This window comes from Dietzia papillomatosis NBRC 105045, from assembly GCF_001570845.1.
In the GTDB taxonomy this organism is placed as follows: domain Bacteria; phylum Actinomycetota; class Actinomycetes; order Mycobacteriales; family Mycobacteriaceae; genus Dietzia; species Dietzia cinnamea.
In genome coordinates this window covers 1-49,963 of record NZ_BCSL01000027.1, presented here as the reverse complement: position 1 = coordinate 49,963, position 49,963 = coordinate 1, and the positions used below count along the sequence as shown (strand labels likewise).

Genomic DNA, 49,963 nt, shown 5'->3' with positions numbered 1-49,963 from the left:
GCAGCCGAGGCGACCACGCCGCCACCTGAGGCCGCGGACGAGACCGCGGGCAGCTCGCCCGCCGCGGCGCCTGCCGAGACCGACGCCGCCCCGCACTCGGACCCGGCCCCGCGTGAGCGAGTGAACCCCGCCGCGGCCAGCCGCTGGTGGCAACGCAACAAACCCACCGACAGCACCCTGGAAAAAGCCATCCTCCGCGCACTGCATGAGCACCTCGACGAACTCCTCCAACCACCACCACCCTTCTAAGGCGGGGACGTAGTCAGCGCCGGCGGCCAGGGCCGACGAGCCCGGCCGCGGCGAGGCGAGGTGGCGAGTTCGCGAGTCAGCCCTGGTAGCGCTCGGGCTCCTTGCCGAATTCGAAGCTGAGGCCGGTGAGATGCTCCGGGGTGATTTCGACGACGATGTACTTCAGCGTGGGGATCCACGGCTTGAGGTCGAGTTCCTCGGCCCGGTTGATCTCATCGAAGCTCTCGAGGCTGCGGGCTCACCCTCGGGCCACGACCGACCAGGCGTGACGGCCCTCCACGTGATCGACCTCGAAGAGGACCTCGGGGTGCACGGTCAGGCCGGCGAGTTTGCTCCCCCCGCGGTGCGGAAGAGGATCTTGCCGTCCCTCGACATCGCGTGGTTGACGGGGAAGATCTCAGCGCGGCCCCCGGTGACGGTGACGAGTCGGCAGAGGGAATCTGGGGCCAAGAGTTGGAGGCAGCGGGCCTCCTCGAGATCGGTGATCGGCCTGTCGTCGATCGCCCCATCGCCCCACCGGAAGCGGGCTCGTGGGGTCCCCCAGAACGGGCGCTGGGTGACTGACCTCACTCCACGTCGGCCACCTGCGCACTCATCGGCGTTTCAGGTAACAACTCGAGGAAGGTAGATGCAACAACGGGGTTGCGTCACTACGGTAGAGAGCGATTATGAACCCAGGAGAACGAGAAGTACCCCGTACCCCTGATTCGTCCGACGCGGTGTTCCGTGTGCCCACGGCGGCTGACGGAACCCGCATGTGGGAGATCGCCCGTGACAGCGGCGTCCTCGACCTCAACTCCTCCTACGCCTACGTTCTGTGGGGCGCCGAATTCTCCGAGAGTTCGGTCGTGGTGGAGGTGGAAGGTCGGGTCGTCGGCTTCGTCACCGGGTTCATCCGCCCCTCCGAGCCGGACACGATCTTCGTGTGGCAGGTCGGCGTCGACGCCGACCAGCGCGGCAAGGGTCTCGCGGCCCGGCTTCTGCACAGTCTCTTAGACCGGCTGGCCGAACGCGGCGTCGTGCGACTGCGAACCACCATCAGCCCGGATAACGAGGCGTCGCAGCGGACGTTCGGCGCCGTGGCCCGCGACAGGGGGATGACCCTGTCCAGCGAGGACTACCTGAGCTCCGAGCTGCTCGGAGAGGGTCACGAGCAAGAAGACCTCTACACGATTTCCTAGACGAGGGCGCGCGGGCCGCCCGGCCCACAACCGCCGCCCGCACCTTCCCCATTGGAGTGATCAGGACAATGACCGAGCCCACCCACGACACCAGCACCAACACGGAGATTTTCGACGATCGCGAATCCGAGGTGCGTAGTTACTCGCGTAACTGGCCTGTGGTGTTCGACACTGCAAAGGGGGCGACGCTCCGGACCGTCGACGGAGACGAGTACCTCGACTTCTTCGGTGGCGCCGGCGCCCTGAACTACGGCCACAACGACGAGGACATGAAGACCGCGCTGCTGGAGTACATCTCCCGCGACGGCGTCACCCACTCGCTCGACAAGTACACCGTCGCCAAGCGGGCCTTCCTGGAGACCTTCTCAGAGAAGATCCTCGAGCCGCGCGGCCTGGACTACAAGGTGATGTTCCCCGGGCCGACGGGCACCAACGCCGTCGAGTCGGCGCTGAAGCTGGCCCGTAAGGTCACCGGCCGTGAGGCCATCATCAACTTCACCAACTCGTTCCACGGCATGACCCTCGGGTCGCTCTCCGTGACGGGTAACTCGATGAAGCGCGCCGGCGCCGGCATCCCGCTCGTGCACGCCACGCCGATGCCGTACGACAACTACTTCGGCGGCGTCACCGAGGACTTCCAGTGGATGGAGCGCGTCCTCGTCGACTCCGGTTCGGGCATGAACCGCCCGGCTGCCGTCATCGTCGAGTGCGTCCAGGGCGAGGGCGGCATCAACGCCGCACGCGCCGAGTGGCTGCGCGCGCTCAACGAGCTGTGCGTCCGCCACGACATCCTGCTTATCGTCGACGACGTCCAGATGGGCTGCGGCCGTACCGGCGAGTTCTTCTCGTTCGAGTTCGCGGGCATCAAGCCGGACATCGTCACCCTGTCCAAGTCGATCGGCGGCTACGGCCTGCCGCTGGCCGTGACGCTCTTCCGTCGCGACCTCGACGAGTGGACCCCGGGCGAGCACAACGGTACATTCCGCGGCAACAACATGGCCTTCGTCACCGCCGAGCTGGCACTGCGCAAGTACTGGTCCGACGACCAGCTGCAGAACCGCACGCTCGAGAACGGCCGCATCCTCCGCGAGCGCTTCTCCCCGCTGGTCTACAAGTACGAGGGCAAGCTCGAACTGCGTGGCCGTGGCATGGCGTTCGGGATCGCGTTCCTCGAGAACCCCGAGCTCGCGGCGCAGGTCATGGCGCGTTGCTTCGACAACAAGATGCTCGTCGAGACCGCCGGCCCGAGCGACGAGGTCGTCAAGTTCCTCGCCCCGCTCACGCTGACCGATGAAGAGCGCGACCGCGGCATCGAGATCTGCTACGAGGCCGTCGACCACGTCCTCGCCCAGCAGTACGGCTGAGCCAGCAGTACGCCTGAGAACCGCAGACCACCAACCCCTCGACGAGGAGGCACCGCATGATCGTTCGCACCACCGCAGAGATCACCGATACCGACCGCCACATCAAGGGCAACAACGGTAACTGGGAGTCCAAGCGCATCGTCCTGGCCGACGACCGCGTCGGGTTCTCGTTCCACGAGACCACCATCGCCGCCGGTACGACCAACGATTTCCACTACGCCAACCACGTCGAGGCCGTCTGGCTGACCCGCGGCAAGGGCACTCTGCGTGACCTCACCAACGGCAAGGAGTACCCGCTCGAGGCGGGCACGATGTACCTGCTCGACGGCAACGAGAAGCACCAGGTCATCGTTGAGGAGGAGATGCAGATGCTCTGCGTCTTCAACCCGCCCGTCGTGGGCGACGAGAACCACGACGAGAACGGCATCTACCCGCTCCTGCGCCTGCAGGACGACGGCACCGTGGTGCGCGAGAAGTAAGCCCCACGCCGCACTCCCCGGCCCGTTTCGTTCAGTCCGAGCGAAACCGGCCGGGGAGTTGCTCGTTCCGGGGCACTAGCTGGAACGAGCAACAGGTATTGATGCCCGTCCACCAGCGATCATCGGGGCGGGATCGGGTGGGCTTCGAGCTCGCCGGAGACGTCGGCGGACTGTGGAACGTCGACGCGGCCGACACCCGGCACTGCGAGACCTGTTCCGCTGCGACTCCGAGGTCGTGCGCGTCGAACCGATCGGGCCGAGGCTGACGCCGGGGAGCTCTCGACCGCACTCCGAGGCGCGGGCGTCGACACGGCGAGGCTGAACCAGGGCAGAATATCCGGGTGTCGACGATAGTGTTCCTGCACGCCCATCCCGATGACGAGACCTCGCAGACCGCCGGGATGATGACCCTGGCTGCCCGCAGGGGGCACCGGGTGGTGACCGTGTTCGCCACCGACGGCGACCACGGGGAGCGCCCCGAGCACCTCGGCCCCGACGGTGACCTCGTCGAACACCGGCGCGAGGAGGCGCGGGCCGCGGCGGCCGTGCTGGGCGTGGCCCGCATCGACTGGCTGGGCTACCGCGATTCGGGGATGACCGGCTGGGAGCAGAACGACGACCCGCTCTGCCTCCACCGCGCCGACATCGACGACGCGGCCGCCCGGGTGGCGCGGATCCTCGACCGCGAGGACGCCGACGTCCTCGTCGGCTATGACGATCACGGCAACTACGGTCACCCCGATCACATCGCCGTCCACCGCATCGCCCGACGCGCGGTGGAGCTGGCCGCGCGCCGACCGCGGCTGCTGGAGGCCACCACGAACCGTGACGCCCAGCTCGCCATGCTCGACAGTCCCGAGGCCACCGAGTTCCTGCGCATGCTCGCGGTCGGCGGCACGGAGCTGGACCCGGACCAGCTGCGGGCGATGATCCTCACCGGCGACGACGGTCAGCCAGTGGGGATGCCGGAGTCCGAGATCGCGTGGGCGATCGACCTGCCGCAGGACGTGATCGAGACCAAGCGCCGCGCGATGCAGTGTCACGCCAGCCAGACCAGCGACATCGGAACGATGCTGGCGCTGCCGCCGGAGATCTACGCGGTCGCCTTCGGTACCGAGTACCTCATCGAGCCGGGCGCGGAGCAGCCGATGCGCCGCGCGTGGCCGTTCGACTGAGCGCCGGGCGGGTCAGGGCATGTCGAGGGCGCGGACCCAGTCGCCGTGGCCGTGCGCGGTGGCCAGGGGGCGTCCGTTGACGGCGACGACGAAGAGGCCCTTGTGGCGGCGGATCGACTCGGGGACCTGCGCGGCGACGTCGGGTAGAAGGGTCACGCCCTCGACCGAGATCCAGACGCAGCCCAGCTCGGTGACACGGCGGACGAACTCGGCGCGGGCCGGTGGCTCGAGGTATCCGAGCACCGCGGTGTGGAACACCACCGGGGTGGTACCGGCCGGGCAGGCGGCCACGGACTCCTCCAACCGCTCGACGAGGTCACCGGCGAGGATCCGAGGCGGGTCGACGGCCGCGATGTCCAGGGCGGCGTCCAGGCGCGGCCCCCGCTGGTCGTGCTGGCCCGGCCAGATGAGGCTGTGCAGCCAGGCGCGGGAGTCGGGGTCGGTGGGGTCGATCGGCGTCAGGTCCACCCCGCCGCGGTGGGCGACCTCGGGCAGCGAGCGCGGCAGGGGCACGCCGTCGCGTAGGTCGCAGTCGAGGACCGGTGTGCGGGCCCCGGCACCGTCACCGGCACCGTCGGGTCGCAGCTCGTGGGTGCTCCCGCCGTCGACCGTGTATCGGTAGGCGTAGCGGTCCGGGTACAGGCACAGTCCCGCGGAAGCCCCCATCTCCACCAGGGAGAGCGGGCCGGGCAGGAGGGAAAGGAACGGCAGTAGAACCGCGCAGCGCTTGGCCTCGTTGGTCTGGGTGGAGTGGGTGAGCGCGATCCGCTCGATCTCGGCCCAGTGGTCGTGGACGAACCCGCGGAAGGTCGCGTAGTCCTCGGTCTCGGGGGCCCCGGCGTGCCGGGCGGCGGCGAAGAACAGGGCGGGCTGGCGCTTGATCCGGGGCAGCGTACCGATGAGGTCGCCGGTCCCCGGGTCTCCGGCGATCCCGCGGGCCCACGAGAGGTATACGGGCGTTCGTTCGCGGACCTCGTACTCGGCGAAGTCGGAGTAGCGGGAGGGGACGTCGTCGACGTGCGCGGAGTCCATGTCATCAGCGTCGCACACCGACGCGGGACACGCCGTCGACGCGGGAACGGTGGCCTCACTCGTAGGCAGGAGGTATGATTGGTGACGCATCAATAAACTGAGACAATCCTGGGAGCCCCGCATGTCTACCGCGACCGACTTCACCCCCGCACAGAACGCCTCGACCGACGGCGAGTTCGTCCGCGACGCGACGTACATCAACGATCGCGTGGTGGCGGACGTGCCCGCGGGTTCGGACCCGGTCGGCGAGAAGATCGGCGAGATGCGATGGCCGGTCGAGGCCGGCCGTTACCGGCTCATGGCCGCCCGAGCCTGCCCGTGGGCCAGCCGGAGCATCATCGTCCGCCGCCTCATGGGCCTCGAGGACGCCATCTCCCTGGGCCTGGCCGGCCCCACGCACGACATCAACTCCTGGGTCTTCGACCTCGACCCGGACGAGCGGGATCCCGTCACCGGCCTGCACCGCCTGCAGGAGGCCTACTTCAACCGCATCCCGGACTATCCGCGCGGCATCACGGTGCCGGCGCTGGTGGACCTGCCCACCAAGTCCGTCGTGACCAACGCGTACCAGAAGCTCAACTTCGACTTCATCTCCGAATGGACGGCCTTCCACCGCGAGGGCGCGCCCGATCTGTACCCCGAGGAGCACCGCGACGAGATCGACGAACTCGACTCGTGGATCTACCCCACGGTGAACAACGGCGTGTACCGGTGCGGGTTCGCCGCCGACCAGGAGGCCTACGAGGAGGCCTACGACGAGCTGTGGGCGTCGCTGGACCGCCTCGAGGAGCGCCTGACCACCCGCCGCTACCTCGTCGGCGACTCCATCACCGTCGCCGACATCCGCCTGTTCACCACGCTGGTCCGCTTCGACGCGGTCTACCACGGCCATTTCAAGGCCAACCGGTCCAAGATCAGCGAGATGCCTGCGCTGTGGGGTTACCTCCGCGACCTGTTCCAGACCCCCGGCTTCGGCGACACGTGCGACTTCCCCCAGATCAAGGCGCACTACTACAACGTGCACCGGGACGTGAACCCCACCGGCGTCATCCCCAAGGGGCCGGACCTGTCCGGCCTGCTCACCCCGCACCACCGCGAGGAGCTGGGCGGTCGCCCGTTCGGCGACGGGACCGCGCCCGGGCCGATCACCGATCCGTCCGAGAGGGTGCCGGAGGGACACGGCGCGGCCTGACGTCCCCGGGAGAGGGCCTAGACTGGTCGCCTGTGAACCCAGCCCCCGCCGAACTCGGTCGCTATCGTCGCGGCGCCCGGCAGTTCGTCATGTTCGGAATCGTGGGCGGCTCGGGCATGGTCGTCAACATGATCGTCACGGTCTTGATGAACAAGGCCAACGGCGGCACGGCCAACGCGCAGGAGATCCTGTTCCCCATCGCGGGCACGGAGTTCAACTTCCGGTTCACCACGTTGGTGTGGATCGTGGCGTTCCTGGTGGCCAACTTCTACAACTTCCTGCTCAACCGGCACTGGACGTTCGGTAAGGGACACAAGGCGCCGGCGTGGCAGGAGTTCTGGCCGTTCCTGGTGGTGGGGTCGGTGGCGGCGGCCGCGGGCATCTTCATCAAGCTCGCGTTCACCAACCCCACCAGCCCGCTCTACCTGCCGGAGCCGTGGTGGCACGAGGAGGCCGGGATCCACTCCCGGGAGTACTGGAGTCAGCTGCTGACGATCCTCATCACGATGCCGATCAACTTCGTCGTCAACAAGCTCTGGACGTTCCGCGCGGTGCGTAACCGACACCACGCACGCTCGACCGCGAACGCGGTGGTCTAGGACCGACCGTGGAGACGTCGCCGCTGGTCCTGTGGTTCGACCTGATGGGCGTGTTCTTCTTCGCCCTCTCGGGCAACCTGCTGGCCGCGCGCAAGGACATCGACATCACCGGTGGGTTCATCCTGGGCCTGCTCGCGGGGCTCGGCGGGGGCATCATCCGCGACGTCATGCTGGGCGTCACGCCGCTCGCGCTGGCCAAGCCCGTGTACCTCGTTCCGCCACTGGTCGCCGTCGTGGTGGTGTACCTGCTGGGCTCGGTCATCCACCGGGTGCAGACGCTCATCGTGGCGTGCGACGCCGCCGGCCTGGGCCTGTTCTGCACGTTCGGCACGGCGCGCGCGCTGGATCACGGCATGCCGGTGGCCTCGGCGCTGCTGCTCGGCGTGGTCACCGCGGTCGGTGGCGGGTTGATGCGCGACGTGGTGGCCAACGAGATCCCGGCCGTGTTCAGCGGGTCGAACCTGTACGTGATCCCCGCGGCGACCGGCGCCGCGCTCACGGCCGTCGCCGTGTCCACCGATGTGTGGGGGCCGGTATCGGCGACCGTGCTGTCGGTGCTGGTGTTCGCCTTCCGGATGGTCGCGTGGGCCCGACAGTGGCGCGTGCCGGCGCCCGTGCGCACCTGGACCGTGCGGGACCTGGACGTGTTGCGGCGCCGGGAGCGGTCGGTGTTCGGCCGACCGCGCGGCGAGAGGGACGACGGCCTCCGCGACGATGAGTACGACGACGACGAGCTCGGCCGCCGGTAGGGTGACCCGGTGCAGTACTACCTCAGCCTGCTGGGTTTCGCGGCGATCGATTCGCTCAATCTCCTGGCCTTCGCCGTCATCGCGGGGCTGTGGCTGACGTCGGCCGGCCGCGGCATCGCGTTCGCCCCTCGGGCGGCGCGGTTCACCGGGGGCGCGTTCTGCGGGATCGTGCTGCTCTCGCTGATCTCCGTGTGGGTGATCGGCAACAACCAGGAGTTCGTCCGGAGCCTGTTCTACAACCTGTGGGCGATGATCGCGCTGGGCGTGATCGGCCTGGTCATCACCGTCATGGGCCTGCGCCGGCCCGCGGAGGCCAAGGAGGAGAGCGTCGAGGCCCCGCTCACCCAGAACGTCCTGCAGAAATTCGGAATCATGGCCACCGGCATCGCGCTCGGCGTCATCCAGTCGGGGACATCCGCGCCGTTCGCGGCGGGCATGGTGCTCATCTCGTTCGCCGAGAGTCCGTGGTGGTCCAAGCTGCTGCAGATCCTGTTCTTCGCGGTCATCGCGATCCTGCCCAGCACCGGGCTGATCATCGCGCTGTCGCGGGTGCCGTCGGGCAGCATCGGTGCGGCGTCCCGTCGCATCGACCGGTTCCTGTCCTACGGCCGCGTGGCCGGGCGGGTGCTCACCCTGGTCGTGGGCGTGGCGCTGACCGTGCTGGCCGTCGTCCGCATCGTCCAGCTCACCGGGGTGCTGTCATAGTCCGGTCCTAGGGTGACGGCGACCACCATCGCCGGTGGTCCGACCGACGAGGGAGACGACATGCAGATCGACGACGTGCAGATCACCACGACCGCGCCTTCCGGCTCCGTGCTGTGCGAGGACGGGCTGAGGCGGCCCCCGTGGGCGGCGCGGGACCCGCTGCTGCGGGAGTACTACGACACCGAGTGGGGCATGCCCGTCCGGGACGAGGCCGGCCTGTACGAGCGGCTGGTCCTCGAGGGGTTCCAGTCCGGGCTGAGCTGGGTCACGATCCTGCGCAAACGGCCCGCGTTCCGCGAGGCGTTCGCGGGGTTCGCCCCGGACGCCGTGGCGGCCTTCGGCGAAGAGGACGTCGCGCGGCTCATGGCCGACACGCGGATCGTGCGCAATCGCCGCAAGATCGACGCCGCCGTCGCCAACGCGCGCGCCGTGGTCGCGCTGCGATCCGACGGCGGCCTGGTGGAGCTCGTGTGGTCCTACCGGCCGGAGGCGACACCCGAGCCGCGGACCATGAACGAGGTGCCGACCCGGTCGCCGGAGTCGGAGGCGCTCGCCAAGGAGCTCAAGAGACGGGGGTTCAGCTTTGTCGGACCGGTGACGGTCTTCGCCCTCCTGGAGGCCATTGGCGTGGTGGATACGCACCTTGTGGACTCGCACCGCCGCGGCACGTCGGGGGTCTGGGCTCCGCTGCCGGGCGCGGGCTGACCCGGCAGCGGCGCCCCGACCCGGGTCACGCCGGCAGGGGCGCCAGGCCCGCCCGCGGCGGGAGGTCGCGCAACGGCGGGGCCAGCGAACCGTCATGCTCGAGCAACCCGGTGGCGGGGCCGCCCACGCACACCGGGATTCCCCGCAGGGTCGCCATGCGTTCGAGCGACCGGTCCAGCGCCCGCCGGCTGAGGGTGCCGTCGGCCACGGCGCGTTCGACGGCGTCCAGGGTCTCACCGAGCCCGGCCGTCGTGATCCACAGCGGGGAGTCCGCCCCGGCGATGAGGGATTCGGTCACGGCGGTGGGCAGCGCGAACGCGTCGGTCACGGCGCGCATGCCGGACAGGTCGTCGGTGAAGATCGGGCCATCGAAGGGCGGGGCGCCGTAGCCGTGGCCCTCTCGCAGCAGCCGGTACGCGGCGGGCGAGAGCGACGCGGGCCGGTCGACCCCGGTCAGGCCGGGGACCTGCTGGTGGCCGAGCATCATGCCCGCGCCGGGGGTCCGGGCGAGTGCCGCGAAGGGCCGCAGATCGTGGGTCATGAGCTCGTCGAGCGGGGGCACCGTCACCGAGCGGTGGTGACTGTCGCCGGAGGAGCGTCCGTGCCCCGGGAAGTGCTTGAACACCGGGGCGATGCCAGCGTCACGCAGGCCGGCGGCGAACGCACGGGCATAGGACACGACGCGGGCGGGGTCGGGGGAGAAGGAGCGGTCACCGATCACCGCGCCGTCCGGCTGCTCGGACACGTCGAGGGAGGGCGCGAAATCGACGGTCACGCCCATCCCGCGGAGAAACTCCCCTCGGGCGCGGGCAGCCGCCCGGACCTGATCGGGGCTCATGGTCGCGGCCATCACGCGGGCGGACGGCAGCGGGCCGGCATACGGCGCGATGCGGGAGACGCGCCCGCCCTCCTCGTCGATCGCCACGAGCAGGGGTAGGGGCGAGTCGTGCTGCAGTCGGGCGAGCCCATCGCCGGAGACCACCTCGCCCACCACGTCACCGCCGAGGAAGATGCCGCCGATCGAGTGCTGTTCGACCGCTCGACGGGCGTCGGCCATGGAACTCACGCCGACGGTGAACAGCTGGGCGATCCGCTGACGCTGCGTCAGCCCGTCCAGCGGAGATACGCATCCGGGCGGGGGTGCCGACCTGTGGCCACCGGGATCAGCGGCCGGGGCGGCAGTCGCCTGCGGAGCAGGAGCGGCCGCGGCGGCGGCGGTGGGGTCCGAGCCGGGCGCGGCGGGCTCCCCGGGGGCGCACCCGACCAATGTCAACCCCGCAGCGAGGGCGGCCACCGCCACACGGAGCCGGCGGGTGGGGGACACGCCCCCACTGTATCCGGGGTCGACTCGGGGACCGCGCTGGTCCCGCGCACTCCGACCATGGGTGGTGTCCCAGGGGCGCCCGGGCGTCCCGGCATCGGGTCAGCGTCCGACCATCTCGAGCGCTCTGCTGCCGAAATCGATCGCCTGCCCGACGCTGCCCCTGCCGCCGGAGACGTGTTCGGAATTGACCAGCGCCCGGGGCAGGGCTGAATCGCGGCGGGGGACCACGGTCGAGGAGTTCACGTCTCGTCCACCTGCGGCTGCGATGGTGTGTGGATGGACTCGACTCTCGACCGCAGACTGGGGCCGTCCGATGCCGTCGTGGTGGGCCTCGGTGCCATGATCGGGGCGGGCGTGTTCGTGGCGTTCGCGCCCGCCGCCGCACGCGCCGGCTCATGGGTGTGGGCCTCACTCGCGGTGGCCGCCGTGGTGGCCGTGTGCAACGCCCTGTCCTCCGCTCGCCTGGCAGCGCAGTTCCCCGCGGCGGGCGGGACCTACGTCTACGGTCGCGAACTGCTCGGCCCGCTGCCGGGGTTTCTCGCCGGCTGGGGATTCGTGGTGGGCAAGACGGCGTCCTGCGCGGCGATGGCCCTGACCGTGGGCCTGTACCTCTGGCCGGAGCAGTCCTCGGTGGTCGCCGCGGTGGCCGTGCTGGCGCTGACGGTGCTGTCGGTTCTCGGGGTGCAGCGCACGGCCACGGCGTCGAAGGTACTGGTCGGCGTCGTGCTGGCGGCACTAGCAGTGTTCGTGGTGGCGGCGTTCGTCTCGTCGGCCGGCTCATCGGCAGTGCCAGGGGCGGCGGCGCCCGCGGCAGTGCCCGCCGTCGACGGAGAGGCGTTGCCCGGGCGCATACTCGGCGTGTTGGGCGGCGCGGGGTTCTGCTTCTTCGCCTTCGCCGGGTACGCCCGCATCGCCACGCTCGGGGAGGAGGTGCGCGATCCGGGCCGCACGATCCCGAGAGCGGTCGTCATCCCCATCAGCGTCGTGATCGCCGTCTACGCGATCGTTCTCGCCGCGACGGTCCACGTGCTCGGGGTGCAAGGCGTGGCCGCGAGCGCCGCGCCCGTGCTGGACGCCGCTGAACGGGTCCCGGCCGGGGAGGTGCTCGCGCCCGTGGTGCGGATCGCCGCCGGGATCGCCGCGCTCGGGGCCCTGCTGGGCGGAGTACTCGGCGTCTCCCGCACGACCCTGGCGATGGCGCGGGACCGGCACCTGCCCGCTCCGCTGGCGGCAGTGCACCCCACCACGCGGACGCCGTACGTCGCCGAGATCTGCGTGGGCGTGGTGGTGGCCGTGATCGTCCTGGCGGCCGACGTACGGCAGGCGATCGGGTTCTCCTCCTTCGCCGTCCTGATCTACTACCTCGTCGCGAACACCGCGGCCCTGCGTCTTGATCGACGGCGCCGCGGACTGCCGGCCTGGGTGCCGGTGCTCGGCGCGGTCGGATGCGTGATCGTCGCCGGGAGCCTGCCCTGGCAGTCGGTCGTCGGAGGCCTCGTCGTCTTCGTCGTCGGCGGTGTGGTCTACGCCGTCACCCGCCCCAGGGCGGTGACCCCGGGCGTAGCGTCACGGACATGACCGAGCACCAGACACAGTCCGACCGGGCCCCGCAGGGCCAGAACCACCGCCGCCTGCTCCCGTCGCATCTGCGCCGGCCCGTGATCGGGGCGCCGATGGCCGGCGGCCCCACGACGCCCGAACTCATCGCCGCGGTGGGCGAGGCGGGGGGCCTGGGCATGATCGGCTCCGGTTACCTCGACGCCGCCGACACCAGAGCGGAGATCGGGCGCGTCCGCGAGCTCACCGACGCGCCGTTCGGCGTCAACGTGTTCCTGCTGGATCGCGCCGACTCCGACGCAGCGCTGGCGGCGGCGGGCGGTCCCGAGGCGGTCGAGCGCTACGCCGAGGCGATCGGGCCGGTCGCCAGGCGGCTCGAGGTGGCCCTCGCGGAGTCGCCGGGCTTCACCGACTTCGACCAGGAAGCCACGCTCGCCGCGCTGCTGGACGACCCGGTCGCGGTGGTCTCGTTCACCTTCGGCATCCCGGAGCCCGGCATGGTCCGTGCTCTACAGGACGTGGGCACGACCGTGGTCGTGACGGTGGCAGGCGTCGCCGACGCGCGGCGGGCCGTCGAGGCCGGGGCGGACTGGCTGTCGGTCCAGAGCGCGGAGGCCGGCGGGCACCGTTCCACGACCACGGTGGGCGAGGAGCCCGACGACATCACGACGGTGGAACTGGTGCGGGCGGTGCGCGAGGCACTGCCGGAGGTGCAGTTCGTCGCCGCCGGCGGGATCAGCACCCCGCACGACGTCGCCGCCGTGCTCGCAGCGGGCGCGGACGGCGTCCAGCTCGGGACCGTGCTGCTGCGCACCCCTGAGGCGGGCACGAGCGCACTGCACCGGTCCGCGCTCGGCGACCCCCGGTTCACCGAGTCGCGGCCGACCCGCTGCTACACCGGTCGCTACGCGCGGGCGCTCGTCAACGAGTTCGTCGCGGAGTTCCACGAGGCCGCGCCGGCGGCGTACCCGCACCTGCACCTGCTCACCGGCCCGATGCGCAAGGCCGCCGCGCGGGCGGGCGACATCGAGGTGCCGCCACTGTGGGCGGGATCGCGCTGGCGGGCCGCCGACGCCTACGCCGACCAGCCGGCCGCGGAGGTCGTCGCGGAGCTGTGGGACCGCGCGGGCGAGCAGGCGGGCTGGGCCGAGTAGGTCAGGTACGCGCCCACGGCGGCTAGGAAGAGGAGGCCCGCCGTTCGGCCTCGGCCGCGATGTCGGCGAGGTCCTGCTCCATGGTCTTGCGGGTGGACTTCTCGGCGAACTTTCCCATGAGCCCCATGACGACGCGGGAGACCGCGGGAGCGTGGGCAGTCTCGGCTCCGAAGCGCATCCGGAGCGTCGACCCGCCCTCGGCGTCGGGTGTGATGGTGAAGACGGTCGTGTACTCGGTCCCGCCGTTCTCGGCGACGATCGTGGTGGAGTGAGGCGGCTCGGCGGCCATCACCATCATCTCCTCGGTGGCCTTCATCCCGAACATCTTGCGGGTCTCGCGCCACCGCAGGCCGGGCTCATAGGGGCCGGTCGTGAGGATTTCGACCGCCACTACCCCGCTGAGCGTCCGGTGCGCCTCGGGGATGTCGGTGAGCACGGACCACACGGTGTCGGGGTCGGCGGCGACGTGGCGGGACAGGTCGAGCTCCATGGCCCCGAGTGTAGTGAAATGCACGGCGCCGGCATCCGTCCGAAGACGAATGCCGGCGCCGGGGTGTTGAAGGCGGGCGCTAGTGGCCCGCAGTCAACCAGATCAGGACAGCGAGCCCGTGATCTGGGTGACGAAGCCACCGAGGGTCTCGAGGACGTCGGCGAAGAGGCCAGCGCCCGCGTCGACGACCTGCGAGCCGGTGTTCACGGCGTCGGAGCCGGTGGCGAGGCCGGGGAGGAAAGTCTGGATGGAACCCATGGTGATGGTCCTTTCGTCAGGGGCGGCGCCGGATGCGCCGCTCGGTCTGGCGTGAGGATCCTGCGGACCGTTGGTCCCTCAAGATCTCACCACCAGACGCTACGTAGCTGGCCGGGCCGTTTCATCCGCTCGGACGCCGAAGAGGGCCCAAGGTCCGAGGGAATCGTTTACTTTTGCAGGTGAAGTCGCGGTCTCGGTTAATGTGATCTAGATCACTTCACGCGTCGCACTATGTATCGAGTGATCCGGCGAAAAGGGGGAGGGCCGGCTGAAATGTACGACACCGGCACCCGCGCGAGGCGGCTGCCGGTGTCGTTGCGTAGATCTGGACCCGAAGGCCCGGGATCACTCAGCTCAGAGCGAGCCGACGATGTCGCCGAGCGAGCCGGTGACGGTGCCGTAGACGCCCTTGGCCGCGGTGGAGCCGGTGCTGACGAAGCCCTGGGCCGCGGTGGAGCCGGTGTCGATGAGGCTGTTGAAGAAGCCGAGGATGCCGTTGAAAATCTGCTCGATCATGTGATGATCCTTTCGCTCTGAGCGGCGCCGGGGTGCGCCGCTTCCGTGGTGCAGTCCTGCTTGCGGACTCGTGAGGTACATCCGGATCCGGGTCCGAGTCGTTACCCGACATCGGTGACAGGCCTGCCCTGTGGGCGCTGGCGCCGACGTCGGAATCTTTATCAACCTACGTCGGAGGTCTGCAAACATTTATGGTGTGATCTAATGCATATTTCGCCGAATGCCGTGCGCAGTGACTGGAGCTGTGGGGTGCGCCACGGATATCAGCGGCGCCGGCGCCCGTGGATGGCGGGCGCCGGCGCGGCGGGTGGGGGCCGGACCGGGGTCCGGCGTGCGTGGCCCCGGTCCGGATCTGGCCCGGGGGTCGGTCGAATCAGGAGCCGAAGGCGGTCGCGATGAACCGGGCACCCAGGGCTTCTACTGTGATGTGGCTCACAAGTACATCCACTGGGTGGGCCTGCGTGTTGCACGGTCATCGCCAGGGAGCTCGGGAGTTCCAGCGGGGTGGCGGCGGGCGCCGGGGTGCGGCAGTAAGAATGGAGCACATGACGCCGCCCACGCAGCCCGCCCACGACCCCGTCCCGCTCCCGCCAGGCTTCCGCGCGCACGCAGGGGCCGCGGGACTGCGCGAGCGCGGTGACGACGTCTTCGTCGTCGTCAATGACGGCCCCTCCCCGGCCTCGTCCGCGGTGTTCACCCGCTCCCTCTTCGCGGGGCCGTCGGTCGTGCTCAGCCGACAGAACGCCGCCAGCGGTACGGCGCGCGGCGTGGTCGTGGTGGCCAAGAACGCCAACGTCGCCACCGGTGAGCAGGGAATGGCCGACGCGCGGGAGGTGCTCGAGCGCGCCGCCGACGCCATCGCCGTGGCCCCGGGGGAGCTGCTCATCGCCTCGACCGGCGTGATCGGCCGCCGCTACCCGATGGACAAGCTGCGCGCGCACCTCGACGGCCTGGCGGGCGCGACGTTCGACGCCGACGCCGTCGCGCTGGCGACCGCGATGATGACCACCGATACCCACCCCAAGACCGCGCGGGTGGAGGTGACGACGACGACGGGCGGCACCGCTCAGGTGGTGGGCATCGCCAAGGGTGTCGGGATGATCGAACCGGACATGGCAACGATGATCGCCGTGCTGTTCACCGATGCCGCAGTGGAGCCGGGTGTGCTGGACTCGGCGTTCCGGGCCGCGGTGGACGAGACCTTCAACTGCCTGTCCGTGGACACCGACACCTCGACCTCCGACACGGCCATCGCGCTGGCCAGCGGGGCGGGCGATCCGGTCGGCGAGGTCGAGCTGCGCGAGGCGTTCGAGGCGGTCTGCCTGGACCTCACCCGGCAGCTGGCCCGCGACGGCGAGGGCGCCACCAAACTGCTCACCGTCGAGGTCACGGGCGCGCGCGACCGCGCGCAGGCCAAGCGCGTGGCCAAGGCGATCCTCAACTCGCCGCTGGTCAAGACCGCCGTCCACGGGGCCGACCCCAACTGGGGCCGCGTGGCCATGGCGATCGGCAAGTGCCACGACGACACGGACATCGACCCCGAGCGGGTGCGGATCGTCTTCGGCGACCTCGAGACCTATCCCGCCTTCCCCGGTGAGGCGGAGCTCGAGCGGCTCACCGAGATCATGCGGGCCGAGGAGGTCACCATCTCCGTCGACCTGGGCGTGGAGGGCGGCGCCGCGGACGGCTCCTGCACGGTCTACGGCTGCGACCTCACGCGGGAGTACATCTCGATCAACGCCGACTACACGACGTGAGCGCGCACGATGACGTGAGCGCGCACGAGTTCGGCGCCGCGGACCTCGAGGCGATCCGCGCGGTGTTCGCCCGCCGCCTGTACGTCATGGACACCAAGCAGTGGGACGCCTACGGGCCGTGCCACACCGAGGACGTGGTGAGCGAGTCGTGGGCGGCCAGCGGCGGCGCCGCCGAGGTGCGCGGCCGCGACGCGCTCACTGCCGCGATTCGCGAGACCCTCGACGGCTCCAGCCCGGTGACCAGCGTCCACCACGGCCACACCCCGCTGCTCGAGTTCACCGGCCCCGACCCGGAGACCGGCGAACCCACTGCGAGCGGGATCTGGGCCATGGAGGACCGGCTCTGGTGGCGCGTCGGCGACCGCGAGCGCCGGCTCCACGGCTGGGGGCACTATCACGAGCGGTACCGCCGCGTGGACGGGCGGTGGCTGATCTCCTACCGCCGGCTCGAGCGGATCCGCGTGGACACCGGCTGGGTCTGAGCAGGCGGGTCGGACTCGTGCGGGTGCGCTGCACGCGCGGGTCTGCCCCTGCGCTCAGCCCGCGGGGTCGGGGCTACGGCGTGCCATCGCGAGGATGGTGTCGCGGGTGTCGTGCCAGACGGTGCCGGTGATGTCGCCCCACGGGTCGTGGCCACCGGGTACGAGCGAGACGCGGGCCGGATCGCCGGCCCGGCGCGCCGCCCGGACGTAGGACTCGGACTGCTCGGGACGCACGACCTTGTCCTCGCGGCCGTGGACGCACACCACCGGGACCCCGGCGGGCAGGTGCGTCACCGGGGAGGCGTCGACGTACCGCTGCCGGCGGTCGCCCGGGCGCCCGCCGAGGAGATCGTGGACGTACCTGTCGCCGGCGCGTTCGGCCATGAGCAGGTCCGCGACCCCCGCCAGCGAGACACAGCCGGACACCGGCACGACCGGCCTCGAGCCGGGCAGCGAGGACGGCAGCCGCGCCCGGCCGGCGACCCACAGCGCCAGGTGCCCGCCCGCGGAGTGCCCGACCACCACGACCCGGCGCAGATCGAGCCGATCGCCGAGCTGCGCGGAGACCTCGGCGAGGTGGTCGACGGCGTCGCACACGTCGGCCACCGTGGTGGGCCAGCCGCCGCCGGAGTCCACCCGCCGGTACTCCACGTTCCACACCGCCACGTCGAATGAGGCCAGGTCGCGGGCCTGGTTCTCCATGTATGTCAGGCCGAGCGAGTCCTTCCAGCCCCCGCCGTGGACGAGCACCACCACCGGCAGCGCGGGGTTCGCCGAGTCGGGCAGGTACAGGTCCCCGAACGACTGCCCGTCCGTATCGCCCGGATCGGCGTAGTGGAACCGGCGGGGCTCGCGCACGGGGACCGCACCCTCCGGCGGCACGTACGGGCGCGGGGCCACGGACTCGGCGCTCTGGCCGCGATCGAGGTCCTCGTCGTCGTCACCCCGCCCGATCACCGACGTGAGAGCCCACCCCGCCGCCCCGCCGAGCGCGGCCGACAGGCCTATCAGCAGCGAGCGGCGGGACAGGTCTGCCCGGGTGCGCGGGATGCGGCGGCCCGGCACCTGACGGCCCGGTGCGCGACGGCCGGCCGCGGGACGGCGGGTCGCGGGACGGCTGGGCATGCGGCGGCGATACCTCCTGGTGGGAACGCCGGCCGGCCCTGCGGCGCTGCTGCTAAAGGGCCCGGGCACGGGGCTGTGGGTCAGACCGTGCCGGCGACGACGTCGTTCTCCGCGCCATCGTAGAACGGGACGTACCCCTTCTCCTTGGACAGCACGTAGAGCGGGTCGTCGAACGTCGAGGTGTCGAACGCCTGCGCGCGCAGTTCGGTCTTGCGGCTCTTGTAGGTGGAGGTGTGTTCGAGCTCCTTGGACAGCCGGATGAACAGCGGGACCGCGTACGACGGCAGGGAGTCCCGCAGGTGCTCGGCGAGCGCCGCGCCGTCGAAGTCCGACTTGTCGTGCAGGCGGATCGCCGCCATGCCGGCCTTGCCGTCGGCGTCCGGGACCGCGACGCCGTAGACCACGGCCTGGTCGACCTCCGGGCGGGCGCTGATCGCGGCCTCGACCTCGGTGGTCGCCACGTTCTCGCCCTTCCAGCGGAAGGTGTCGCCCAGGCGGTCGACGAAGGAGGCGTGCTTGAGGCCCTGGTCGAGCATGAGGTCGCCCGAGACGAACCAGGCGTCGCCGTCGCTGAAGGCGTCGCGGACGATCTTCTTCTCCGTGGCCTCGGCATCCGTGTAGCCGTCGAAGGGCTGCGAGTCGGAGATCCCGCTGATGAGCAGGCCGATCTCGCCCTTGCCGACCTTCCGCAGCCGGCCGTCCTCGCCGCGGCGGGGCTCGCCCGTCTCGGGGTCGTAGTCGACGATCGCGAAGTCCATCGGGCAGTACCCGGTGGTGCGCGGGACGTTGAACGCGTTGACGAACGCGATGTTGCACTCACTGGCCGCGTAGAACTCACAGATCCGGCCGACGCCGAAGCGCTCCTGGAACTCGTCCCAGATCTCGGGCCGCAGCCCGTTGCCGGTCATCACGCGGATCGAGTGGTCGCGGTCGCCCGGGCCGGGATCCTGGTTGAGCAGGTAGCGGCAGATCTCGCCGATGTAGATGGCGGCGGTCGCCCCGGTCGCGCGGGCCTGGTCCCAGAACTTCGACGCCGAGAAGTGCTCCTCGATCGCCAGGCACGCCCCGGAGGCGAGCACGCAGCCGAGGGCCACCGTGAGTGCGTTGTTGTGATACATCGGCAGCGGACTGAGCAGGACGTCGTCCTTCTTCAGTCGCACGCCGGACAGACCGAAGCCGGCCATCGCCCTGTTCCACCGGTAGTGGGACATGGTCGAGGCCTTGGGCAGGCCCGTCGTGCCCGAGGTGAAAATGTAGTACGCGGTCTCCGTGCCGACCGTCTCATCGGCCTCCGGCGGGTTGACGTCCCCGACGTCGTCGCCGAGGGTCGTGAGCTCGTCCTCGAGCCACGTCAGGTCCGCCAGCTCGTCAGGGCGGTGGCGTGCGGTGAAGTCGCGGAACGGAAGGTCGACCTCGGAGCTGACGGCGAGGAGCTCGCCGATCCAGTTCTCGCGCGGCACGGACTGCACGGCCTCCACGCACTCGGCGCCGACCAGCACGAGCGTGGACTTGAGGATGTTCTGCGAGTGGTCGAGGACCTCGCCGCGCTGGTGGTGGTTGAGCAGGCCCACGGAGGCGCCGACCTTGACAGCGCCGAGGATCGCGAGCAGTACCTCGGTACGGTTGCCCATACAGATGCCGACCGTGTCGCCGCGCGTCACGCCGCGGGCCTTGAGGACCGCGGCGAACCGGTTGGCGCGGCGGTTGGCCTCGCCGTAACTGATCTCCGTGCCGAGGAACTTGATGAAAGGCGCGTCGGGCCGGGCGGCGGCCAGCTTCTGGAAACGGCGCCCGATCGAGACCTTGTCCGTGCTGCGGGAGGTCCGCACGATACGCAGCCCGTTGAGGACGGACGGCAGGTCGGCGGCGAGGGAGGGCAGGCCGCGCGCGAGGTCCGCCGGGCTGAGTGTGCGGGCGGCCCCGGACCGGCGGCCGGTGACGGTGGTCTTGTCGGTCACGACTTCTCCTCTGTGGGCGTGGTGAGTGACTTGGTCGGATCGCCCGCGAGGCCGCGCCAGGCGAGTTCCACGACGACAGCGGCGGCCACCGACGTGGGGATCGACCGGTGGGCGACGCGGTCCGCGACCGCCTCGCCTGCACCGACCAGGGCGGTGGCGACCACCTCGAGCACCTCGCGGCCGCGCTCGTCGCCCGAGTTCTGCGCGAGCAGATCGGTGGTGAGGTCGACCAGTACCGTCCGGGTCTTCTCGACCTCCTCCCTGAACTGGGGTTCGGCGAATGCCTGACGGTAGACCACATTCCACGAGTCGGTGTGGGCGTCGACGAACTCGAGGAACGCCTGGACGACGTCCTCGAGCCGTCGGCGGGGGCCGGCACTGCCGGTGGCGGCGGCGGTGAGGTGGTCGATCAGCCGACCGGACTCGCGGACGACGCACGCCGCGAACAGTTCCTCCTTGGAGCCGTAGTACAGGTACAGCATCGGCTTGGAGATGCTCGCGTGGCGGGCGATGGTGTCCATCGAGGCCGATCGGTAGCCGAGATCGGAGAACACGCGGATCGCGGAGTCGAGCATCTGCTGCTCGCGGATCGCACGTGGGATGCGTTTGGTCCCCGTCGTCACAGGTCTCCTCCCGGCGGGTCGCGGTGTCATGTGCCACACTCAACTTACCCGCCGGTAAGGACTCGTGGGAGCCGCTCCCCGGATCCGGCGCCCCGACGGGTGTTACGCTTCCGGCATCGGTGTCTCGACGACACCGCAGGACACCCACCGTTACGTGAACCCCAGGGAGACCACGATGAGCTTCGGCACCGGAGCGCTCGCCAGCGCAGTCGGCGGAATCGTCCTCGGCGGCATCGTCGCGTTCGGGGTCAACACCACGATGGCCGAGAACTCCATCCCGGACGTGCCGCAACCGCCCGCCGACCAGGCCCTCCTCGGCCAGGTCGAGTACGGCGCGCGCTGACGCCCGCAGCTCTCGACTCTCTGCACGCCGGCGTAGGTGATCCGCGGGGCCCGTCTCGGCGCCGGTGCGCGTGACGCGGTCGTCGCGTTCCTCGCCTTCCTGCTGCTGGCCTGTCTGCAGTCCCCCGGGTTGATCGCCCCGGACACCAAGTACGACCTCGTCGCGGCCCCCGGCCGCTTCCTCGCCCAGGCCACCCACCTGTGGACCGGCCTGTCCTTCGCCGGCCAGGTCCAGAACCAGGCCTACGGCTACCTGTTCCCGCAGGGGCCGTTCTTCGCCCTGTTCGACCTGGCGGGGATGCCCGCGTGGCTGACCCAGCGCCTGTGGTGGGCGGTCGTGCTCACCGTCGCGTACGTGGGCGTGGTGCGCGTGGCCGCCGCGCTGCGCATCGGCACCCGCGTCACGCGCCCGGTCGCGGGTGTCCTCTACGCGCTCGCCCCGCGGATGCTCGGCGACCTGGGGTCGATCTCGTCGGAGATCTGGCCGGTCGCCCTGGCGCCGTGGGTGCTGCTGCCGGTCATCCGGGTGCTGCAGGGCCGGATGTCACCGCGTCGCGGCGGGGCCGGCGCCGCGCTCGCGCTGGCGCTGATGGGTGCCGTCAACGCCGTCGCGACCGCGGTGGCGTGCCTGCCCGCGGTCCTGTGGTGGGCGCTGCACCGGCCGGGCCGGACGTGGGCGCGGTTGGCCGCGTGGTGGGTGCCGCTGTCCGCGGCGGTGTGCGTGTGGTGGGCGGTTCCACTGGTGCTGCTCGGCCGGGTGTCGCCGCCGTTCCTGGACTACATCGAGTCCGCCGAGGTCACCACCAGGTGGGCGTCGGTGACCGAGGTGCTGCGCGGGGCCGCGACGTGGGTGCCGTTCGTGTCGACGGACCGCACCGCCGGCGCGGATCTCACCAGCGAGCCCGCGTTCGTCCTGGCCACCGGTGTCCTGGCGGCGGCCGGGGTCGTGGGTCTGCTGCTGCGGGGGATGCCCGCGCGCGGCCGTCTGCTCGTGATCGCGGCGGTGGGCCTGGTGGCGATGTCGGCGGCGTGGGTGGGTCCGGCCGGTGGCGGGCTCGCCGAGACGGTGCGCGCCCTCCTCGACGGGGCGGGGGCCCCACTGCGCAACGTCCACAAGTTCGAGCCGCTGCTGCGCCTGCCGCTCGCACTGGGCGTCGCGCACCTGCTCACGCGTCTGCTCGGCGGTCTCGACCGCGAGCGGGCCCCCGGCGCGCTGGCCCATCCGGAGCGCGACCGGGCGGTTGCCGTGGCGATGATCGTCGTGCTCGCGGCGGGCGTGTCGGTCGCGCCGGCGTGGCTCGGGCGTCTCGCGCCGGTGGGCTCGCACGAGGAGCTGCCCGATCACTGGCCGCAGGCCGCCGCGTGGCTGTCGGAGAACGCGCCGGTCGACCGCCCGGGCACCGAGGACCGGGACCCGGCGGCCACGACCCGCGCGCTCGTGGTCCCGGGAGCCTCGTTCGGCCGTCAGGTCTGGGGCGTCACCCGCGACGAGCCGCTCCAGCCGCTGGCCGAGACGCCGTGGGCGGTGCGGGACTCCGTGCCGCTGCAGCCCGCCCCCGCGATCCGCGCTCTCGACGCCGTGCAGCGCCGCCTCGCCGACGGCCGCGCGGCGCCCGGCATGGCCGCCACGCTGGCCTCGCTGGGCATCGGGTACCTGGTGGTGCGCAACGACCTGTCGGTGGATTCCGCCGCGCCGCGCCCGGCGTTGGTCCACCAGGCCGTCGACGGCTCGCCCGGGCTCGTGAAGGTCGCCGAGTTCGGCGAGCCGGTCGCCGCGCGGGGGGACGACGTCGGTGCCGAGGTCACCGGCGGTGACGGCGGCGCGGGAGTGGCTCGCGGCGGGGACGGTGGCGACGACGACGAGGTGGTCGTCCACGATTCCGGGCTCCGGCCGGCGTATCCGGCGATCGAGATCTACCGGGTCGATTCCCGCCTGGGTTCGGATGCGACGCCGCCCGGACCGCCCCGGTCGGCGACCGCCCCGTACACGGTGGAGGTTCGCGACCTGCCCGTGGTCGCGGGCGGGCCGGAGGCCCTGTCCCGGCTGGACGACCTGCTCGCCGAGCAGGACACCATCGGCTCGCCGCCGCGCGTGACGCGGCTGCTCGAGGCCGACGCGCTCGCGGCCGGCGTCGACCCCGCGTCCGACCCGTTCCCGAGGCCGCGGCCGCTGGCCTCCACGGCGCCGGTGCTCACGGACTCGCCGACCGACCGCGAGACCGACTTCGGCCGGCTCGACCACAACTCCTCCGCCGTCCGGGCCGAGGGCGATCCACGGCGCAGCCGTGGCGCGGTCCCCGACTACTCGGCGAGCGTCGCCGGCGACGAGCCATCGCGCACCCGGGCCCGCTGGCGGGACGCCAGGGTGAGCGTGTCGTCCTCGGCGGCCGACTCCGCACAGACCGGCCCCGTGCGGCCCTCACACTCCGTGGCCGCGGCCGTGGACGGCGACCCGGACACCGCGTGGCGCTCCGGCGGATACGGCTCGGCGTTCGGCGAGTGGATCGCCATCGACCTGCCCGAGCCCGTCGACCGCGCGGTCCTGCGGCTGACCGTCCCCGCGCCGGCCGTCGGCCCGCAGGTCACCGCGCTCGAGGTCCGCACCGACACGGGCACCACCACGGTGTACCCGCGCGCCGACGAGGAGACGACCGTCGCCCTGCCGCCCGGCCCCACCGAGCAGGTCCGGGTCACGGTCACCGGCGTCGCCGACGGAGGCCGCGGCACGTACTTCGAGGTCTCCGAGATCGGGCTCGCCGCCGGCGGCGAGGACATCCCGCTGCTGCGGACCATCGCCCTGCCCGAGCGGGCCGACGACACCCGCGCGCCGTCGGGCTGGTTGCTGCGGCAGGAGCTCGCCGGCCGCACCGACTGCGTCCACGGCGGCAGCCCCGTCGAGGGACTCGCCGGGGCGGAGGAGGCCACGGGCGCCGCCCGGTGCGCCCCCGACCTCGCGATCGCCCCGGAGGAACCGGGCCGGTTCGCCCGACTGCTCGACGTCCCCGCCGACACCGCCGTCGCCCCCCGGTTGCTCGTGCGCCCGCGCCCGGGCAGCGCCCTTGACGACGTCCTGCGCGGCGACCCGGCCTCGCGGGCCCGGCAGGTGCGCGCGGAGGGCGACTCCCTCGTCACCGATCCCGCGGGTGCGCCGTCGGCGGCCGTCGACGGGGACCGCTCCACCAGTTGGCACGCGACCGACGCCCCGTCGCCGTCGCTCGGCCTGCGCCTGCCCGGGCGCCACCTCGTCGGGTCACTGCGCCTGTGGGCGCCCCGCTCGGACGCGCCGGCGGCGCCGAGGGTCGTCACGATCGACACCGGCCTCCAGCGCACGCGCGTCGACGTCGCCACGCTCACACCCGAGGAGGACGGCTCCGTCGTCGTCGACCTCCTCGCCGACCACACCGACCGCGTCACCGTCCGCGTCGACAGCACCCGCGACGTACGCACCCCCGGCGGCGCGCCCGTGCCCGCCGGCATCGCCGAGGTCTGGGTGCAGGACGCCGCCGGCGCCCGCATCGGCGCGCTGCCCGCCGCCGACGACGACCCCGTCACCCTGACCTGTCAGGACGGGCCCAGACTGCGCATCGGTGACCGGGTGGTGGGCACGCGGATCACCGCGTCCCGCCGGGCCCTGCTCGAGGGCCGCGCCGTCCCGGCCGAACTCTGCGACCAGACCCCGGTCCCGCTCCCCGCGGGGCCGCAGGAGGTCTCCGTGGATCCCGGTGAGGCGTTCTCGGTGGACACCGTGGGCCTCGTCGTCGTCGACGGCCCCGGCGCCACCACCGACGGCCCCGGCGCCACCACCGTCGGCGCCGCGCGCGTCCTCGGCGGCGCCGCGCAGCCCACCCGGGCGGTCACCACCGTCCGGTGGGACGACGCCCACCGCGAACTGCACGTCCCCGCCGCCCCGCGCGAGCGCGTCCTGGTGGTTCCCGAATCGGTCTCGCCGGCGTGGCGGGCGAACCTGGTCGCCGACGACGGCACCGCCCTGGCCGACCCGCGGGCCGTGACGGTCGACGGGTGGAAGCAGGGCTGGGTGCTGCCCGCCGCCGCGACCGGCGCCACGCTCGTGCTCACCGTCCCGCTCGACGCGCCGTACCGGTGGGCGCTGCTCACCGGGCCCTTCGCGTTGCTGCTGGTACTGCTGCTGTTCCTCGCGCGCGGCCACCGCGACCGGGCGGGGACCCGCGCGACGCCGTGGCGCGGCCGCGGTCCCGTCACCGTCGTGGCGACCGCCGCGGTGGGCTCCCTGCTCGCCGGGCCGGTCGGGCTCGCGGTGACCGCCGGGCTCACCGCCTGCGCGCTGGCGGCCAGCCGCCACCTCGGCGCAGGACGGGCGCGGCGGCTGCTCGTCGCCGGCGCCGGCGTGGGAATCGTCGCCGGCGCCGCGCTGCTCGCCCGCGCACCGTGGCCGGACCCGCTCGGCTACGCCGGGGACTCCCTCGGGCCTCAGGTCGCGACGGTTGCCGGGCTCGTCTGCGCGGGGCTCGCCGCGAGCTGGCCGTCCGCCGGACGCCCGCGCGGCGCGCGTCGGGGCGCCAGCCAGCGCTGGGACGGGACCTCCACCAGCGCGTAACTCGCCGCCGCCACCACCGTCGAGATCACGGCGGTGACCAGCCAGACCGTGAGCATCCGGCCCGAGAACATGGGCACCGACGCGATCTGGAACGCGAAGTGCAGGACCAGGACGTGCCACAGGAAGACGCCGTACGACCACCGGCCAAGCGTGGTGAGGGCCGGCGAGCCCAGAACGGCGAACCGCTCCCGGTCCGGCGACAGGGCGACCGGCGCAAGGAGGCAGAACGCGACCACCGCACCGAGGGCGGTGCGGGCCGCGAACTCCGGGCCCGACGGGTGGACGAAGCCCTCGGTGAACCACTGGGGGACCGTGGTGGCGAGGAACGCGGCGGCCGCGACCGCCCACCACGCCCACCGCGCCCGCGGGTGCCGGGCCAGAGCCGCGACCCGCCCGGGCGGCGCGGCGACCAGCTCGGCGAGGATCATCCCGGCCGCGAACCACGACGCGAACGCCGGGGGCAGGATCTGGTCGTTGATCCGCTCGGAAAGCCCGAAATCATACCACGGCACGAGCGCCCAGCCGAGGCTCGCCACCCCCACCGCCGCGATCGCCGGGATCCGCCACCGCGCGGCCGGACCACGCAGCCGCGACAGCGCCCACCACAACAGCGGCAGTACCAGGTAGAAGCTCATCTCCACTGACAGCGACCACGCGTGCGTCAGGCCCTCGACCAGCGAATCGGGCACGAACACCTGGGTGAGCGTCACGTTGGACGCCCAGGTCGCAGCTGACGCGCGGACGTTCTGCGGGATGAGGAGGAAGACCGCCGCGACCACTCCGAGGTAGGCGGGCAGGATCCGGACCAGCCGGGAGCGCAGATAATCCACCGCCGGACGGGCGGTGCCCGGGCCGCTCCGACGCGCGTGGAGGGCGTGCGCCCGCCACAACAGGAAACCGGACAGCGCGAAGAAGACGGCCACGGACAGGTCGAACCGGCCCCACACCCGGTGGACGAACGAGCCCGTGGAGGAGCCGGTCTGGAACGCCACGTGCGTCGTGAGGACCGCGAACGCGGCGACCGCCCGCAGGCCTTCCAACGCCGGGGCGAAGCCGGTCGCGGACGGCAGAGTGCCGACTCGGGGGTCGGGGGTGCCGAATGCGTTCTTCATCACTGTTAATCTTCTCCTGATGATGGTCCGGCCGGGCAGGCAACCCGGTGGTTACCGGGTGGTAACCCGGCGGGCCCAGGGCGCGACACCAGGAGGACTAGACGATGGCACGTCAGAGCAGTTCGGCGGGACGGAGGTCGTCGGTGCCCGCAATGGTCCTCGTCGGGCTCGGCGCATTTCTCATCACTATGGCACTGGCTCTCCTATTCTTCGTCGTGCCGGCGCAGAAGAAGACGCCGCTGGACATCAACAGCACCACCGTCACCGACACCGTGCCGGGAGCGGTCCTCGTGGGCAGTGCGCTCGCGTCCAACACGCCCACCGAACTGAACGCCGACCGCGCCGAGTGCCGGGCGCCCGAGGCCCCCGCCGACGAGGGCGAGGGCGCCGAGGGTGAGGGCGAGACGGTCGAGACCGTCGACGGGCCCGAGGCCGACGACTCCGGCGTGCAGTTCGCGGTCACGTGCTTCATCGACAACGACATTCCGCTCTACTCGCAGCGCCGCGTCCAGGCCGTCGAGCCGTCGGACGCCGACGTCATCACCATGCAGGCCGCGCAGTCGCTGCTGCGTGAGGACAAGCAGGGCGGCGACGACGTCGAGGCGCTGATCAACGCCACGATCGACCGCGTGACCGTCGACCGCGTCTCGGCGATGCCCGTGGACGAGGCGACCAGCACCCTGCAGGTCGTGGCCGGCGGCTCGGGCGGTGACGACGCCCCCACGGGCTTCGTCCGCGAGGGGCTGCAGTACAAGTTCCCGTTCGACACCGAGCAGCGGGCCTACGACTACTTCGACGCCAGCACCTTCACCACCAACCCGATCGAGTTCGTCGGCGAGACCACCGTCGGTGGCATCGACGCTTACGAGTTCCGCCAGGAGCTCGGCCCGATCGACATGTGGTCCTCGATCCGTGACCACTTCGCCTCCATCTCCGACGGCTACGACCCCGCCGTCGAGTCGGTCCTCGCCAGCTACCGTCGCGAGGGCATGACCGCCGGGCAGTGGGGCCTCGGAGGCGACCCCGAGCGCGCGGTCGACATGCGCCGCTTCTACACCAACACCCGCACGGTGTGGGTGAACCCGACCACCGGTCAGATCGTCAACGGCAAGGAGGACATCTTCCAGTTCTTCGCCGAGGACCAGGCCGAGGCCGACGCGTTCTTCGGCGACAAGGCCCGCATGGAGGAGGAGAGGGCCGAGCCCACCCGCACGGCCGTCCGCTTCCAGTCCGGCTGGAACGAGGAGACGCAGCAGGTGACCCTCGCCGGTGCGCAGGAGAGCGCGGACACGCTCAACACGTTCGGCCGCGTCGTGCCCGCCGTCCTCGGCATCCTGGGCCTGATCTCGCTGATCGGCGGCATCGTGCTCGGTCTGCGCGGTGGCCGTGGCGGCACGGGCGGTCACGCCGCCCGGGCGCGCGCCTGAGCTGAGCCGGCGGCGGCCTGAGCTGAGCCGGCCCCGCCGCCTGGAGCATCGACGAGAGCGTTCCGCACACATCACCCGAGAGGGCGTGTGCGGGACGCTCTTCTCGTCGGCGGACCCGCGACCGCTGAGCGGCCGACGCGACCGCTGAGCGGCCGACAGCGACACCAACCGCGCGGCTTCCACGATCTGCCCCTCGGATCGGGCGCTGCGCTTCTGATTGCGTCTTGCCCCAGGAACTCCGAGAGCGAATCGCGGCGCGAGGGGTGAATCGAGGTCCGAGGAGCAGATCGCGCGCCGCGAGCCCGACGCGGTTCGCGACGACCCTGCTCGGTCAGCCGCGCCGGCAACCGCGCCGGCAACCGCGCCACCTATCGGATCACGCGCCGCCCACGGGGTCCCGTAGGCGAGTCGCAAGTGGATAGGTGGCGTGGCTCGGCCGGAGGGGCTCGGTCCGGCCCAGCGCCCTCGGATCAGGCCGGCCGCGACCGGAGCGCGCGCCAGCCGGCCGTGACCGTGGTGAGGACGACGGCGACGAGCGCGGCGGCCAGGACGCCTTCGACATCGCGGGGAGCGGACCACACGGCGATTGCGGTGAGCACCAGCCCGCACCACGCGATCCCGGCCTCAACGGTCCGGTCGGAGGCGATGATGGCCAGCAGGAACGCCTGCAGGACGCTCAGTGTCACACCGAGCAGGGCGAACGCCCAGAGGAGCCCGGCAACCGGCCGGTAGTCTTCGCCGACGACCACCGGCACCAGCGGCGCGGCCACGGCGGCCCCGATCACGACGACCGCGCCGATGCCCAGCAGGACCGTCACTGCCGAGCGGACGGCTCCCCGGTGTCCGGCCGGATCGGCCATCCGCGGATAGAGCACCGTGCCGACGGCCTGCGGCAGCCAGAACGCGGCCTTCGCGGCGACCGCCCCCAGCGCGTAGCGGCCTGCGTCCTCCGGGGCCAGCAGTGCCCGGGCGAGGAGCAGGTCGACCGAGGTGAGGGCCATCATCACCAGCTGCACCTGGCCGGCGGCGAGCACGGCGGCCACGCCGGGGGAGGTCAGAGCCGCCCCGTCTCCGCGCGTTCCCCCGCCGGCCGAGTTGCCGAGCGTTCCCCCGCCGGCCGAGTCCCCTCCCGTCCGCAGGCTGGACGGGGCCAACGCGGGCCCGGACGTCACCCGCGCCGCCACGACCCAGGCCGCGCCCACGCCCACGGCCCCGGCGGCGAGCGCGGGTCCGACACCGCCGCCGACGGCGAGTACCGCGACGGCGGGGGCGACCTTGCCCGCGCCGGCCAGGGCGAGCACCACACCGAGGGCCCGGAACCGCTCGGCGCCCTGCAGTAGCCCCTGCTCGGTGGCGAGCAGGCACAGCACCGGGCCAGGGGCCAGCGCTGCGGCCGTGGCCCACACCGGGGTGTCGAGCAGCAGGGACATGGGCACGACGACCGACGCCGCGACCACCGCGACCAGTAGCGCTGCCCGTCTGCCGAGCGCGCGCAGGACGTCCCGGGGGACACCGCGGACGTGCTCGCGGGCCACCACCGCCTGCAGCGCGAGCGAGGGCACGGCCACCAGCAACTGCGCGGAGAGCAAGGCGGCGAACGCGCCGTAGCCCTCGGGGCCGAGCCACCGGGAGGCCGGGAGATGCAGGAGGTAGGCGGCGATGTTGGCCAGCATCGACCCGGCCGTGACCGCGCCCGCGCCGGTCAGGACGCGCCTGGCGGCGGAGCCGGGTGCCGCCTCGCGCGCCTGATGGTCCACATCGGTGATCGTAGGGGGCCGTCCCGCGGTCTCTCCTGCGGGTCGGGTGACGCGGTGGCGCCGGGTCGGCCACCCCGCCAGTGCGATCGGCGCGACCGGGGCGCGTGGTGGAATGTGCACATGTCCTCCGCTGCCGGGTTTTACCGCGTGATCGCGCGGCCGGCCGTGACGGACGCCGCGGTGGGTGTGGTCGTCTCGGGCGTTCTGCTGGCCGGGGTGGCGCGGCCGGGCTTCCCGCTGTTGCGGGACTGGGTGGCCACGCCGACGCCGCCACTGTCGGACGCGGCGCTCGGGTTGGGGGAGTCGGCGGCGCGGGCGGTTCCGCAGGACGTGGCGGTGGCGTGGGCGACACGGGCGTTGGACGCGGTCGGGCTCCCGATGTGGCCGTTGACGGGTCTGCTCACGGCGGTGTTCTGCGTGTGGCTGGCGGTCGCGGCGGGTGCGCTCGTGCGGAGGGTGTTGCCCGGAGAGAGCGGCACGGGGGTGTGGGCGCGCTTAGCGGCGGTGGTGGGCGCGGTGTGGAATCCGTTCGTGGTGGAGCGGCTCCTCCAGGGTCATTGGTCGCTGTTGGCGGGGGTCGCGGCGGTGGTGTCGATGCCGGTTCTGCTCGCCCGGGGCCGGCCCCGGGTGGCCGCGGCGTGTGCTGCGCTGGCCGCCGCCGGGCTCACGCCGACGGGGTGGGTTCTGGCGGTCGTCGCGGCGGTGGTGGCGCTGGCCTGTGGCGGAGGGGGCGCTCGTCGGCGCCGGGCTGCGGTAGCGCTGGCGGCTACGGCTGCCGTGACCGCCCTGCCGTGGGGGCTGGCGACCGCTCTCACCGCGGCGGGTGACCGGGCCGGGATCGGACCTGACGCCGGGTCGGGCGGCGCTGCCGGTGGGGGAGCGGAGGCGGCCGTAGGGGTGGCCGCGTTCGCTGCCCGCGCCGAACCGGGGATCGGGACGCTGGGCTCGGTCGTCGCGCTGGGTGGGATATGGAACTCCCAGGCCGTGCCGCCCTCGCGGGCCACGTGGTGGGCGGCCGCCGCGCTGTTCGCGCTGCTGCTCGTGTGGGTGCTCGCGGCGCGGGGCCTGTGGCGGGCGCGACGTGACCGTGTGGTGCGCGCGACGGTCCCCGTGGCCCTCGCCGCATGGCTGCTGGTGGCCGCCGCCGCGACGCGCCCGGGTCTCGCGGCGATGGAGGCACTGGTCACCGCTGTACCGGGCGCGGGGTTGCTGCGGGACACCCAGAAGTTCGTGGCTCTGGCGCTGCCGGCGACCGTGCTCGCGCTGGCCTTCGCCGCCCGGGCCCTCTCCGCGCGCGTGCGGCCGGTCGTCGCCGGGGTGCTCGTCACGGCGGTGGCCGTGGCCGCGGTCCCGGACGCCCCGCGCGCCCTGTGGCAGCAGTTGCGGCCGGTGACGTACGGGCAGGGGTGGCAGCAGGTGGCGGGCATCGTCGACGGTCGGCCAGGGGACCTGCTGGTGCTGCCGGCGGGGTCGTTCCGCTCGACGCCGCTGTGGGCCGAGGGCCGGCCGGTCCTCGACCCCGCGCCGCGGCTGCTCGACACCCGCGTCCTCGTCGCGGGCGATCTGCTCGTGGCCGGAGCCGGGGTGGGTGACGCCACCGCGGTGCCGGGCGAGGGGGATCGCGCGCGCCGCGCCACCGACGCGCTGCTGCGCGGCGCGGACCCCCGCGAACTGGCGGGCCTGGGCGTGCGGTGGGTGCTCGACGAGCGCACGTCCGCCGGGCCCCGAGGCGCGGCGGAGGAGACCCTGATGGCGACGACGACGAGGTTCTCCGACCCCGAACTGACCCTGCACGAGCTCGCCCCGCCGGACGGGCCGGGTGATGCGGACTCGCGATGGGGCGCGGTCACCCCTCCCGGCGCCCCGGCGTGGGCCCGCGCGGCGGTGCTGGCGGCGCACGCGCTGTGGCTGCTCACGCTGGTCGGCGCGGCGCTGGCTGGCGGTCGGCCCGGCCGTCGATCACGCCGCTGAGCCGCCGGCCCTCGGTGACGGCCGCGAGGACCCGCTCCATCGCCGCGCCGGCGGCGGGCCACGACATCCCCGCGGCCTTCCGGCGGGCGGCCTCACCCATCCGCTCCCGCAGGTCGGGGTCCGACAGGAGACGGTCCACGGCGTCGGTCATGGCGGCGACGTCGTCCACGAGGAGGCCCGTCTCGCCGTCGTCGATCGAGTCCCGCAGTCCCGCGGCGTGGTGGTAGCCGACGGTGGGGACGCCGTGCTGCGCGGCCTCGGAGACGGCGAGCCCCCACCCCTCCTTGCGCGAGGGCATGAGGTGGACGGTGGCGCCGGCGAGAAGGCGGTGCTTGGTGGCCTCGTCGACGTGCCCGTGGAACACGACGCCGCCGGTCTCGCCGCCGCCGCCGGTCTCGCCGGCGGGGGCGGTGAGACCGCGCTCGGCGGCGTATTCGCGGAGCCGGTCGGCCCACCAGCCGCTGCCGATGACGTCCAGCACGAGCCCGGGTCGACTCGCCCGCAGGGTCGCGAGCACGTCCAGCGCGTCCTCGACGTGTTTGTGCGGCACCAGCCGGGACAGGACGACCAGCCGCGGGCCGGTGGCGCGGGTGCCCGGCGAGGCCGGGATGACTCCGTCGGGCAGCGGGTCGAGGCCGTTGCGGACGACCGCGATGCGCGCGGGAGCGACGCCGAGCGCGGCGAGCTCGTCGGCCGACGGCAGCGACACGGTGACGTACTGGGACCGGGCGTGGACGCGCGGCGAGACCCACGACTCGACCCACCACCCGATCCGCGCGACCAGCCACCCGGCGACCGGCCACTGCTCGCGGTGGATGTGGTGGACCAGCACCACGACGGGGGCGGTGGTGATCAGGCGGGCGAAGAAGGGGACGCCGTTCTGGGTGTCGACGACGACGTCGGGCCGTCGCAGGACCCCGAGCGGCCCGAGGCCGAGCCGGCCGGACAGGATCGCCAGCAGTGCGCGGGGATAGACGGTGAAGCGCCCGCCGGCCCGGCTGAACCGCACGCCGGTGGAGGTGGTCGCGGAGCGGGTCGCGCCCCGCGAGCGGGAGGTCCGGTAGACGACCGTGTGGCCGGCCGTGGCGAGACCGTCCGCGACGTGCTCGAGGTAGCGCTCGCTGCCACCGCCCTGCGGGTGAGTACTGTCGCGCCAGCACAGCAGCAGGATTCGAGCCACCCGGACACTGTACGCGGGCGGCCGGGCCGTTCCGGACCGCCGGTATCGTCACCGCCGTGCTCACCGATCCCGTCCACCGCTCGCCCGCGCTGCGATCGGTGGCCCGCCGCGCCACCCTCGGCCGCTCGCTCGGGCTGCTGCGCTCGTTCCCCCTCGAGCAGTCCGACCCGGACGCCTTCTACTCCGGCCTGGCGCGCGACACCGTCGAGCTGGTCGCGGACCTGTGGGCCGAGTCCGGCGATCAGCCCGCCCGGCCGGGCCCCGGCCCCGACGCCGGGAGGCTTCCCGGGCTGACGGTCCTCGACGTGGGCGGCGGGCCCGGCTACTTCTCCGACGCGTACGCCGCCGAGGGCGCCCGATACGTCTCCGTCGAGCCGGACGTCGGTGAGATGTCCGCGGCGGGCCTGGACCAGACGGGGTCGATCCGCGGCAGCGGGATGGCCCTGCCGGTGCGGACCGATGCGGTGGACGTGTGCATCTCGAGCAATGTCGCCGAGCACGTGCCCGAGCCCTGGCGCATGGCCGAGGAGATGTGCCGGGTGACGCGACCGGGCGGCCTCGTCGTCGTCTCCTACACCCTCTGGTACGGCCCCTTCGGGGGCCACGAGATGGGGCTGACCCACTACCTCGGCGGCGAGCGCGCGCGGCGGCTCTACGAACGGCGGCACGGCCACCCGCCCAAGAACGTCTACGGCGAGTCCCTGTTCGAGGTGGGCTGCGCCGACGGCCTGGCCTGGGCGCGCGGCACCGACTCCGCCGAGCTCCTCGCCGCGTTCCCCCGCTACCACCCGCGGTGGGCGTGGTGGCTGGTGCACGTCCCGCTCGTGCGGGAGGTCCTCGTGTCGAATCTGGTGTTAGTGCTGCGCGCGAAGTAGCGCCCCACGGCGGGCCGGACCCTCGCTACAGTGAGGTGGAACACGTTCTTGTTAGCTTCACTCCCGGTTGACGGGACGGTTCCCACCGCTCTTGTACCCCACCGCACGGAGGTCCCCCGTGGTCGTCGTCCATGACAAGCTCTTCTCCGGCACCCGCTGGACCGATCCGGTCACCACCGGCGTCCTCGAGGTGACGTCCCCGGCCACCAACCAGGTCGTGGGCCGGGTCGCCGAGACCACCACCGACGACCTGGACGAGATGATCAGCCGGGCCCGCGACTCGTTCGCGTCCGGCGTCTGGCGGAACACGCCGCCCGCCGAGCGCGGCGCACTGCTCGCCCGCGCGGCCGACATGCTCGAGGAGCGCCAGGCCGAGGTCTGCCAGATCCTGTCCGACGAGATGGGCGCGCCCGCGAGCGCCGCGTCGATGATCCAGGTGACCCCCACCCTCGGCGTACTGCGCTACTACTCCCGTCTCGCCGAGACCTTCCCGTGGTCCGAGGTGCGTCAGGGCGACTTCGGCGCCTCCGTCGTCACCCGCCAGCCCGTCGGCGTGGTCGCGGCGATCACCGCGTGGAACGTCCCGCTCTACCTCAACACCGCCAAGCTCGCGCCGGCCCTGCTGTCCGGCAGCTCGGTCATCCTCAAGCCGTCCTCGGCCACCCCGCTGTCCGCGCTGTGGCTGGCGGACCTGTTCCGCGAGGCGGGCCTGCCGGAGGGGGTGCTGTCCGTGGTGACCGGCCCCAGCTCCGTGGGTGATCACCTGGTGTCCCACCCGGATGTCGACAAGATCTCGTTCACCGGCTCGACCGAGGTCGGCAGGCACATCGCCGGGATCGCCGCGCAGGGCCTCAAGCGCTGCTCGCTCGAGCTGGGCGGCAAGAGCGCCGCCATCGTCCTCGAGGACGCCGACCTGGCCTCCGCCGCCGGCACCATGGTGTTCTCCGCCCTGATGAACTCCGGCCAGGCGTGCGTGTCCCAGAACCGGATCCTGGCCCCGCGTTCGCGCTACGACGAGGTGGTGAACGCGCTGGTCGAGAACGTCTCGCTCATGCCCGTCGGTGACCCCGCCGACGAGGGCACCGTGTTCGGCCCGCTGGCCAACCACAAGCAGAAGGCGTCCGTCGAGGGGTACATCCGCAAGGGCGTCGAGGAGGGCGCGACCATCGCCTACGGTGGCGGCGAGGTCGAGGGCCTGCCCGAGCACGTGTCGGGAGGGGCCTACGTCCAGCCGACCGTCTTCCGCGACGTCGACAACTCCATGACCATCGCCCAGGAGGAGATCTTCGGTCCGGTCCTGCAGGTCATCGCCTACGACACGGTCGACGACGCCGTGCGGATCGCCAACGACTCCGAGTTCGGCCTCGCCGGCGCCGTCTACTCGTCCGACCCCGACGCCGCGCTCGCCGTGGCCCAGCGGGTGCGCACCGGAACCATGGGCATCAACTGGTACGCCTTCGATCCCACCGCCCCGTTCGGCGGGTTCAAGAACTCCGGTATCGGCCGCGAGAACGGGCCCGAGGGGTTGGACGCGTACTGCGAGCTGCAGAGCGTGCTCATGCCGTTCGGCTGGGAGCCGTCCGGCACCTGACGACTGCGGGCGCCCCGGCCCGCGCGCTCACTCCACGCGGTAGCCGACCCCTCGCACCGTCTGCACCTTGTTCTCGCCGATCTTGCGGCGCAGGGAGCGGATGTAGACGTTGACGATGTTGGAACCCGGGTCGAAGTCCATGCCCCAGACGCTCTCGAGGAGCTGCTCGCGGCTGATGGTCTCGCCCCTGTTGCGCAGCAGCATCTCCAGCAGCGAGTACTCGCGGTTGGTGAGCTCCTGGATGCGGCCGTCCACCTCGACGCGGCGGGTACGGATATCCAGGCGCATGCCGGCGTGCTCGAGGATGCCCGGGTCTTCGGTCGCCTCGTGCTCGCGCAACCGCAGCCGGATGCGGGCGAGCAGCTCGGGGACTCGGAAAGGCTTGACCATGTAGTCGTTGGCGCCGGATTCCAGTCCCTCGACGGTGTTCGCGACGCTGTCGCGGGCCGTGAGGATGATGACGGGCGCGGCGAACCCGCGATCGCGGGCCTCGCGCAGCAGCGTCAGTCCGTCGGTGTCGGGCAGGCCGATGTCGAGCAACATCAGGTCGATGTCGGAGATGGTCGACAGGATGGCACGCGCGCTCTCCCCGTCCACCGCCTCGAGTGCGGTGTACTCGGCACCACCGAGTGCCTTGACCAAGACCGAGCGGATGAGGTCATCATCCTCCACGACGAGAACGTTCGTCATGCATCCCTCCTTCTCCGACTTGGGAGTATCGCACGGGTACCGCGCTGCTGGACGCTGGCGGGCGACCGTGTCCGCGGCTCGGCCGGGGACCGGGGGGTTCAGCGGGTCTCGGAGCCGCTCGCGTCGGACGGGTCGGTCCCGGCGGGCGAGCCGGAACCCTTCGCGGGCGGCGGCGCGACGAAGGGGATGACGATGCAGAACGTCGCGCCGCCCCCGGCGGCGTTGAACGCGAACGCGCGGCCTCCGTGCGCCTTGGCGATCGTCGAGACGATAGCGAGCCCGAGGCCGGTGCCGCCGCGTCCGTCACGGAGCTGGCCGCGCGCGGTGTGGAACCGCTCGAAGATGCTCTCCTCCTCGCCGGGCGGGATCCCCGGTCCCCTGTCGCGGACCCACCACAGAAGCCGGCGACGGTAGGACTCCCGCTCCGGGGTCTCCGGGACGGCCCCGGACACGAGCTCCGCGGCGATGGTCGGGTCACCGGGCTCGATGACCCGGCACCCGATCTCGATGGTGTCCCCGGGGCCGGTGAACCGGACCGCGTTGGAGCAGAACTGCATGAGGGCCTGGGTGATCCGGTGCTGGTCCAACCTGGCCAGGCCCTCGGCGTACGGCAGCACCCGCCAGTTCCGGTCGGCCACCACCTCGATCTTCGCCTCGACGTCCAGCACGAGCTCGGTGACGTCGGTCGCGGCGGTGCGGAGGAAGTCCGGACGGTCGGCGCGGGCGAGCGTGAGCAGGTCCTCGACGATGCGGGTCATCCGGGACAGTTCGTCCTGTATGAGCCGGATGGTCTCCGTCCGGCCCTCCGGGTCCTCGGGCATGAGGTCGAGATTGCCCTGGACCACGGTCAGCGGTGTCCGCAGCTCGTGGCCGGCGTCGTCCAGGAACTCCCGCTGTGTGCGGTAGGCCTCCTCGACCCGCTCGAGCATGTCGTTGACGGTGTCGGCGAGGGAGACGATCTCGTCGGGCCCGTCGGAGGGCACGCGCCGTGACAGATCGGCCGCGGAAATGGTTTCCGCCGCTTCGCGGATCCGTCTCACCGGGACGAGCATCCGGCCGGCGATCCACCACGCGAGTAGTGCGCTCACGACCATGCCCCCGGCGGCCGCCCAGCGCAGAAAGCTCTTGACGCGGCGGGTCTCGTCATGCGTGCCGCGGTCGTGGATGGCCACCACAATGTTGGCCGGCCCGGCGGGGCTCTCGACGGTGGCCTTGCGCCAGCGCACCGAGTCGTCGATCACGCCGGAGTCCTCCATGGGGGACAGTCCGATCCGCTGGATCTGCGAGCGCATGCCCGGGGGGAACAGCCGGTCCTCGTCCGGTCCGTACCGGGAGAGGGTGAACTGGGTCCCCGACTCGTTGGCCGTGCCGACGAGCAGCATCTCGGAGGAAGGGTACTGCTGAGCCAGGTACGCCCGGATGAGCTGTTCCACGGTGGGGTCGTCCGACTCGAACGACGGCAGGATACCGGCGGACATGAAGGTCGAGAAGTCGGCCGCCTCGCGGTTGAGCCGGGAGTCGGTGACGCGTTCCGTGCTCAGGTCCAGCATCTGGATCATGAAGATCACCATCGCGGCGAACACGGCCGCGGTCACCAGGGTGATGCTGACGGTGATGCGCAGACGCGCAGAATGCCACCAGCGGGCCGGTTGTGACCTCCCGAGAGAGGGGCTCACCTCGGCTCGGAGCCGTCATCGGCGGGGTGCGCCGCTCCCGGCTCGCCGTCGGCGGGCGAACCGTCCGTCGGCGTCGCGGGGGCCGGGGTGCCCTCAACCGGAGTGTTCTCCGCGGGCGCGCCCGTGGTGAGTACGACGATCCGGGCGCCCGGAACCGGCCCGATCACGACCGGCGCGTCCCGGCCGGTCGGGTGCTCCGGACGATCGGGCGTGCCCTCGGGGCCGTCGTCCATGGGCGACGGGGTCGCGGGGTGATCCCGGCCCGGCCGGGGAGCGCGGTGATCTGTGACGCCCGGCGGGATGTCGCCCGCGCCCGACCCCGCCGAGCCGAGCGGCTCGTTGCGATCCACGGTGTCGGGGTTCCGGCCACGATTGGCGCCGTCCCCGGCCACGAATCCGGAGCGCGCGGGTTCGGTACGACCGTCGGTCGGCGGCGGCAGGGGTACGAGGTCGGCCGGCCGCGCGGACAGTCTCGACAGGATCGAGGGGATCGGTGCCGGCACGGGGAGGGCGGACAGGCCGTCGATCACGGTGAGGTGGGGCCGGACGCCCTCGATGGCGGTGCCGACGGGCTCGGGGGCGGCGACCCGGGTCTCGTCCGCGGTGTCGGAGCCTCCGCCCGTCGAGACGGTGGTCGTGCGCTCGGGCGCGGCAGGAGGGGCGTCTTCGTTTCCGGAACCCATGACCGTGGCGGCGACGACCAGCCCGGCGGCCGTCGCAGGGAGGGCGATGAGTCCGACGACGGTGGCTCTCATACCTTTCCTCCCGCGGGAACACGGTGTTCCGCTCAGTCGTTCACCTTGACACCCGGTGGCGCCACTGCGAAGAGCGTCGAACATATGGTAATAGCGAACGGGTCACTCCGAGTAGAATGTGTGACCCGTCCGCTATCGATCCTGTGAGGGAGTGTCAGCCCAGGCGCTCCTTGAGGGCGGCGAACTGCTCGTGGACCTCTGCCGGGACCTTGGGGCCGCAGAACTCGAGCCACTCGGTGATGAGCGGCAGCTCGCGTCGCCACTCCTCCGGGTCGACGGCCAGGGCGGCCTCGACGTCCTCGAGCGGGGTGTCGAGCCCGGTCATGTCGATGTCGGCGGCGCGGGCGGTGAGGCCGGCGGCCGTCTCATCACCCTCGACGCGACCCTCGATGCGGTCGATAACCCACTTGAGCACGCGGCTGTTCTCGCCGAAGCCCGGCCACAGGAAGCGACCGTCGGCACTCTTGCGGAACCAGTTGACCAGGAAGATCTTGGGCATCTTGTCGCCACCGCGGGCGCCCATGTCGACCCAGTGCTGGAAGTACTCGCCGACGTTGTAACCGACGAACGGCAGCATGGCCATCGGGTCGCGACGCACCGCGCCGACCTGGCCCTCGGCGGCGGCGGTCTGCCCGGAGGACAGGGTCGCGCCGATGTACACGCCGTGGTTCCACGAGTACGCCTCGCTGACCAGCGGGACCGTGTCGGCGCGCCGGCCGCCGAAGAGGATGGCCGAGATCGGCACGCCCTCGGGGGAGTTGAACTCGGGCGCGGTGACGGGGCACTGGTCGATCGGCACGCAGTAGCGCGAATTGGGGTGCGCGGCGTTGCCGGCCTCGCCGTCGCCGGTCGGGGTCCAGTCGTTGCCCAGCCAGTCGATGAGGTGGTCCGGCGTGCCCTCGAGACCCTCCCACCACACGTCGCCGTCATCGGTCAGCGCGACGTTCGTGTAGATCGCGTTGCCCGGCTCCAGCGTCTTCATGGCGTTGGGGTTGGACGAGTAGTTGGTGCCGGGGGCCACGCCGAAGAAGCCGTACTCGGGGTTGACAGCGTAGAGGCGGCCGTCGGCGCCGAAGCGCATCCAGGCGATATCGTCGCCGACCACCTCGGCGCGCCAGCCCTCGATGGTGGGCTGGATCATCGCGAGATTGGTCTTGCCGCACGCGGACGGGAAGGCGGCCGCGACGTAGTGGACCTCGTCGGTGGGGGAGATGAGCTTGAGGATGAGCATGTGCTCGGCCAACCAGCCCTCGTCGCGGGCCATGGCGGACGCGATGCGCAGCGCGAAGCACTTCTTGCCCAGCAGGGCGTTGCCGCCGTAACCGGAGCCGAAGGACCAGATCTCCCGGGTCTCCGGGAAGTGGGTGATGTACTTCTCCTCGTTACACGGCCAGGGGACGTCCTTCTCCCCCTCGGCGAGCGGGGCGCCCACCGAGTGCAGGCCCTTGACGTAGGCGCCGTCGGCACCGATCTTCTCGAGCGCCGCGGAGCCCATGCGGGTCATGATCTTCATGGACACGACCACGTACGCGGAGTCGGTGAGCTCGATGCCCAGCTTGGGGTCCTCGGCGTCCAGCGGGCCCATGCAGTAGGGCACCACGTACATGGTGCGGCCGCGCATGCAACCCCGGTAGAGGTCGGTCATCTGGGCGCGCATCTCGGCCGGGTCGCGCCAGTTGTTCGTCGGGCCGGCACCCTCGGCGGTCTCGGAGCAGATGAACGTGCGCGACTCGACGCGGGCGACGTCCTTGGGGTCCGACTGCGCCAGGAACGAGTTGGGCTTCTTCTCCTCGTTCAGCTTGACGAAGGTGCCGGCCGCCACCATCTCGGCGGTGAGGCGATCCCACTCCGCGTCGGAGCCGTCGGCGAAGACGACCCGGTCCGGCTGGGTGAGCTCGGCGACCTCCGCGATCCACGCGAGCATCTCGGTGTGATCGGTTGGTGCCTGACCCTCGAGGCCGGGAATGGTGGTGGTGGTCATCACTGCTCCTCGCGCGTGGTGCATGGTCTTGGTCACAGGGTATCGCCAACCGGTGCGGATCGCCGCGTCCGAGCCCCGATCGCGCCCAAATGTGAGGGATCCCTCAGATGTGGCCGTGGTCGATGCGCTCCCATCGCGCCGGCGGCGGGGGCGGCGAGGCCGGATCGTCGCCGGCCTCGTTGGTGAAGCCCCCGAAGGGTACTCCCTCGGCGGGGTTGGCCAGCCGCCACGAGTCGTAGCTGCCGTCGAAGCGCACGGTCGAGACGTGGTCGACCGTGCCGTCGCCGTCGACGTCCGTGTACACGGTCAGGCCGCGGTCATCGCCGCGCGTGACCGCCTCCATGAAGCCGTCCCCGTCGAGGTCCGCCTCGGGTGAGCCCAGGTCGAGGACCTCGTCACCGACGGGGACGTGCAGCCCCAGCGACGACGGCTCGGCCAGCGGCGCGCCCTCCAGGCCGCAGACGTCGGGCGCGTAGTGGTGGTCGAACGGGTCCGGGCCGGCGAGTGGATCGGTCATGGCGACGTGCCCCCTGCGATGGTGTGGGACCGGGCGGCCTGCTCGGAACGCCTGCGGCGGATGCGCCGGTCGAGGTCGGTGACCCGGGGCCCGGGATCGTGGGCGAACCCGTCGGTGATCGTGGCCTCGGCGGCGAGGATCCGCGAGCCGAGGGACTGTTCGGTCTCCGCGCGCAGCGCCGCGAGCCTGTCGCCCACCGCGGCGACGGTGTGGGTGCGCAGCGCCTGCGTCCGGCGCACGGTCACGGTGACCCACCCCAGCGCCACGCCGCACAGCAGCGCGAGCGGGATGACGAGCGCCGCGGCGCCCGGCACTTCGGCGAGCGGGGCCAGCAGCATCCGGCCCACACCGGTGCCGCCGGCGGCGCCGGTGATCATGACGAGCATTTCCTCCCCGGTGTTGCGGGGCGGGCGGCCCGGCGTGAGGCCGCTCTTCGGCGCGGGGATCCGCGGTCCGGCCGGGGCGGTCGGGCCGAGGTGCCGGGCGACGAGGGCGTCGGCGCGGCGGTCGGCGCGGGCGACGGTGGCGGCCACCGCGGCGTCGGCGTCGGCGGCGAGGCGGTGCACGAGGGCGTCGACGCGGGAGCGCGGCGCGGCGGCGAGCTCCTCGCGTGCGCGGCCGCCGAGGTCGCGCACGGACCGGTGCAGGTCCTGGACCACCTCCATGCGCAGCGCCTGCACGTCCTGGCGCAGCGCCTGGGAGCGCGTGGTGATGGCCTCGGTGCGGCGGGCGAGGAGCCAGTCGACGGTGGCGGTCGCCGGGTCGGGCCCGGCGGGCCGCGGGACCGGGCCGCCGGGCGCGGTGGGCACGGCGCCCGCACGCACCGCGGCGAGCAGCGACGACAGCAGGGCGGCGGGGGCGCCGGGGTGGCCCTCGTCGACGACCTGGACCGGGCACCTCACGCCGGCGTCTACCAGGCGGCGGGTGGTGACGTCGACCGTCTCCGAGAGGTGCTCGGCCGTGCACGTGCGGGCGCGCCCCGCCACGGCCACCGCCATCGGCAGGCGGGCCGCGACGCCGCGCGCGACCTCGACGTCGTCGGGGCGTACCGGGCAGACGGCGTCGACGACGAGGACCGCCGCGTCCGGCCGGTCCTCGGGTGCGGCGTCGACGAGCACACGGATCCGGGCTCCGGCGTCGGCGGCCGGGCCCGCTGCGGCGGACAACCCTGTGCCCGCTGCGGCGGACAACCCTGTGCCCGCTGCGGCGGACAACCCTGTGCCCGCTGCGGCGGACAACGCCGAGGCGACGGCGGGAGCCGCGGAGTCCCGGGCCCCCAGCACCGCGATCGTCAACTCGCGGGGCGGGGCCGGAGCGGCCGTCACGTCGACGCCGATCCGGGGAGCGCGGCCGCGCCCAGGGCGCACAGGGCGGCCTCGGCGAGATCGCCCACCTCGTCGTGGACCGCGAGCATCTCCAACTCGGCCTCGAGACGGGACACCCGGGTCGTCGACAGATCGAGCAGGGCGCGTTCGAGGAAGGACACGACGCCGTCGACCGACCGGTGCCCGGGCTCGCGCGCGTCCACGGCGGGTAGTCCACGGGCCCAGTGCGGCGGGTCCTCGTCGTCGTCGACCCCCGTGGCCACCACGAGCATCGGGTGCCGGCGCGCGCGGCGAACCCACGCCTCCTCATGGCGGCACGGGGCGGTGCGTAGGCACACGATCTCCGCGTCCGGCGGTGCGGCGGGCTCGGAGCCGGGCGCCGCGACGACGTCCAGGTCGTCGACCCGCGCGCGCCACCCCCGGCGGACGCGCAGCGCGGCGGCGAGCGTGCGGCGACCCGAGCCCAGTCCGCCGCGAATGCGGATATCGGCCGGCGCGTCGACACGCGCGACGGCGGCCTCCACCGGGGCGGTCCCACCCCGGCCCCCGTCCCGCTCCCGGGCGGACGCGACCAGGCGCCGGACCCGTGCGACGGGGTCAGGGTCGGGGGCACGAGCCGGGGCCGGGGGCTCGGTGTCGGGGGTCACGGATGGCACGCGATCATCGTGACCCGACCGCCTGCGGGCGGCAAGACCTTCCCCTCGGGCCCCGACGCCCGGATTCGGAGGCGACCACGGATTACGGGATGATGGCCGGGTGAACCAGAGCGAGAACCCCGCACACGCGGCCGGTGGCACCCCGGACGACAGTGGTACCCCGAACGACGGTGGCACCCCGGACGACAGTGCCCGTCTCTTCCCCCGGGTGACCGCCTACCGGTTCCGCCGCGGCACCCTGCGGCCCGGGCAGCAGCGCAACTGGGAGGAGCACTGGCCGACCTACGGGCGTAACGTCTCCGACGAGATCGTCGACCGCGAGGCGCTCTTCGGCCGGCGCGCACCGCTGATCGTGGAGATCGGCTCCGGCACCGGCACGTCCACGGCCGCGATGGCCGCGGCCGAGCCGGACATCGACGTCATCGCCGTGGAGGTGTATCAGCCCGGGCTGGCCCAGCTGCTGGGCATGATCCTGCGCGAGGGCCTGGAGAACGTGCGCATGATCCGTGGCGACGGCGTGGACGTGCTCACCAACATGTTCGCGCCGGCCGACCTGGACGGTGTCCGCGTGTTCTTCCCCGACCCCTGGCCCAAGGCCCGCCACCACAAGCGGCGGCTCCTGCAGTCCGGCACCTTCGAACTCATCGCATCGCGGCTGCGACCGGGTGGCGTGCTGCACGTGGCCACCGACCACGCCGACTACGCCGAGTGGATCGCCGAGACCGGCGACGCCGAGCCCGCGCTCCAGCGGCTGGACCCCGCGACGGACCTCCGCCACGTACCGTTCAGTCTGGACAGACCCGTGACGAAGTTCGAGGGCAAGGGGCTGCAGGAGGAACGGGTGATCAACGAGTTCCTCTGGCGTCGGGTGCACTGACGCCCCACCCCAGGAACCCCGAACGACGAGAACCGAGGCGGACGACGCGATGACCCCACCAGACGAGATGCGCAACCACGACACGACGGACGTGGCCACGCCCGACGGACCGGGGGTGGTGCTCCTCGTGTGGGACGCACCCAACGTCGACATGGGGCTCGGCTCGATCCTCGGCGGCCGCCCGACCGCCGTGTACCGCCCGCGCTTCGACGCGCTCGGCCGCTGGCTGCTCGGCTACACCGCCGACCTGTCCGTGCGGACGCAGGACGCCCTCGAGGCCGAGGCGACCGTCTTCACCAACATCGTCCCGGGCACCTCGGACAACGTCCGCCCGTGGGTCGAGGCGCTGCGCAACGTCGGCTTCGCCGTCTTCGCCAAGCCCAAGACCAGCGACGACTCCGACGTCGACGACGACATGCTCGAGCACATCGACCGGCGCGCCGAGTCCGGCCGACTCGCCGGCGTCGTCGTGGCCTCCGCCGACGGGCAGGCGTTCCGCGAGCCCCTCGAGGAGCTGGCCGAGGACATCCCGGTCGCAGTGATCGGGTTCCGCGAGCACGCCACCTGGGCCGTCCAGCACGACACCATCACGTTCCTCGACCTCGAGGACATCCCCGGGGTGTTCCGCGAGCCCCTGCCGCGCGTCAGCCTCGACAACCTGCCCGACGAGGGTGCCTGGCTGCAGCCGCTGCGGCCGCTGTCGGCACTGCTCACCTCGCGCTAGGAGCTCCCCCGGTGTTCAACTCACTCGGGCGGTTCGTCGCCCGCCGCCGCGTCCTCGTCCTGATCTGCTCCGTGCTGGTCATGGCCTTCCTCAGCCTCGCAGGCTCCGCGTTCGGCAACCCGTTCGGCCAGGGCGGCTTCGAGGACCCCGACAGCGGATGGGCGACCGCCGAGCGGTTGGAGCAGGAGGCGTACGGACGCGACGCGCTCGGCGACGTCGTGGTGTCCTACCACGCCCCCGAGGGCACGTCGGTCGACGATCCGGCGTTCCAGGAGCCCATCCGGCAGTCGCTGGAGTCGATCCGGACCGAGAACCCCGACCGGGTCACCGGCGTGACCAGTTTCGTGTTCAACCAGTCACCGGCCCTCGTCAACCGTGACGCGGGCATCGCGGTGGCCTCCATCCAGATCGCCGGCGAGGCCGAGGAGATCCTCCAGAACTTCCGGGCGATCGAGGACCAGATCCCGGTCGAGGGCATCGAGACCGACATCGCCGGCCTGCAGCCCGTCGCCGGCGCCCTACAGGACGGCATGGACGCCGACCTCGTGCGCGCGGAACTCATCGCGCTGCCGCTCGTGTTCCTCCTGCTCATCGTGGTCTTCGGCGGCGTCGTGGCCGCGTTCCTGCCGGTCGCGGTGGGCGTGCTGACGATCCTCGGCTCGCTCGGCGCACTTCACCTGCTGTCACTGATCACGCCCGTGAACTCCTTCGCACAGAACGTCGTGACCCTCATCGGCCTGGGACTGGCGATCGACTACGGCCTGTTCGTGGTGAGCCGGTTCCGCGAGGAGATGGCCGAGGGGTATCCACCGGACGCCGCAGTGCGCCGGTCCGTGGCCACCGCCGGCCGGACCGTGGTGTTCTCGGCGGTCATGGTCGGCGTGACCCTGTCGGGCCTGCTGGTCTTCCCGCAGGACTTCCTCAAGTCCGTCGCCTACGGCGCGATCGCCGCGGTGATCCTCGCCGCCGCGCTCTCGGTGACCCTGCTGCCGGCCGTGCTCATGCTGCTCGGCCACCGCGTCGACGCGCTCGGCATCAAGCGGATGCAGCGGCACCGCACCCGCGAGGAGGTCGAGAACGGCCTGTTCGGCCGCGTCGCCGACTTCTCCATGAAGCGCCCGGTGGCGGTGGCGATCCCGGTCGTGGTGGTGCTGGTCGCGCTCATCATCCCGTTCTCGGGCGTGAAGTTCGGCGGCATCAACGAGACCTACCTGCCGCCCGACAACCCCACGCGCGTCGCGCAGGAGGAGTACGACCAGAACTTCCCCGGCACGCGGACCGACCCGGTCAAGCTCGTGATCCTCGGCTCGGACGGCGCGACGCTGTCGCAGATCCGCTCGGCCGCCAACGAGGCCCCCGGGCTCACCGGGCCGTTCCAGTTCGCCCGCTCGGGCGGGCAGGACTCGCAGGGCCGCGAGGTAGTGGTCCTGCAGGCCGGCGTGGAGGACCGCAACGCGGCCACCGAGACCGTCGAGTACCTGCAGTCCTTCCCCATCCCCGCCGGCACCGAGGTGTTCGTCGGCGGCAACCCCGCCATGGAGAAGGACTCGGTCGACGCCCTGATCGCCGGGCTGCCATGGTTCGTCCTGTACGTCCTCGTGGCCACGACGCTGCTCATGTTCCTGGCGTTCGGGTCGCTGGTGCTGCCGATCAAGGCGGCCATCATGAACATGCTCGGCCTGGGCGCCACGCTGGGCATCCTCACGTGGATCTTCGTCGACGGGCACCTGTCCGGGCTGCTCGGCTTCACGCCGGGCCCGCTCACCTCGCCGGTCGTGGTGCTGCTCATGGCGATCATCTACGGACTGTCAACGGACTACGAGGTGTTCCTCGTCTCGCGGATGGTCGAGGCCCGCTCACGCGGCGCGCGCACCGCGGTGGCGATCCGCAGCGGCGTCGCCCAGACCGGGCGGATCATCACGTCGGCGGCGCTCATCCTCATCGTGGTGACGGGCGCGTTCGCCTTCTCCGAGATCGTGATGATGAAGTACATCGCGTTCGGCATGATCGCCGCGCTCATCATCGACGCCACCGTCATCCGCATGCTGCTGGTCCCGGCGGTCATGCAGATGCTCGGCACCGACAACTGGTGGGCGCCGAGGTGGATGAAGCGGGTCCAGGAGCGGATCGGCCTCGGCGAGGCCGAGATCGACGACGAGCCCGAGCTCCTCACCGGTCGGCCCGCCGACACCGACGGCACGGGACCGACCGGGGCCGCCACGTCGGTCGCCGTGCTCGACCGGGAGCCCGCGGGCACCAGCGCGCCGCAGGCGCGGGACGCCGAGCCGGAGCCTGCGCCCGAGTCCGAAACCGAGCCCGTCTACGACACCGAGTACGACGACGAGCCCGGGTCCGCGCCCGGCGGCAAGATCCCCGCCTCCGAGCTGATCGCCCGCCTGATGCAGGAACGTCGACAGGACCCAGAGGCGTGACCGCCGCCCCGGGTTCCCGGTGTGGGGTCCTGGGGCGGGCGGCACGCTCTGGTTATGGTGAGGTGATGACGGGTACGCGGGGCGCCGAGGTGCGGCGCCGTATCCGAGCTGTCCTGGGCAACCCGTGGTTCAAGGCCGGCGCGACGCTCGCCGTCCTGGGGTTCATCCTGTACTGGCTCCGCGGCCAGATGCCGTTCTTCGCCGAGGGCTTCGAGGCCGTCGCCCGCCCGCACTGGGGCTGGATCGCGGCCGCTCTCGTCTTCTCCTACCTGTCCATGTCGAGCTACGGCTCCGTGCAGAAGGTGCTGCTGCAGTCCGCCGGCGTCCGCGTCGGCTACTGGGCCAGCGTCGGCCTCGTGTTCTCCGCCAACGCCTTCTCCACCTGCATCCCCGGCGGGCAGGTCTTCGGCACCACCCTGACGTACCGCAAGACCCGGCAGTGGGGCGCGACCCGGGTCGTGGCGTCGTGGCAGCTCGTGATCTCCGGCGTCCTGTCGACCGTCGGCATCGTGCTGCTCGCCCTGCTCGGCTTCTTCCTCGTGGGATCCGTGTCCAACCCGTTCCTGCTGGTGCTCTCTGCGTTAGGTCTGGTCGCGATCGTCGTGGTGGTCCAGTGGGCGGCCCGCCACCCGGACAAGATCGAGGGGTCGGTCCTGTCGATCCTGGCCTGGATCAACGCCCGGCGGCACAAGCCCGCGGACCACGGCGCGGCCGGCGTGCGCAAGGTCGTCGAGCAGGCCGACGCCGTCGACCTGAGCAAGCGGCAGATCGCACAGGCGTTCGCGTTCTCCCTGCTCAACTGGGTCGCCGACATCGGCTGCCTGTGGGCGGCCGCCAACGCGGTCGGTGCCCAGCACAGCATCGGCGGCCTGTGCATCGCCTACGTCACCGGCAAGATCGTCGCCACCGCCCCCATCACGCCCGGCGGCCTCGGGACCGTCGAGGTCGCGCTCATCACCGCCCTCACCGCGGGCGGCCTCGGTGCGCATCAGGCCTTCGCGACCGTGTTCGTCTACCGCATCGTCAGCTTCGTGCTGGTCGCCCTGGCCGGGTGGGTGGTCTTCTTCCTCTTCTACCGTGGTGCCGTGGACGTCGACCCCGACGCCGACCCGTTGGGTGAGGACGGCCCGGGCGAGCAGTCCTCGTCGTCGTCGTCACGGTCGTCGCGCACCGCACCGCCCCGGGCGACCGTCGCGGCGGCCCCGCCGGCCGGGCTCACCGCGATGTGGCCGCTGCACGGGAACCCGTGGCGCCCGACGGTGGCCCATGACTCCGGCCCCCTCCCGCTCCTCCGGGTGCGCGAGCGGGAGGACGGCACCGCGGACGAGGAGTCGGGGGAGAGTTCTCAGCCGTTCGCCGGCCGGGAGGCCCGGGAAGAGAAGGAAAGGTGAGACTTGTGGCCGTGCCGGTCATGATGGTGTTCGACGCCGTGCTGGTGGTGGTGTTCTCCACCTTCGGGCGCGGTGCGCACTCCGAGGGTCTGGGCGTGGCGCAGGTGTGGGGCACCGCGTGGCCGTTCCTCGTGGGCCTGGCGGTGGGCTGGCTCGTCCTGCTGGCCGGCCGCCGAGAGCCCTCGTCGATCGGCTCGGGCGTGCTGCTGTGGCTGGCCACGCTCGTGGTGGGCATGGTGATCCGCGGGCTCGGGGACGGCCGGGTGCCGCACTGGAGCTTCATGATCGTGGCCGGTGTCGTCACCGGGGTGTTCCTGGTGGGGTGGCGCGCGGTGCGCGCGATGCTCGTCCGACGACGGCGCTAGCGCAGCCCGTCGGCCAGCTGCGTCACGACCTCCGCGGGGACGTCGATCGACTCGGGCAGCCCCACGCCGTCGGGCGTCGGGAGATCGCGCGGGACGGGGATCGTGACGGCCTCGACGGGCACGGGGACCTCGGGCGGGATCGGCGCCGGGGCCTCGGCGGCGGGCGCCGGCGCGGGCACGGGCTCGGGCTCGGGCTCGATGGGCCCGAGCCACGCGTCGAGGTCCGCGCGGGTGCCGGCGAAGACGTTGAGGTCCACGGCGTCGGCGAACCCCGGGACCTCGCCGGTCTCCGAGCGCTGCCAGAACAGCCACTGGTCCCAGCCGCCGATCACGGGCAGCGTCGGCTGGGACACGCCGTACTCGGCGAGCCACAGCGGGTACTCGGCGAAGCGCGGGGTGTTGTCCATGCGGTCGATCCAGAAGTAGCGGTACGTGTAGAGGATCGGCGTGCGGCCGGTGCGGTGGGCGAGCGTGTCGAGGAAGACCTGGGCCCAGTCGGCGAGCTGGCGGGCGTCGAGCCCCTCGTCGGTCTCGAGGTCCAGCACGGGCGGCAACTGCGGGCCGCCCACCGACTGCAGGCGGTCGGCGAACGCGTGGGCCTGCTGCGCGGGGTCCATCGCGGGGCGGGCCTTGTGGTAGCTGCCGACGAGCATCCCGGCGGCGCGCGCCTCGGCGATGTCGTCCTCGTAGTACCGGTTGGCCGGCCCGGTGCCCTCGGTGGCCTTGATGAAGGCGAAGGACTGTCCGGCCGCGGCGGCGGCCTGCCAGTCGACCCCGGCGCCGTGCGGGTGCTGCCAGCTGGAGGCGTCGAGTCCCTGCGCGAGGCCGTGATAGACGGGGGAGAGCGGCACCTCGGCGTCGGCGCGGGGGGAGAGGACGACGACGAGGAGGCCGACCGAGAGAGCTGCTGCAGAGGCCAGGGCGACGAGGAGTCGGGGGAGGAGGGCGCGTCGGGCTGACGGTCCGGCAGAAGTCATGGGGTGAGTATGTGGCAACCACAACAGTCACACAAGCAACTCGCGCAACTTTTTCCACAGCTGTCCAGTTCGGGCGGTCAGCCACGGCGCCG

Annotated in this window: 44 protein-coding genes and 2 pseudogenes; 25 read left to right on the top strand and 21 right to left on the bottom strand. The window is 72.3% G+C overall.

Going from position 1 to position 49,963, the window contains the following annotated elements:
• Positions 1-249 (top strand): annotated as a pseudogene (locus DPA01S_RS17045) (hypothetical protein); the annotation flags it as partial.
• A gap of 315 nt (positions 250-564) precedes the next feature.
• On the opposite strand, the gene DPA01S_RS17590 reads toward DPA01S_RS17045, so the two are convergent.
• On the bottom strand, positions 565-819 hold the full coding sequence (locus tag DPA01S_RS17590) for a pyridoxamine 5'-phosphate oxidase family protein (protein ID WP_311199403.1): 255 nt from the start codon (positions 817-819) through the stop codon (positions 565-567).
• Positions 820-917: 98 nt separating this feature from the next.
• On the opposite strand from DPA01S_RS17590, the gene ectA reads away from it, so the two are divergent.
• From ectA to DPA01S_RS10780, 4 genes are all read left to right on the top strand, one after another.
• Positions 918-1,430 (top strand): diaminobutyrate acetyltransferase, encoded by a 513-nt coding sequence (gene ectA / locus DPA01S_RS10795; RefSeq protein WP_061230004.1) that lies wholly within the window; start codon positions 918-920, stop codon positions 1,428-1,430.
• 68 nt (positions 1,431-1,498) lie between these two features.
• The gene (gene ectB / locus DPA01S_RS10790; RefSeq protein WP_061230003.1) at positions 1,499-2,794 is read left to right on the top strand and encodes a diaminobutyrate--2-oxoglutarate transaminase; all 1,296 of its coding nucleotides are present in this window, start codon (positions 1,499-1,501) and stop codon (positions 2,792-2,794) included.
• A 56-nt stretch (positions 2,795-2,850) separates the two neighbouring features.
• Complete coding sequence (locus DPA01S_RS10785; RefSeq protein WP_061230002.1) at positions 2,851-3,273, top strand: ectoine synthase; 423 nt, start codon at positions 2,851-2,853, stop codon at positions 3,271-3,273.
• Positions 3,274-3,614: 341 nt separating this feature from the next.
• A complete protein-coding gene (locus DPA01S_RS10780; protein ID WP_061230001.1) occupies positions 3,615-4,448 on the top strand; it encodes a PIG-L family deacetylase in 834 nt (277 codons plus the stop codon).
• A 12-nt stretch (positions 4,449-4,460) separates the two neighbouring features.
• Here DPA01S_RS10780 and DPA01S_RS10775 read toward each other — a convergent pair whose 3' ends face one another.
• Positions 4,461-5,480, bottom strand: a complete 1,020-nt coding sequence (locus tag DPA01S_RS10775; RefSeq protein ID WP_061916130.1) for a DUF2332 domain-containing protein — start codon at positions 5,478-5,480, stop codon at positions 4,461-4,463.
• Between the two features lie 121 nt (positions 5,481-5,601).
• On the opposite strand from DPA01S_RS10775, the gene DPA01S_RS10770 reads away from it, so the two are divergent.
• From DPA01S_RS10770 to DPA01S_RS10750, 5 genes are read left to right on the top strand one after another with little or no spacing between them, the layout of a single operon-like run.
• Positions 5,602-6,672, top strand: a complete 1,071-nt coding sequence (locus DPA01S_RS10770) for a glutathione S-transferase family protein (protein ID WP_061916128.1) — start codon at positions 5,602-5,604, stop codon at positions 6,670-6,672.
• Positions 6,673-6,704: 32 nt separating this feature from the next.
• Positions 6,705-7,271, top strand: coding sequence for a GtrA family protein (locus DPA01S_RS10765; protein WP_061229998.1), 567 nt, complete (start codon positions 6,705-6,707; stop codon positions 7,269-7,271).
• An 8-nt stretch (positions 7,272-7,279) separates the two neighbouring features.
• Positions 7,280-8,020 (top strand): trimeric intracellular cation channel family protein, encoded by a 741-nt coding sequence (locus DPA01S_RS10760; RefSeq protein WP_061229997.1) that lies wholly within the window; start codon positions 7,280-7,282, stop codon positions 8,018-8,020.
• Positions 8,021-8,029: 9 nt separating this feature from the next.
• Entirely contained in the window at positions 8,030-8,725 is a 696-nt protein-coding gene (locus DPA01S_RS10755) for a hypothetical protein (protein ID WP_061229996.1), read from the top strand.
• Between the two features lie 60 nt (positions 8,726-8,785).
• Positions 8,786-9,430, top strand: coding sequence for a DNA-3-methyladenine glycosylase I (locus tag DPA01S_RS10750; RefSeq protein ID WP_061230005.1), 645 nt, complete (start codon positions 8,786-8,788; stop codon positions 9,428-9,430).
• A gap of 25 nt (positions 9,431-9,455) precedes the next feature.
• Here the strand turns inward: DPA01S_RS10750 and DPA01S_RS10745 are convergent, their stop codons facing one another.
• Both DPA01S_RS10745 and DPA01S_RS16805 read right to left on the bottom strand, forming a co-directional pair.
• Positions 9,456-10,754, bottom strand: a complete 1,299-nt coding sequence (locus tag DPA01S_RS10745; RefSeq protein ID WP_061916125.1) for a glycoside hydrolase family 3 N-terminal domain-containing protein — start codon at positions 10,752-10,754, stop codon at positions 9,456-9,458.
• A gap of 99 nt (positions 10,755-10,853) precedes the next feature.
• Positions 10,854-10,997 (bottom strand): hypothetical protein, encoded by a 144-nt coding sequence (locus DPA01S_RS16805; protein WP_007631416.1) that lies wholly within the window; start codon positions 10,995-10,997, stop codon positions 10,854-10,856.
• A gap of 33 nt (positions 10,998-11,030) precedes the next feature.
• Between DPA01S_RS16805 and DPA01S_RS10740 the strand changes: the two genes are divergently transcribed.
• Positions 11,031-12,332, top strand: a complete 1,302-nt coding sequence (locus DPA01S_RS10740; protein ID WP_061916141.1) for an APC family permease — start codon at positions 11,031-11,033, stop codon at positions 12,330-12,332.
• Positions 12,329-13,465 carry an NAD(P)H-dependent flavin oxidoreductase gene (locus tag DPA01S_RS10735; protein WP_061916123.1) on the top strand — a complete coding sequence of 379 codons (1,137 nt, stop codon included), beginning with the start codon at positions 12,329-12,331 and terminating at the stop codon, positions 13,463-13,465. The genes DPA01S_RS10740 and DPA01S_RS10735 overlap by 4 nt, the downstream gene beginning before the upstream one ends.
• 22 nt (positions 13,466-13,487) lie before the next feature.
• Here the strand turns inward: DPA01S_RS10735 and DPA01S_RS10730 are convergent, their stop codons facing one another.
• The 3 genes from DPA01S_RS10730 to DPA01S_RS16800 all read right to left on the bottom strand — a co-directional run bounded on the left by DPA01S_RS10730 (position 13,488) and on the right by DPA01S_RS16800 (position 14,729).
• Positions 13,488-13,955 carry an SRPBCC family protein gene (locus DPA01S_RS10730; protein WP_061916119.1) on the bottom strand — a complete coding sequence of 156 codons (468 nt, stop codon included), beginning with the start codon at positions 13,953-13,955 and terminating at the stop codon, positions 13,488-13,490.
• 102 nt (positions 13,956-14,057) lie between these two features.
• A complete protein-coding gene (locus DPA01S_RS17040; protein WP_165928431.1) occupies positions 14,058-14,213 on the bottom strand; it encodes a hypothetical protein in 156 nt (51 codons plus the stop codon).
• A 354-nt stretch (positions 14,214-14,567) separates the two neighbouring features.
• Positions 14,568-14,729, bottom strand: a complete 162-nt coding sequence (locus DPA01S_RS16800; protein WP_157076973.1) for a hypothetical protein — start codon at positions 14,727-14,729, stop codon at positions 14,568-14,570.
• Positions 14,730-15,274: 545 nt separating this feature from the next.
• Here DPA01S_RS16800 and argJ point away from each other — a divergent pair.
• Positions 15,275-16,486 (top strand): bifunctional glutamate N-acetyltransferase/amino-acid acetyltransferase ArgJ, encoded by a 1,212-nt coding sequence (gene argJ / locus DPA01S_RS10725; protein WP_061229384.1) that lies wholly within the window; start codon positions 15,275-15,277, stop codon positions 16,484-16,486.
• Positions 16,483-16,968: a nuclear transport factor 2 family protein gene (locus DPA01S_RS10720; protein ID WP_061229383.1), complete on the top strand. Its 486-nt coding sequence runs from the start codon at positions 16,483-16,485 to the stop codon at positions 16,966-16,968. The genes argJ and DPA01S_RS10720 overlap by 4 nt, the downstream gene beginning before the upstream one ends.
• A gap of 54 nt (positions 16,969-17,022) precedes the next feature.
• On the opposite strand, the gene DPA01S_RS10715 is transcribed toward DPA01S_RS10720, so the two are convergent.
• The 3 genes from DPA01S_RS10715 to DPA01S_RS10705 form a co-directional block, all read right to left on the bottom strand.
• Positions 17,023-18,093, bottom strand: coding sequence for an alpha/beta hydrolase (locus DPA01S_RS10715; RefSeq protein WP_061229382.1), 1,071 nt, complete (start codon positions 18,091-18,093; stop codon positions 17,023-17,025).
• Positions 18,094-18,173: 80 nt separating this feature from the next.
• Positions 18,174-20,051 (bottom strand): long-chain-acyl-CoA synthetase, encoded by a 1,878-nt coding sequence (locus DPA01S_RS10710; protein ID WP_083961631.1) that lies wholly within the window; start codon positions 20,049-20,051, stop codon positions 18,174-18,176.
• Positions 20,048-20,674: a TetR/AcrR family transcriptional regulator gene (locus tag DPA01S_RS10705; protein ID WP_082767773.1), complete on the bottom strand. Its 627-nt coding sequence runs from the start codon at positions 20,672-20,674 to the stop codon at positions 20,048-20,050. The genes DPA01S_RS10710 and DPA01S_RS10705 overlap by 4 nt, the downstream gene beginning before the upstream one ends.
• 154 nt (positions 20,675-20,828) lie before the next feature.
• Between DPA01S_RS10705 and DPA01S_RS10700 the strand changes: the two genes are divergently transcribed.
• Positions 20,829-21,017, top strand: a complete 189-nt coding sequence (locus DPA01S_RS10700; protein WP_061229380.1) for a DUF2613 domain-containing protein — start codon at positions 20,829-20,831, stop codon at positions 21,015-21,017.
• Between the two features lie 36 nt (positions 21,018-21,053).
• Positions 21,054-24,524 (top strand): annotated as a pseudogene (locus tag DPA01S_RS17665) (alpha-(1->3)-arabinofuranosyltransferase domain-containing protein); the annotation flags it as partial.
• Positions 24,525-25,465: 941 nt separating this feature from the next.
• On the opposite strand, the gene DPA01S_RS16370 reads toward DPA01S_RS17665, so the two are convergent.
• Positions 25,466-26,704 carry an acyltransferase family protein gene (locus tag DPA01S_RS16370; protein ID WP_082767772.1) on the bottom strand — a complete coding sequence of 413 codons (1,239 nt, stop codon included), beginning with the start codon at positions 26,702-26,704 and terminating at the stop codon, positions 25,466-25,468.
• Positions 26,705-26,856: 152 nt separating this feature from the next.
• Here DPA01S_RS16370 and pgfA point away from each other — a divergent pair, with 152 nt between their 5' ends.
• Complete coding sequence (gene pgfA, locus DPA01S_RS10690; protein WP_232303106.1) at positions 26,857-28,131, top strand: cell envelope lipid trafficking protein PgfA; 1,275 nt, start codon at positions 26,857-26,859, stop codon at positions 28,129-28,131.
• Positions 28,132-28,601: 470 nt separating this feature from the next.
• Here pgfA and DPA01S_RS10685 read toward each other — a convergent pair whose 3' ends face one another.
• The gene (locus tag DPA01S_RS10685; RefSeq protein WP_153038677.1) at positions 28,602-29,888 is read right to left on the bottom strand and encodes a polysaccharide biosynthesis protein; all 1,287 of its coding nucleotides are present in this window, start codon (positions 29,886-29,888) and stop codon (positions 28,602-28,604) included.
• Positions 29,889-30,008: 120 nt separating this feature from the next.
• Here DPA01S_RS10685 and DPA01S_RS10680 point away from each other — a divergent pair, with 120 nt between their 5' ends.
• On the top strand, positions 30,009-31,859 hold the full coding sequence (locus DPA01S_RS10680) for an MmpA family trehalose lipid delivery protein (RefSeq protein WP_061229377.1): 1,851 nt from the start codon (positions 30,009-30,011) through the stop codon (positions 31,857-31,859).
• On the opposite strand, the gene DPA01S_RS10675 is transcribed toward DPA01S_RS10680, so the two are convergent.
• On the bottom strand, positions 31,801-33,039 hold the full coding sequence (locus tag DPA01S_RS10675; RefSeq protein WP_061916109.1) for a glycosyltransferase family 4 protein: 1,239 nt from the start codon (positions 33,037-33,039) through the stop codon (positions 31,801-31,803). The genes DPA01S_RS10680 and DPA01S_RS10675 overlap by 59 nt on opposite strands.
• A 56-nt stretch (positions 33,040-33,095) precedes the next feature.
• On the opposite strand from DPA01S_RS10675, the gene DPA01S_RS10670 reads away from it, so the two are divergent.
• Positions 33,096-33,914, top strand: coding sequence for a class I SAM-dependent methyltransferase (locus tag DPA01S_RS10670; protein WP_061916104.1), 819 nt, complete (start codon positions 33,096-33,098; stop codon positions 33,912-33,914).
• Between the two features lie 118 nt (positions 33,915-34,032).
• Complete coding sequence (locus DPA01S_RS10665) at positions 34,033-35,505, top strand: aldehyde dehydrogenase (RefSeq protein ID WP_061229374.1); 1,473 nt, start codon at positions 34,033-34,035, stop codon at positions 35,503-35,505.
• A 27-nt stretch (positions 35,506-35,532) separates the two neighbouring features.
• Here the strand turns inward: DPA01S_RS10665 and DPA01S_RS10660 are convergent, their stop codons facing one another.
• The 7 genes from DPA01S_RS10660 to DPA01S_RS10630 all read right to left on the bottom strand — a co-directional run bounded on the left by DPA01S_RS10660 (position 35,533) and on the right by DPA01S_RS10630 (position 43,096).
• Positions 35,533-36,195: a response regulator transcription factor gene (locus DPA01S_RS10660; RefSeq protein WP_061229373.1), complete on the bottom strand. Its 663-nt coding sequence runs from the start codon at positions 36,193-36,195 to the stop codon at positions 35,533-35,535.
• 98 nt (positions 36,196-36,293) lie between these two features.
• Positions 36,294-37,790, bottom strand: a complete 1,497-nt coding sequence (locus DPA01S_RS10655; RefSeq protein ID WP_232303105.1) for a sensor histidine kinase — start codon at positions 37,788-37,790, stop codon at positions 36,294-36,296.
• A gap of 77 nt (positions 37,791-37,867) precedes the next feature.
• Positions 37,868-38,626 (bottom strand): hypothetical protein, encoded by a 759-nt coding sequence (locus tag DPA01S_RS10650; RefSeq protein ID WP_061229371.1) that lies wholly within the window; start codon positions 38,624-38,626, stop codon positions 37,868-37,870.
• A gap of 154 nt (positions 38,627-38,780) precedes the next feature.
• Positions 38,781-40,607, bottom strand: coding sequence for a phosphoenolpyruvate carboxykinase (GTP) (locus DPA01S_RS10645; protein ID WP_061229370.1), 1,827 nt, complete (start codon positions 40,605-40,607; stop codon positions 38,781-38,783).
• A 103-nt stretch (positions 40,608-40,710) separates the two neighbouring features.
• The gene (locus DPA01S_RS10640) at positions 40,711-41,124 is read right to left on the bottom strand and encodes a DUF6802 family protein (RefSeq protein WP_061229369.1); all 414 of its coding nucleotides are present in this window, start codon (positions 41,122-41,124) and stop codon (positions 40,711-40,713) included.
• Positions 41,121-42,449 carry a hypothetical protein gene (locus DPA01S_RS10635; RefSeq protein ID WP_061916136.1) on the bottom strand — a complete coding sequence of 443 codons (1,329 nt, stop codon included), beginning with the start codon at positions 42,447-42,449 and terminating at the stop codon, positions 41,121-41,123. Before DPA01S_RS10635 ends, DPA01S_RS10640 begins: the two co-directional genes overlap by 4 nt.
• Positions 42,446-43,096: a hypothetical protein gene (locus DPA01S_RS10630; RefSeq protein WP_232303104.1), complete on the bottom strand. Its 651-nt coding sequence runs from the start codon at positions 43,094-43,096 to the stop codon at positions 42,446-42,448. Before DPA01S_RS10630 ends, DPA01S_RS10635 begins: the two co-directional genes overlap by 4 nt.
• A 109-nt stretch (positions 43,097-43,205) precedes the next feature.
• On the opposite strand from DPA01S_RS10630, the gene trmB reads away from it, so the two are divergent.
• The 5 genes from trmB (at position 43,206) to DPA01S_RS10605 (ending at position 48,894) form a co-directional block, all read left to right on the top strand.
• Positions 43,206-43,982: a tRNA (guanosine(46)-N7)-methyltransferase TrmB gene (gene trmB, locus DPA01S_RS10625; RefSeq protein WP_061229218.1), complete on the top strand. Its 777-nt coding sequence runs from the start codon at positions 43,206-43,208 to the stop codon at positions 43,980-43,982.
• Between the two features lie 49 nt (positions 43,983-44,031).
• Positions 44,032-44,706, top strand: coding sequence for an NYN domain-containing protein (locus DPA01S_RS10620; protein ID WP_082767749.1), 675 nt, complete (start codon positions 44,032-44,034; stop codon positions 44,704-44,706).
• 11 nt (positions 44,707-44,717) lie between these two features.
• Positions 44,718-47,138, top strand: coding sequence for an MMPL family transporter (locus tag DPA01S_RS10615; RefSeq protein WP_061916099.1), 2,421 nt, complete (start codon positions 44,718-44,720; stop codon positions 47,136-47,138).
• A 65-nt stretch (positions 47,139-47,203) separates the two neighbouring features.
• Entirely contained in the window at positions 47,204-48,529 is a 1,326-nt protein-coding gene (locus DPA01S_RS10610) for a lysylphosphatidylglycerol synthase transmembrane domain-containing protein (RefSeq protein ID WP_061916094.1), read from the top strand.
• A 5-nt stretch (positions 48,530-48,534) separates the two neighbouring features.
• Entirely contained in the window at positions 48,535-48,894 is a 360-nt protein-coding gene (locus DPA01S_RS10605; RefSeq protein WP_083961630.1) for a DUF3054 domain-containing protein, read from the top strand.
• On the opposite strand, the gene DPA01S_RS10600 is transcribed toward DPA01S_RS10605, so the two are convergent.
• Positions 48,891-49,871, bottom strand: a complete 981-nt coding sequence (locus DPA01S_RS10600) for a glycoside hydrolase family 25 protein (RefSeq protein WP_061916090.1) — start codon at positions 49,869-49,871, stop codon at positions 48,891-48,893. The genes DPA01S_RS10605 and DPA01S_RS10600 overlap by 4 nt on opposite strands.
• Positions 49,872-49,963 lie beyond the last annotated feature (92 nt).

Coding starts and splice junctions, on each gene's coding strand:
- DPA01S_RS10735 (WP_061916123.1), top strand. CDS start 12,329: ATGACCGAGCACCAGACACAGTCCGACCGGGCCCCGCAGGGCCAGAAC.
- DPA01S_RS10770 (WP_061916128.1), top strand. CDS start 5,602: ATGTCTACCGCGACCGACTTCACCCCCGCACAGAACGCCTCGACCGAC.
- DPA01S_RS16800 (WP_157076973.1), bottom strand. CDS start 14,729: ATGATCGAGCAGATTTTCAACGGCATCCTCGGCTTCTTCAACAGCCTC.
- ectA (WP_061230004.1), top strand. CDS start 918: ATGAACCCAGGAGAACGAGAAGTACCCCGTACCCCTGATTCGTCCGAC.
- DPA01S_RS10660 (WP_061229373.1), bottom strand. CDS start 36,195: ATGACGAACGTTCTCGTCGTGGAGGATGATGACCTCATCCGCTCGGTC.
- DPA01S_RS10715 (WP_061229382.1), bottom strand. CDS start 18,093: ATGCCCAGCCGTCCCGCGACCCGCCGTCCCGCGGCCGGCCGTCGCGCA.
- DPA01S_RS10650 (WP_061229371.1), bottom strand. CDS start 38,626: ATGAGAGCCACCGTCGTCGGACTCATCGCCCTCCCTGCGACGGCCGCC.
- DPA01S_RS10785 (WP_061230002.1), top strand. CDS start 2,851: ATGATCGTTCGCACCACCGCAGAGATCACCGATACCGACCGCCACATC.
- DPA01S_RS10730 (WP_061916119.1), bottom strand. CDS start 13,955: ATGGAGCTCGACCTGTCCCGCCACGTCGCCGCCGACCCCGACACCGTG.
- DPA01S_RS10640 (WP_061229369.1), bottom strand. CDS start 41,124: ATGACCGATCCACTCGCCGGCCCGGACCCGTTCGACCACCACTACGCG.
- DPA01S_RS10600 (WP_061916090.1), bottom strand. CDS start 49,871: ATGACTTCTGCCGGACCGTCAGCCCGACGCGCCCTCCTCCCCCGACTC.
- DPA01S_RS10750 (WP_061230005.1), top strand. CDS start 8,786: ATGCAGATCGACGACGTGCAGATCACCACGACCGCGCCTTCCGGCTCC.
- DPA01S_RS17040 (WP_165928431.1), bottom strand. CDS start 14,213: ATGGGTTCCATCCAGACTTTCCTCCCCGGCCTCGCCACCGGCTCCGAC.
- DPA01S_RS10740 (WP_061916141.1), top strand. CDS start 11,031: ATGGACTCGACTCTCGACCGCAGACTGGGGCCGTCCGATGCCGTCGTG.
- DPA01S_RS16370 (WP_082767772.1), bottom strand. CDS start 26,704: ATGAAGAACGCATTCGGCACCCCCGACCCCCGAGTCGGCACTCTGCCG.
- pgfA (WP_232303106.1), top strand. CDS start 26,857: ATGGTCCTCGTCGGGCTCGGCGCATTTCTCATCACTATGGCACTGGCT.
- DPA01S_RS10610 (WP_061916094.1), top strand. CDS start 47,204: ATGACGGGTACGCGGGGCGCCGAGGTGCGGCGCCGTATCCGAGCTGTC.
- DPA01S_RS10775 (WP_061916130.1), bottom strand. CDS start 5,480: ATGGACTCCGCGCACGTCGACGACGTCCCCTCCCGCTACTCCGACTTC.
- argJ (WP_061229384.1), top strand. CDS start 15,275: ATGACGCCGCCCACGCAGCCCGCCCACGACCCCGTCCCGCTCCCGCCA.
- DPA01S_RS10680 (WP_061229377.1), top strand. CDS start 30,009: ATGTCCTCCGCTGCCGGGTTTTACCGCGTGATCGCGCGGCCGGCCGTG.
- ectB (WP_061230003.1), top strand. CDS start 1,499: ATGACCGAGCCCACCCACGACACCAGCACCAACACGGAGATTTTCGAC.
- DPA01S_RS10620 (WP_082767749.1), top strand. CDS start 44,032: ATGACCCCACCAGACGAGATGCGCAACCACGACACGACGGACGTGGCC.
- DPA01S_RS10645 (WP_061229370.1), bottom strand. CDS start 40,607: ATGACCACCACCACCATTCCCGGCCTCGAGGGTCAGGCACCAACCGAT.